The organism is Cupriavidus sp. CuC1 (assembly GCF_044627735.1).
In the GTDB taxonomy this organism is placed as follows: Bacteria; Pseudomonadota; Gammaproteobacteria; order Burkholderiales; family Burkholderiaceae; genus Cupriavidus; species Cupriavidus ulmosensis.
This window is the reverse complement of the sequence record NZ_JBIUHC010000053.1, coordinates 1-56,788: the sequence shown is the minus strand read 5'-3', so window position 1 is coordinate 56,788 and position 56,788 is coordinate 1. Positions and strand designations below refer to the sequence as shown.

Below are 56,788 nucleotides of genomic sequence, written 5' to 3'. Positions count from 1 at the left end.
GACCCGCCTGGCGCTCGCACGCGCGCAGCGCGGCGATCACTCGGGCCCGATGCCATCGCGGCTCGATAGCATCGCGATCAGGAAGTCCCGGAACACACGCACCACCTCCGCATGGGTCCTGCCTTGCAGGGTCTGGACCTCGATACTGCGGTCGCTCATCGCGCGGTCCCGGATGGGGACCGCGCACAAGCCGCGCTCTTCCAGCAGCAGGCGCACCGAGACTTCGCTCGCCAGCGTGACGGCATCGTTCAGCCGCGCGAAGTTCAACAGGGTCTCGACGTAGTTACTGGTGAGTACCGGGTCGACCGTCACGCGCTGCCGGATGCAGGCAATGTCGAACACCTGGCGCACGGTGGTATCCGTGTCCGGCAGGGCCATCGGATAACCCTGCAGCTGGGACAACGTGACCTGCCTGGACTTCGCCAGGGGATGGTCGGCACGCATGATGGCAAGGCCGGGGGCCGGCTGGCGATGCTCCACCTTGACGTCCTTCTGCCCGATACGGCTGTAGTTGAAGACCATGCCGATATCGCATTCGCCCTGGCGCACGCGGCGGGTGACTTCGGCCGGCGCATCCACCGATAGCTGGAAGCGGATGCCGCGATACTTCGCTCGGAACGCCTCGATGACGCTCGGCAGGAACTGGATGGCGAAGCCTTCCGAACTGGCGATGCGGACATGGCCGGAGCCGAGTCCTTGCAACGCCAGCACGTCGGCCACGACCCGCTCTGCCTCGAAGCTGGCTTTGCGGGCATGCGTGGCTAGGAGCTCGCCTGCGGCGCTGAGGACCATCCCCCGCGGTCGCCGCTCGAACAGGACCACCTCCAGGGCCTCCTCCAGGCCGGCAATCTGGCGGCTGACGGCGGATCCGGCGACATTCAGGTGCGACGCCGCCTCGCTGATCGAGCCGCAACGGACCACTTCCAGGAAATAGCGCAGCGCTGTGCTCTGCAAGCGATGGGACTGGGGCACGGCTTCTCCGGCTGGATGGATGGGGTTGCGCAGCTTGCAAGGTTTGCCTAGTTTCTACGGTTTGCAAAAAAGGCAAACCAGGCATCTGAATTCTATGCTTTTCGCAACGTTTGCAAGGCACTAGGATGCAACATCGCCGCCTGGGAAGGCGCCCGCACGAACGATTCGCGCAACGTTGGAAGGAATGCAGAGACATGAGTCGCACACAAGCCGTCGAACTCGCGGCCCGCTACTTTGACGACGGCAGCTTCGAGCGGGTGCTCCGCCAACGCGTGGCGATGCGCACGGAAAGCCAGAATCCCGCCAGTGCCGCCATCCTCACGGCCTACCTGACCGACGAGATCGGGCCGCAGCTCGATACCCTGGGGTTCACCTGGAAGCTTGTCGACAATCCCATCCCCGGCGGCGGGCCATTCATGCTGGCGCAACGGCTGGAACCCGAGGCCGCCTTCACCATGCTGACCTACGGCCACGGCGATGTGGTGCGCGGGCAGGATGCGCAATGGCGGCCCGGCCTTGCCCCCTGGGAGGTGACGCTTGACGGTGACCGCTGGTATGGCCGCGGCACGGCCGACAACAAAGGCCAGCACACCATCAACCTGGCCGCGCTGGCCCAGGTACTGGCGCTGCGCGAGGGCAGGCTCGGCTACAACGTCAAGATGATCCTCGAGATGGGGGAGGAAACCGGCTCGCCTGGCTTGCGGGAAGTGTGCGCAAGGTACGCGGACGAACTGGCGGCGGACGTGTTCATCGCCTCGGACGGGCCGCGCGTGGCCGCCGGGCGGCCGACGATCTTCCTGGGGTCGCGCGGGTTCTGCAACTTCAGGCTTGGCGTCAACCTGCGCGAAGGCGCGCATCACTCCGGCAACTGGGGCGGCCTGCTGAGCAACGCCGGCACGCGGCTTGCGCATGCAATCGCCAGCGTGGTGGATGCCAGGGGCAGGGTGCTGGTGCGCGGGCTGTTGCCCGATGGGCTGCCGGACAACGTTCGCGCGGCACTGCGCACCATCGAGGTTGGCGGTGGCCCGTCCGATCCCGAGATCGATCCCGGCTGGGGCGAGCCAGGCTTGTCGCCCACCGAGCGCGTGTACGGATGGAACACGTTCGAGGTGCTTGCCTTCAAGACCGGGAATCCCGACGCGCCGGTGGGGGCGATTCCCGGCCACGCGTTCGCCCTGTGCCAGATCCGCTTTGTGGTGGGCAGCGACAGCGCCAGCTTCGTGCGCCATCTGCGCGAGCACTTGGACGCGCATAGCTTCCAGGATGTGGAGGTCCAGCCGGACGGCGAACCGATGCAGGCAACCCGCCTGGATCCGGATGATGCCTGGGTGCGGTGGGCCCTGGCGTGCGTCGCGCGCACCACGGGCGAGCCGCCGGCGCTGCTGCCGAACTTTGGCGGATCGCTGCCCAACGATGTGTTTGCGGACGTGCTGGCCTTGCCGACGCTCTGGTTCCCGCATTCGTATCCGGCCTGCAGCCAGCATGCTCCCAACGAGCACCTGCTGGGCAGCGTCGCCAGGCAGGCGCTGCAGGTCATGGCGGGCGTGTTCTGGGACCTCGCCGAAGACGGCGCTGCCATTGCCGGCAGCCGGTCGCGGGGCGCGTGAAGGGACGGCGGCGGCCGGTGCGCGCCTTGCCGCGCCCTTAGCCCGTCAGATCGGAAACTGCGTTGTCGACAGCACCTGCTTGAGCACCATGAACGAGCGGATCTGGCGGACCCCCGGCAGGTAAAGCAGCTGCTCCGCATGGAGGCGATTGAAGCTCTCGCTGTCCTTGGTGCGCAGCATCATGAAGTAGTCGAACTCGCCCGTCACCACATGACACTCCATGCATCCAGACACTTGCTGGGCGGCCTTCTCGAACGCCGAGAAGGATTCCGGCGTGGAGCGGTCCAGCACCACGCCGATCATCACCAGCATGCCCGCGTCCAGCGCGGCCGGGTTCAGCAGCGCCACGATGCCGCGAATCAGGCCGAGTTCCTTGAGCCGCTCCACGCGCCGCAGGCACGCCGGCGGGCTCAGGCTGACCTTGGCTGCCAGCGCCACATTCGAGATCGAAGCATCGCGCTGGAGTGAGCGCAGGATGGCCTTATCGGTGCGATCCAATGCCTCGGAAAGTGGCGCGGGATGCTCTGATTTGGTGCGCAATTTTGTTTCGTCCATGATGTTTTATAAAAAACAAACAGGTAAAAATAAGGCGTTCATATTTTTTATAGTGCATAAATAGATCGATATTTGCAACCACGTTTCGTGCGTTTTTTTCTAGGATTGAGTCCATCGCAGCATCAACGAAAGGTGACTCCACATGCCTGTGTTCTTTGCCAGTCTTGATGCCTGGATTCCCGCCCTCCACCCACGAAACCCACGAAACCCAGGAGTTGCCACCATGAATCTCAAACGCTTTCCCCGCCACCAACTGACGTTCGGCCCCACGCCCATCCAGCCGCTCAAACGCCTGAGCGCGCATCTCGGCGGCAAGGTCGACCTCTATGCCAAGCGCGAAGACTGCAACAGCGGCCTGGCGTTCGGCGGCAACAAGACGCGCAAGCTCGAGTACATCATTCCGGACGCGCTTGCCCAAGGCTGCGACACGCTCGTCTCCATCGGCGGCATCCAGTCGAACCAGACGCGCCAGGTGGCTGCCGTGGCGGCGCATCTCGGCCTGAAGTGCGTGCTGGTGCAGGAAGATTGGGTGAACTATTCAGACGCCGTCTATGACCGCGTTGGCAATATCCAGATGTCGCGCATCATGGGCGCCGACGTGCGCCTGGTCAGCGATGGCTTCGATATCGGGATCCGCAAGAGCTGGGAAGAGGCCATGGAGAGCGTGCGCCAGGCGGGCGGCAAGCCGTACCCGATCCCGGCGGGGTGTTCCGAGCACCCGCTGGGCGGCCTGGGGTTTGTGGGCTTCGCGGAAGAAGTGCGCGCGCAGGAAGCGGAACTCGGCTTCAAGTTCGACTACATCGTGGTCTGCTCGGTGACCGGCAGCACGCAGGCCGGCATGGTGGTCGGCTTCGCCGCCGATGGCCGGGCCAACCGCGTGATCGGCATCGACGCATCGGCCAAGCCGGAGCAGACCCGGGCGCAGATCCTGCGCATTGCGAGGAACACCGCGCACCTGGTGGACCTGGGCCGCGATATCACCGACGACGACGTGGTGCTCGACACGCGCTACGGCGGCCCGGAGTATGGCCTGCCTTCCGAGGAGACCCTCGAGGCCATCCGGATGAGCGCCAAGTTCGAGGGCATGATGACTGACCCCGTCTACGAAGGGAAATCGATGCAGGGCATGATCGACCTGGTCCGCCGTGGCGAATTCCCGGAAGGCTCCAAGGTGCTTTACGCCCACCTCGGCGGCGCTCCGGCGCTGAGCGCCTACAGCTTCCTGTTCAGGAACGGCTGATCCCGCCTGCGCGCCTGCCTGCGCGCACCTGGCTGTCCCTTGGTGCCCGTGGTTGAACGCCGGCATCAAGGGCAGCCTGTTTGACACAGCCCCACTTTGTTCCCCGTCGCTCAATTACTGGAGTCGCGAATGAACGTCGTTCCACGAAGCGTTTCGATGGCGGTGAAGGCGCTGTCGCTGCTGGGCGTAGCCCTATGCGCCGCGCCTGCGCAGGCCCAGGGCTATCCCGCCAGGCCGGTCGTGCTGGTGGTGCCGTTTCCGCCCGGCGGGGCGGTAGACATCATTGGACGCCTGGTCGGCAAGAAGCTGGGCGATCGTCTCGGCCAGCCCGTGGTCATCGAGAACCGCGCGGGTGCCGGTACCATCGTTGGCGCTGGCTACGTGGCAAAGGCCGCGCCCGACGGCTACACGCTGTTCATCAGCTCAGGCTCGACCTTCACGGTCAATCCCGCCATCAATGCGAATCTGCCATACGATCCGGTGAAAAGTTTCGAGCCGATCGGCCTGGTCGCGCGGGTGCCCTTGATCCTGCTGGCCAATCGCGATGTCCCGGTGGACAACCTCAAGCAGATGATGGCGGCGGTGAAGGCCGCGCCGGGGAAATACGCCTACGGCTCCTTCGGCAATGGCACCACCGGTCACTTCGCGGGCGAGATGATCCTGGCCGCCACCGGCATGCAGCTCCAGCACATTCCCTACAAGGGCAGCGCCCCGGCCATTGCTGACCTGATCGGCGGCCAGATTCCCTTCTCGGTCGACACCATTGCGGCGTCCCTCCCGCACATCAAGAGCGGCAGGATCAAGGTGATCGCGGTGGCAGGCGCCAGGCGCGCGACGCTGCTGCCGGAGGTTCCCACCGTCGCGGAATCCGGCTTCCCCGGCTTCGATGCGGATTCATGGGTGGCGATCGCGGCCCCGCGTGGCCTGCCGCCCGACGTCAAGTCACGGCTGGAGAAAGCCCTGGCGCAGGCCATGAAAGACCATGAGATCCAGGAAAAATTGGTGGCCAACGGCCTGGAGCCGTCCTATGCAACGCCGGAACAAGTCGGGACCATGATCGACAAGGACCTGCCGCGCATGCGGGCCATCGCCCAGAAGGCCAACATTCAGGCAAATTGAGCCGGGCGGTTGCCGGCGGGAGCCTATCAAGATGGCATCTCATGACCGATTCGGTTCCACCCTGGCGGTCGATCCGATCGTGCAGACGGATCCGCAGGAGCTTCAGGAGTGGTGCGACGCGCTCGACGGCGTGCTGTCGGCCTGGGGCCCGCAGCACGGCAAGGAGCGCGCATGCGCCATCCTGGATGCGCTGCTGGCGCATGCCAGGCAGCTCCGCTTGCAGTGGCGGCCAGAACAGGTGACGCCGTACCTGAACACCGTGCCGGTGGAAGCGCAACCGGCCTATCCCGGCGACCTGGCGATGGAGCAGCGCCTGTCGGCGATCCTGCGCTGGAACGCCCTCGCCATGGTGGTGCGCGCCAACCAGGCGCATGGCGAACTCGGCGGCCACATCGCGAGCTATGCCTCGGCGGCGGACCTGTTCGAGGTTGGCTACCAGCATTTCTTCCGCGGCCCCGGTGCCGCGCAAGGCGGGGATCTCGTCTTCTTCCAGCCGCATTCGGCGCCCGGCGTCTATGCGCGCGCCTTCCTGGAAGGCCGGCTGGATGAAGCATCGCTGTGCCACTACCGGCAAGAGATCGTTGCCGAAGGCAAGGGGATTCGTGGCTTGAGCTCCTACCCGCATCCATACCTGATGCCGGATTTCTGGCAATTCCCGACCGGGTCGATGGGCATCGGCCCGCTCAACGCCATCTACCAGGCGCGTTTCATGCGCTACCTGGAAAACAGAGGGTTGAAAGCAACCAGCGAGCGCCGCGTCTGGGGCTTCTTCGGCGATGGCGAGATGGACGAGCCGGAGTCGATTGCGGCACTGACGTTAGCCGCCCGGGAGAAACTGGACAACTGCACGTTCGTCATCAACTGCAATCTCCAGCGCCTGGACGGGCCGGTGCGCGGCAACGGGCGCATTGTCGATGAACTCGAGGCCCTGTTCGCGGGGGCGGGATGGCAGGTCGTCAAGTGCCTGTGGGGGTCGGAGTGGGACGCGCTGCTGGCACGCGACCACGATCACGCCATCAGCCGCGCGTTCGCGCAGACCGTGGACGGAGAATTCCAGACGCTCTCGGCCAACGATGGCGCGTTCAATCGCGAGAACTTCTTCAGCAAGACGCCGGCGCTGCGGGCGCTGGTCGAGCATCTGTCCAACGACGAGATCGACCGCCTGCGCCGGGGCGGGCACGACCCGGCGAAGATCCATGCGGCATTTGCCGAAGCCGCCAAGCGCAACGGGCGGCCCTGCGTGGTGCTGGCCAAGACCATGAAGGGCTACGGCATGGGCGCCATCGCGCAAGGCCGGATGACCACGCACCAGCAAAAAAAGCTCGGCCCGGACGACCTGCTCGCGTTCCGGGACCGGTTCCAGTTGCCGCTGTCCGACGAACAGGTGGCGCAGGCCGCGTTCTACCGGCCAGCGCAGGACAGCCCGGAGCTGCGCTACCTGCAGGCCAGGCGTGCCGCCCTCGGTGGCTATCTGCCTGCGCGCCATCCGGGCGCCGAGCCTTTGGCGGTGCCCGGGTTGGACAAGACCGCCGCGTTTGCCGTGCGCGCCGAGGGCAAGGCGATGAGCACCACCATGGCGCTCGTGCGGTACCTGGGCGCCTTGCTCAAGGATCCCGTGCTGGGCCCGCGCATCGTGCCGATCGTCGCCGACGAAGCGCGGACATTCGGCATGGCGAACCTGTTTCGCCAGGTCGGCATCTATGCGCCGTTCGGGCAGCTTTACCAGCCGGAGGATGCGGCTTCGATGCTGTCGTACCGGGAGGTCAAGGATGGGCAGATCCTGGAGGAGGGCATCACGGAGGCCGGCGCGCTGTCCTCGTGGACCGCGGCGGCCACCAGCTATTCCACGCACGGCGTCACGATGCTGCCGTTCTATATCTACTACAGCATGTTCGGCTTCCAGCGTGTGGGCGACCTGATCTGGGCCGCCGCCGACCAGCGCGCACGCGGGTTCCTGATCGGCGCCACCTCGGGACGCACCACGCTGGGCGGAGAGGGCCTGCAGCACCAGGATGGCACGAGCCATCTGGCGGCTTCGACCATTCCCAACTGCCGCGCCTACGATCCGGCCTTCGCCGGGGAACTGGCGGTCATCGTCGACCATGGCATGCGGCGCATGGTCAGCGAACAGGCCGACGAGTTCTACTACGTCACCGTCACCAATGAAGGCGTCGAGAATCCGAGCCTGCCGGCCGAAGCGCACGAAGGCGTGGTGCGGGGCATGTACCTGCTGCGGCGTGGCGGGGCGTTCGACCATCGCGTGCAGTTGTTCGGCAGCGGGGCAATCATGGGCGAAGTCCTGAAGGCAGCGCGCCTGCTCGAGCAGGTGCATGGCATTGCGGCCGATGTCTGGAGCGTGACCAGCTACATCGAGCTGGCGCGCGAAGGGGGGGAGCGCGAACGCTTATGGCGCCATGGCGACATTGCGGCAATCGATAGCTGGTTCGGGCGGCAGCTCGAGGCGGGCAGCGGCCCGATTGTCGCGGCCACCGACTATGTCCGCGCGCTGCCGGAGCTGGTGCGTGCCTTCGTCCCGCCGGGGCGGCGCTATGTGACGCTGGGCACCGATGGCTTCGGGCGAAGCGATTCGCGGGCGGCGCTGCGGCGCTATTTCGAGGTCGATGCCGCAGCCATCGTCCAGGCAAGCCTGGCCGCGATGGCAGAGATCGTAGCGAATGAGATGGCTTGCGAAAGAAAGCACCTGGCTGACGTGATTTCCCTGGCGTCGATATAGCCGGCGACGTCGCCGGATCGAGGCACTGGCCTCGTCAAGCCGCGGTCAGCTGGCGCAGCGCTTCCAGCAGCTTGACCGCGGGGCCGGGCAGGATACCCTGGCGCCGCCGGAAGGCCGTCAGCGTACGCTTGCCGACCCCGCCGGGAATGTCCAGGATATCGATCACCCCGGCCTTGCGCTCGGCCTCGACCATCGGCTCGGCCATCCAGCTCAAAAAGCCGGATTGCGCCACCAGGCTCTTCAGGGCGGTCACCGAGCGCGTCTCCACAACGATGTTCGGCAGCCCCAGCCCCTGCGCCGCAAACACCTGCCGCATGTGCTCGAACGGCCCGGTGCCCCGGGGCGGGATGGCCCATTGCTGGTCCAGCGTATCGGCCAGGGTCAATGCCGGCTTGCGCCGCAGCGGGTGGCCCGGCGCCGCCACCACGTAGCTGCTGTCCTCCCAGCGGCAGTCGGCAATGGCCTCGATCTCGTCCGTATCCGGCGCGCAGATGCTGAGCGCCAGGTCGATCTCATGCCGGACCAGGCTTTCCGCCAGCCGGTCCCACACGCCCTCGGTGATCTCCACGCGCAGGTTTGGCCACGCCTTGGTGACCCGGCCAACCGCCAGCGGCAGCACCAGGCTGGCGATGCTGCCCACCGCCCCCACCTTGATGGTGCCCTTGGCCAGGCCGCGCATGGCATCGATTTCCTCGCGCGCGTGCTCGGCCTCGCGTTGCAGCAGGGTGGCATGGGGGAGCAGGGCGCTGCCCACCGCGGTGAGCAGCATGCCCTTGGCGTGCCGCTCGAACAGCGGCGCGCCAAGCTCGTCCTCCAGCCGCTTGATGGTGCGGCTCAGGGCAGGCTGGGTCACGTGCAGCGCGTCCGCCGCCCGGCCCAGGCTGCCGCTGGCGACGATGGTGGTGAAGGCCTTGAGTTGACGCAGATCGAAAGTCATGCGCAAAAGTAATGCCTTTTGACCAAAAAGGCAATATTCAATCAAGGGTCGGGCTCGCATACTTTGCGCACCAAGCAAGCGCCGGCCTTGGGCCAGGCGTTCAACCGAATTCACCGACGGGAGAGATTTGCATGACCGGTAGCACGACAACCGTGGCGGACGCCGCGCGCAACGCAACCATCACCGTGCGCGACGCCGTGATCGACCTGCTGCGCCAGTTTGGCATCACCTCGGTGTTTGCCAATCCCGGCTCAACCGAGTTGCCGATGTTCCGGGATTTCCCCGCCGACTTCCGCTACGTGCTCGGGCTGCAGGAGGCGGTGGTGGTGGGCATGGCCGACGGTTATGCGCAGGCCAGCCGCAATGCGTCGCTGGTCAACCTGCATTCGGCGGCCGGCGTGGGCAACGCCATGGGCAATATCTTCACCGCGTTCAAGAACCGCACGCCGATGATCATCACGGCGGGCCAGCAGGCGCGCTCGATCCTGCCGTTCGATCCCTTCCTGTCGTCCACGCAGGCGACCGAGCTGGCCAAGCCGTACGTCAAGTGGAGCATCGAGCCCGCGCGCGCCGCGGATGTGCCGCTGGCCATCGCGCGGGCCTATTACGTGGCGATGCAGGAGCCGCGCGGCCCCGTGCTGGTCTCGATCCCGGTGGACGACTGGGACCAGCCAGCCGAACTGGTGGCCGCGCGCGCCGTCAGCACCGAGGTGCGGCCCGATCCGGTGGCGATCGGGCGCATTGGCGCCGCGCTGGATGCCTGCGAGCGGCCGGCCTTCGTCATCGGCGGCGCGGTCGATCGCGCCGGTGCGTGGGACGAGGTGGTGCGCCTGGCCGAGACGCACAATGCGCGCGTCTATGTGGCGCCCATGTCCGGGCGCTGCGGCTTCCCGGAAGACCATCGCCTGTTTGCCGGTTTCCTGCCCGCCATGCGTGAGAAGATCGTCGGCCTGTTGGGCGGGCACGACCTGATCCTGGTGCTGGGCGCGCCGGCCTTTACTTATCATGTGGAAGGCGCCGGCCCCCACGTGCCGGAGGGCGCCACGCTGTATCAGCTGATCGACGATCCCGCCATCGCGGCCTGGACGCCGGTCGGCGCATCGGTGGTGGGCAATATCCGGCTCGGCGTGCTCGACCTGCTGGAGCGGCCCGCGTCAAGGACGCGTGCGCTGCCCGCGCCGCGCCCGCCGCGCCCGCGTGCCGAACCGGCACCGCTGATGTCCACCGCCTACGTGCTCCAGACCCTGGCCGAGGTGCGCGACGCTGCCGACATCGTGGTGGAGGAAGCGCCCAGCGCGCGGCCCGTCATGCAGGGCTACCTGCCCTTCACGCGCAGTGGCACCTTCTACACGATGGACAGTGGCGGCCTGGGCTATGGCATGCCTGCCGCGGTTGGCGTGGCGCTGGCGCGGCCCGGCTCGCGGGTCATCGCGCTGATCGGCGACGGCTCCAGCATGTACTCGATCCAGGCCATCTGGAGCGCGGTCCAGCTCAAGCTGCCGATCACCTTCGTGATCCTCAACAATGCGCGCTACGCCGCGCTACAGGATTTCGCGCCGGAGTTCGGCTTCGCCGCGACCGATCCGGTACAGGGCACGGACCTGCCGGGGATCGATTTCGTGGCGCTGGCCAAAGGGATGGGCTGCGAAGGCGTGCGGGTGCGTGACGCTGCATTGCTGCGCGATGCGCTGGCGGATGGGCTACGCGCGCCGGTACCGTTTTTGGTAGAGGTCGAGGTTGCCTGACTCGCATTAGGTGATGCAAAGCTGAGGCATCGGCCGAGGCCGACAGGATGCGCCAGAACCGCTTGCGATGACGACGGCAGTTACTCCCTCTCCCCTCACGGGGAGAGGGTTGGGGAGAGGGGCGGTTCGGCTAGGAGCCACTTGAAGCCATTGGTTTTTTGCAGCACGAAGGCATAACAAGCGCTCGCCCTCTCCCCCGGCCCCTCTCCCGCAGGCGGGAGAGGGGAGCAAACCGGCGGCATTGGTCGACGCCGACGAGTGCGCCAACGCCGCTTGAAATGACGACGGCTGTTACTCCCTCTCCCCTCACGGGGAGAGGGTTGGGGAGAGGGGCGGTTCGGCTAGGAGCCACTTGAAGCGAAGCCATTGGTTTTTTGCAGCACGACGGCATAACAAACGCCCGCCCTCTCCCCCGGCCCCTCTCCCGCAGGCGGGAGAGGGGAGCAAACCGGCGGCATCGGTCGACGCCGACGAGTAACCCGGCGCGGAGCCAATTAACGTGAAGCAAACACAGGAGACAAGGATGCAGAAGATTTCGTTGCTGATCGACGGCCAACAACGCCAGGCAGGCAATGGCGCCACCTTCGAGCGCCGCAATCCGCTGGACGGCGAGGTAGCCACCGTTGCCCCGGCCGCCACGGTAGCCGATGCGCTGTCGGCGGTGGACGCCGCCGCCGCGGCCTTCGACGCCTGGGCCGCCATCGGCCCGAGCGAGCGCCGCGCGCTGCTGACCAAGGCCGCGCATGCGCTGGAAGCCAGGGCCGAAGCCTTTGCCGCCGCGATGGCCGCCGAGACCGGCGCGTCCGCCATGTGGGCCGGCTTCAACGTGCACCTGGCTGCGGCCGGCTTGCTCGAAGCGGCCTGCCTGACCACGCAGATCCATGGCGAGGTCATTCCGTCGGACGTGCCGGGCAGCCTGGCCATGGGCGTGCGCCAGCCGGCCGGCGTGGTGCTTGGCATGGCACCGTGGAACGCCCCGGTCATCCTGGCCGTGCGCGCCATCGCCTTGCCGCTGGCCTGCGGCAATACCGTGGTGCTCAAGGGCTCGGAAATCTGTCCCGCCACCCACGGCCTGATCATCGAAGCCCTGCAGGAGGCCGGCCTGCCCAAGGGCGTGGTGAACTTCGTCACCAATGCGCCGGCCGATGCGGGCGAACTCGTGCAAGCCATGATCGCCCATCCGGCGGTACGGCGCGTGAACTTCACCGGCTCCACCCGAGTGGGCAAGGTCATCGCTGCCAGCTGTGCCAGACACTTGAAGCCGGTGGTGCTTGAGCTGGGCGGCAAGGCCCCGTTGCTGGTGCTGGACGATGCCGATATCGATGCCGCCGTTGCCGGCGCCGCCTTTGGCGCGTTCGCCAACTCCGGCCAGATCTGCATGTCGACCGAGCGCATCATCGTCGACAACAAGATCGCCGACGCCTTTGTCGCGCAACTGGCCGCCAAGGCCAGCTCGCTACCGCTGGGCGACCCGCGCAAGGGCCCGGTGGTGCTGGGCTCCGTGGTGGACATGAGCACGGTCGAGCGCTGCAACGCGCTGATCGACGACGCCCTGGCCAAAGGCGCGAAGCTGCTGTGCGGCGGCAAGGCGGACAGCACCCTGATGCCGGCCACGCTGCTTGATCACGTCACGCCGCAGATGCGGATCTACGCGGAAGAGTCGTTCGGCCCGGTCAAGCCCATCGTGCGCGTCAGCGGCGAAGCCGAGGCCATCGCCTGCGCCAACGATAACGAGTACGGGCTTTCGTCGGCGGTGTTCAGCCGCGACGTGGCGCGGGCCATGAACGTGGCCAGGCGCATTCAATCCGGCATCTGCCATATCAATGGCCCGACGGTGCACGACGAGGCGCAGATGCCCTTCGGCGGCGTGAAGAGCAGCGGGTTTGGCCACTTTGGCGGGCAGGCCGGCATTGCCGAGTTCACCGACCTGCGCTGGGTCACCGTGCAGACGACGCCGCGCCGCTACCCGTTCTAGGCCGCAGGCGGCCGGGTTGCCGCCACGCCGGAGCACATCCATCCAACCAACGCCGGATCCTGGCGAGGCCTATGATCAAGATCGCAATTCTCGGGGCTGGGGCCATGGGCTCGCTGTTCGGCGGACGTCTTGCCGAAGCGGGCCATGCCGTTACCTTGCTCGATATTAACGACGCGCATCTCGACGCGATCCGCCGCCTTGGCCTGCGCCTGCAGACGGATGAGGCGGACCGGCGGGTCCACGGCATGCGGGCGGTGCGCCCGGAACAGGCGCACGCCATCCCCGATCTGCTTATCGTCTTCACCAAATCCATGCACACGCGCGCCGCGATGGCAGGCGTGCGCCACCTGCTCGGCCCGGGCACGAACGTGCTGACGCTGCAAAATGGCCTGGGTAGCGTCGAGGCGATCGGGGAGTTCGTTCCCGCGCAGCGGCTTCTCATCGGCGTCACCACATGGCCGGCCGACCTGGTTGGTCCCGGGCACGTGCATTCGCACGGCGAGGGCGGGACCCGGATGATGAGCGCCGATGGCGTGGACCGGCCCGCCGTGGCGGGGACGGTAGCGGCGCTGGAGCGCGCGGGGCTGCACTGCACTGCCGACGCGGATGTGTGGGCCGCCATCTGGGAGAAGGTGGCGTTCAACGCCGCGCTGAATCCCCTGTGCGCGGTCACCGGCAGCACCGTGGACCAGTTGGGCAGCATCCCGGATGGCCCGGCGCTCGCCTTCTCCGTGGTGGCCGAGGTGCTGGCCGTGGCCAGGCGTCATGGCGTGGCTGTCGATGCGGACAAGGTCGGCGCCAACGTGTTGCACGCCATCGGCCACCACATCGGCCACAAGCCTTCGATGCTGCAGGACATCCTTGCCGCCCGGCGCACCGAGATCGATGCGATCAACGGCGCCGTGGTGGCCGCGGCGCGGCGCCACGGGGTGCCGGTGCCCTGCACCGAGAGCCTGCTGCAACTCGTCCGGCTGATCGAGGCCCGGGCGGCAAGCGGCGGACAGGGCGCCAGTCCGCTCCGGCAGCACTGAGCCACGGCCCGCCATAGCCTCAATACGCAATACGCAATACGCGATACGCGATACGCAGTACGCAATACAAAAAAGCGCTGGCCCCGGCCAAAGCGCCCATCGACAGGAGACACGCATGCATACCCATCTGTTCCGCGCCATTGCCGCGGGCCGCAATTCAATCCGCCATGGAGCGTCATCATGAGCGCTAACCTGCAACAAGCCGGCGCGTCGGTCGATGTGGGCAGCGTGCTCGACGACGGCCCTTACACGACCATGCAGAAGATCGTCGTGATGCTGGCGGCGCTGTCCATCGTGATGGACGGCTTCGATGGCCAGTTGATCGGCTTCGCGATACCCGTGCTGATCAAGGAATGGGGCATCACCCGCAGCGCCTTCGCACCCGCGGTGGCGGCCGGGTTGGTGGGCATGGGCATCGGCAGCGCGTGCGCGGGCCTGTTAGCGGACCGCTTCGGCCGCAGGTGGGCCGTGATCGGCAGTGTCTTCCTGTTCGGCGCGGCTACCTGCGCCATCGGCTTCGCCCCGGACACGACGACAATCGCCGTGCTGCGCCTGATCGCCGGGCTTGGCATCGGCGGCGCGTTGCCAAGCTCCACCACCATGACGGCCGAGTTCACCCCGGCACGCAGCCGCACGCTGGCGGTGACGGCCACCATCGTCTGCGTGCCGCTTGGCGGCATGCTGGCCGGCCTGTTCGCCAGCGTGGTCCTGCCGGCCTATGGCTGGCGCGGCTTGTTCTTTATCGGCGGCGCCCTGCCGCTGGGCCTGGGCGTGCTGCTGATGCTGGTCCTGCCCGAGTCGCCGCGCTTCCTGGTGCGCCGCCCGAAGCGGTGGGGCGAACTGCGCCGGCTGCTCGGCCGCATGTCCAGGCCGCTGCCGGCGGACGCGGCCTTCACCGACCTGGCCGAGCGCGGGGCGGAGAGCCGCAAGGGCTTCGGCGCGCTGTTCGCGCCCGGGCAGGCGCGCGACACGCTGGCGATCTGGTGCGCATTCTTCATGTGCCTGCTGGCCGTCTACAGCGCCTTCAGCTGGCTGCCGACCATGCTGGCATCGGAGGGACTGAACGTGGCGGTCGCGGGCTCCGGCCTGACCGCCTACAACCTCGGCGGCGTCATCGGCGCGCTGTGCTGCGCGGTTGCCATCGCGCGCTTCGGCTCGCGCTGGCCGCTGGCGATCTGTTGCGCCGGCGGGGCGGCCAGCGCGCTGCTGCTGCAAGGCGTGGATGTCCGCCACAGTACGTGGTTGCTGATCTTTGGCCTGGGCGTGCATGGCATGTTCGTCAATGCGGTCCAGTCGACCATGTACGCGCTGTGTGCCTTCGTGTATCCCACAGCCGTGCGGGCCACCGGCACGGCGTCGGCGCTGGCCTTTGGCCGCCTCGGGGCAATTCTCAGCGCCTTCGCGGGCGCGGCGGTGATCACCGCGGGCGGCGCGTCGTCCTACCTCGGCATGCTAGGCGCGGCGATGGCCGCCGTGCTGGTGGCGCTGCTTGCGGTCAAGGGGCACATCCCGAAGCTGGCGCGTCCGCCGGCCAGGGGTGACGCGGTCCTCGCACGTTCCTGAGGCCCGGTCTCCATGCAACCCTCCCGGCATACGGCATGACAGCGCTCCTCAATCTCGAAGCCTACCGGCGCCTGGCGCAGCGCCGGCTGCCCCGCATCGTTTTCGACTACATAGAAGGCGGCGCGGATGACGAGTCCGGGATCCGGCGTAATCGCGAAGCGCTCGATGCCCTGTTGCTGGACCCGGCGCGCCTGACCGATGTGAGCGCGCGGGACCTGTCGGCCACCCTGGCGGGGGCGCGCAGCGCGGCGCCGCTGGTCGTCGCGCCGATGGGACTGAACGGCGCCTGCCGGCCCGATGGCGACGTGATGCTCGCGCGCGCCGCCGCCCGCGCCGGCATTCCGTTCACGCTGTCCACCGCGTCCAACGTGGCGCTGGCGGAGGTGGCGCGCCGTGCCGGCGGCAGGCTGTGGTTCCAGCTCTATGTGGTGCAGCGCGAGCACGCCCGCGCGCTGGTCAAGGGCGCGCTGTCTGCCGGCTATGAAGCCCTGGTGCTGACCACGGACGTGACCGTGAACGGGCGGCGCGAGCGCGACCTGCGCAACGGCTTTGCGGTGCCGTTGCGCCTGACGCCGCGCATCGTGGCGGATGCGGCGTTGCACCCCGCGTGGACGATCCGGCAATGCCGCCATGGCTTGCCGACGCTGCCTAACGTGGATGGCGGTGTGGATGGCGGTGCCGATGCCGGCGCCCAGGCTGCATTGCTACAGCGCCGCATGGACGCCAGCTTCTGCTGGGACGACCTCGCCGCGTTGCGCGACATGTGGCCGCGCAAGCTGTACGTCAAAGGCATCCTGAATGCCCGCGACGCCGCGCGCTGCGTGGCACTCGGCGCGGACGGCGTCATCGTGTCGAATCATGGCGGCCGGCAACTCGCGGATCTTGCGGCGCCGATCTCCGTATTGCCCGAGGTGGTGGCGGCCGTCGGCGGCGCGCAGACGCTGGTGGACAGCGGCTTTCGCAACGGCCGGGACGTCGTCAAGGCGCTGGCGCTAGGGGCACGGGCCGTCATGCTCGGCAGGCCCTTGCTCTACGGCCTTGCCGCGCGTGGCGAGACCGGCGTGGACGAGGTGCTGGCCATGTTCGTGGCCGACATCGACCGGACCCTGGCGCTGCTTGGTTGCCCGGACGTCGTCTCGCTTGGCCAGGGACGGTACATCCGGAATTCGCTATGATCCGGGATCGGAACCGTCTTTCGCGCGGCCGGCATCCCCAGGTGCGCCGAGGCAGATAGCCGCGCCAGGAGGCCAGGCGGCGCGCGCCTATGCCTATGACCCAGACAAGCAGCAAAACCCCCGTCACGTCAGCCCAACCCGAAGCGCAGGCGGCCGCCCTGGCGCATCGGGCGCAACGGATCGTCACCGATGCCGACGGCTGCCGCATGGTCTGGCGCCGCTTTGGCCAGGGGCAACCCGTGGTCCTGCTGCATGGCGGGCATGGCAGCTGGCTGCACTGGGTGCGCAATATCGAGGCGCTGGCCGCGCACCGCACGGTGTGGGCGCCGGACATGCCGGGGTTTGGCGAGTCGGACGATATTGCCAGCGATCTTGCGGTGATGACCGGCACGCTCGTCAAGAGCATCCGGCAGTTGCCCGGCTGCGCGCAGGCCGTCAGCCTCGTCGGCTTCTCCTTCGGCGGGCTGGTGGCCGCCAACGTGGCGGCGTCGCTCGGCACCGTGCCGCGGCTGGCGCTGATGGGCTCGGGCGGGCACGGCGGCATCCGCCGCCAGCAGCGCGCGCTGGTGGACTGGCGCCAGGCGCAGGACGCCGAGGCCCTGGCGGTGGCGATGCGTTACAACCTGGAGGCGTTCATGATTGCCGACCCGGCCAAGGTCGATGCCATGGCAATGTACGCGCATACCGAGTCATGCCGGCACACGCGCTTTCGCAGCAAGAACATCTCGCGCTCCGGCGACCTGCGCGATGCGCTGGACCGCTTCGGCGGCGAGGTGCTGCTGGCCTGGGGCGAGCACGATGTCACGGCGGATCCTGTCCCGGCCATCGCGGCGATGACCCAGGATCGCCCGCGCCGCGAAGGCCGCGTCATTGCCAACGCGGGCCACTGGGTCCAGTACGAGGCCCACGAGCCAGTCAACGCGCTGCTGGACGGCTGGCTGCCGAAATAGCCGGCGCGGCCACCGCCGAATACGTCTTCTGGTAATGCACCGTGAACGTGCCCAGCGCGGCAAGCGCTGCCTGCGGGTCGTGGCTCGGCTTGACGGCGAAGGCATCAAAGCCGCAACGCGCCATGTAGTGCACCGTGTCGATCATCACGTCGCCCACCGCGCGCAGCTCGCCGCCCCAGCCATATTGCGTGCGCAGCAACTGCGCCAGCGAATAGCCGCGCCCGTCCGTATAGACCGGGAAGTCGATCGCCAGGTGCGCGATACCGGTGGCATCGATGGTGGCCGCGTTCGCTTCGAGCAAGTCTTCAGGGTCCGCATCCGGGCCGAGGTACACGGCCACCGGGTGGCGGCGCAGGCGTAGCGTGTCGCGGGCTGCCCGCCATGTGCCAAGGGTGACCAGCCAGCCGTCTTCGTCTGGCGGCATGGCGTGCGTTGCCGATGCCGATGCCGATGCCGAAACAGGCGCGCTCTCGTCCGGCACGAAGGCGCGCCAGATGTCTGCTTCGAGCTGGCCGTTGCGGATCACATTTTTCAGGGGCTGCGTGGATTTGTGATCAGGCACGGGCTTCCTCCGCTTGCTGCCGCCGCGCGACGATCCTCGGGTCTTGGTAGACCGCCTGCTTGAAGGGCTCCGGGCCAACCCGCTCGACCACGTCGATAAACCGCTCCGCCTCGCTGTCGCGCAGGGACAGGTAGGTATCGATCAGCAGCGCCACCACGTCCGGGACTTCATCGCGCGCGAACGACGGGCCGATGATGCGGCCGATGGCGGCGCCGCCGCCCTTGTGCTGGTCCAGCAGGGCGTGGCCGGCCGCGCCGTTCTGGCGGCCCCCGATGGTCACCTGGTACCACTCCTCGCCGGCCTTGTCCACGCCGAGGATGCCGATATGGCCCACGTGGTGGTGCCCGCAAGAGTTGATGCATCCGGAGATGTTCAGGTCCAGCTCGCCGATCTCGAACAGGTAGTCCAGGTCGTCAAAGCGGCGCTGGATGGCCTCGGCCAGTGGGATCGACACCGCGTTGGCCAGCGAGCAGAAATCCCCGCCCGGGCAGGCAATGATATTGGTGAGCAGGCCGATGTTCGCCGTCGCCAGGTTCAACGCGTCCAACTCCTGCCAGAGCGCGAACAGCGCGCCGCGGCGCACGTCGGCAAGGATCAGGTTCTGCTCGTGCGAGACGCGCAGCTCGCCAAAGCCGTAGCGCTGCGCCAGGTCCGCCACCGCATCCATCTGGTCGGCGGTGATGTCGCCCGGCGGCGTGCCGGTGGCTTTCAGCGAGACGGTCACGGCGGCGTAGCCGGGCACGCGATGCGCATGCACATTGCTGCGCAGCCAGCGGGCAAAGCGTGGGTGCGCGGCCGCCAGGGCAGGGCTGGGCCCGTCCTCGTGCGCCGCGGCGGGGTCATAGGCCGGCGTGGTGAAGCGGCTCGCCACGCCGGCCACGAAGTCCGCGCTGACCGTGTCCGGGCCGCCGCGGATCCGCTGCCATTGCTCGTCCACCTGTTGCGCGAACACGCCCGGCGTCAGGTCCTTGACCAGGATCTTGATGCGCGCCTTGTACTTGTTGTCGCGTCGGCCGTGCAGGTTGTAGACCCGCAGCGTGGCCTGCAGGTAGGTGAGCAGATCCGACCAATGCACGAAGGCATTGATCAGCTTGCCCACCATCGGCGTGCGGCCCATGCCGCCGCCCACCCACACCCGGAAGCCAAGCTCGCCGTCGCGCTCCACGGCCTGCAGGCCGATGTCGTGCACGCCCACCGCCGCGCGGTCCGTGGTGGCGCCGCTCACCGCGATCTTGAACTTGCGCGGCAGGAAGGCAAACTCCGGGTGCAGCATCGACCACTGGCGGATGATCTCGCACCACACCAGCGGGTTCACGATCTCATCCGGCGCCAGCCCGGCGAAATGGTCGGTGGTGGTGTTGCGGATGCAATTGCCGCTGGTCTGGATCGCATGCATCTGCACCGTCGCCAGCTCCGCCAGGATGGCGGGCGCATCTTCCAGGCGCGGCCAGTTGAACTGCATGTTCTGCCGCGTGCTGAAGTGCCCGTAGCCGCGGTCCCAGCGGCGCGCTATCTCGGCCAGCTTGCGCAGTTGCCGCGACACCAGCATGCCGTAGGGGATCGCCACGCGCAGCATGGGCGCATGCCGCTGGATATAGAGGCCGTTCTGCAGCCGCAGCACGCGGAACTCGTCCTCGGTGAGCTGGCCGCTGAGAAACCGTTCGGTCTGGCCGCTGAACTGCGCAACGCGCTGGTCGACCAGTTGCTGGTCGACGGTGTCATACACATACATGGAGCACTTCCAGGTGTGCCGTGCGGGGAAGGGGAGTTCGCCCCGCCGGCGAGGGGCTTGTGGGTAGCCATCAGGCTAGCGTCCCTTGCCCGCGCCGAACAGGAGCAGATGGTGCCTGTTCGGGCCGGAGCAGATGCCATGCCGGGCGTGAGGCCTTACGCTGGGAACCCGCGCGAAATGGAGTGCCGCGACGGCGCTCTTGTTATGCAAAGTTGAATGATATACGATGCGCATATCACATATCATCCTCAGGTTCATCATGAGTCGCATCCTGGTTGACGTCACGGAGGAGCAGCTTCAAGAGCTGACAGCCATCGTCGAGGCAGAAAAGCGCCCTCGGGCGGTAGTCATTCGCGAAGCGATTCAAGCGTATATAGCGCAGCGTAAGCCTGGCCTTGCCTCTGACACCTTCGGGCTCTGGAAGAACCGCAAGGTGGATGGCCTTGCGTACCAGGAAAGGCTGCGGGAGGAGTGGTGAACGCGCTCTTCGACACCAATATCCTGATCGACCACCTGAACGGAATCGAAGAGGCGATGATCGAGATGCGCCGCTACGAGTCAAGGGCGATCAGTGTCATCACCTGGATGGAGGTGCTGGTCGGCGCTACGGCCGATGAGGAACAGACATTGCGCGCGTGGCTCAATTCGTTCCGTGTGATCGCAGTCGATGATGCCGTATCCTCTCGCGCGGTCCAGATTCGAAAAGCAGCACGGATCAAGCAGCCAGACGCGATTATCTGGGCTTGCGCCCAAGCGCACTCGATGTTGCTGGTCACACGCAACACCAAAGACTTTTCAACGAACGAGCCAGGCGTGCGGATACCCTATCAACTCACATAAAAAACGCGAGCGCTCCTTCGCCGCGCCGCGCAAGTCATCGTCTACTCCCCCCATCCAGCCGCTCCACGGCCTGCACGGCTGCCGAGCGGGCGGCCGGCGACAGAGTGAGCATGATGTGGCCGGTACCGGGCACCAGCGTTACCGGGATATCCGGGCGGCCCGCCTCGGCGAACACCTGTGCATACCTGTCGGCGACAAACACTTCGTCGTCCTGCCCGGCCAGTACCGCCGCCGGCTTGTGAATCTCGCGGATATTGCGCTGGTAGTCCTCATAGGGCTGGAAGTTGGTCGCCAGCGCATAGGAATAGGACGGCGTCAGCTCGGCGCGCGGTGCCTCGTTGACGGCAAAGGCCAGTATGGGCAAGTGGTTGAAGGCGGTGATGCCGATCCGGTTCAGCAGCGTGAGCGCGATCACGCGCGGCACGCCGACCGAGACCCAGCCGCCTGCGTCCGGGCGCGCAGTGGGCGCCCGACGGTTCGTATAGGGCGCCATGAACAGGTAGTTGTCGAACAGGGACTGCCGGGCGCCGCCGGCCACGCGCAGCGCAAATCCGCCGCCTGAAGAAAAGCCCACCAGCGTCTTCGGGCCGGCGGGCTGAACGGCGCGCACAAAGTCTTCCAGGTCGTCATCGTGCTGCCCGACATAGGCAATGTCGCCGCGCGGGCCTGAGGCTCCATGGCCGCGCATGTCCAGCGCGTAGGCGGTGAAGCCCGCCTGCGCGAAGCTTTGCGCGAGCGGATGCATGCTTTGGCTGTTGGCCGAGGAGCCATGCACCAGGATCACGCTGCCTCGGCCGGGCAGGCCGCCGGCGGGCGGATAGCGGCGGTAGGTGAGCTGCGTGCCGTCGCGTGCCGCGTAGCGGGCGGGGGCCGCGAGCGCGGAGAAGTCCACGTCCTTGAACGGATCGCTGATGGTCACCATCGGCTTTGGCCGGGTCGGGCCGCCCATGGCCAGCGCGGCGGCAAGGGCCAGGAGCACCACGCAGACGATGGCGGAGACGGCGAGCGTGGCGGATCGAAGTTTCACGGTAGTGGCTTTTTCGCTTTGCACAATGGGTGGGGTCGCAGCGGGGAGCGCGCTTTTCGGAAGCATCGGAAAGTGCGCTAGTCCAGTCCGGAAACTAGCACGATTCCGACCCCGAGTGACGTCCGTTAAGGAATGCGGGAATGCGCGAATTCTTCCGCTGGCGTCAAGAGTGTTTTCCCATTCCGGTATTTCTTTCCTCTCAGTGGAAGGCTAACGTGCGTTGACGCGTCCGCTGCCTGTGGCCCTTTGCTGCCCAGGGCCACAAGCGCCGGACAAGACACACGACAAGCGGGCACCGCCCGATCCTTGCGGAGGAAGACAAAGCCATGCCAACGTCATTCACATACGTGGCGCAGCCCATGCGCGTGCTGTTTGGGGCGGGGACCCTGGGCCAGGTGGGGCAGGAACTGGAGCGGCTCGGGGCCAAGCGGGCGCTGGTGCTGTGCACGCCCAACCAGGCCGAAGACGCAACGCGGCTGTCCGACGCGCTCGGGCCGTTGTCCGCCGGCATTTATCCCGGCGCGGTGATGCACGTGCCGGTGGAGTCCGCCCGCGCTGCGATTGCGCACGCGCAGGAGGTGGGCGCGGACTGCATGATCGCCCTTGGCGGCGGCTCGACCACCGGGCTTGGCAAAGCCATTGCGCTGACCTCGGGCCTGCCGATCCTGGCGATTCCCACTACCTATGCCGGCTCGGAGATGACGCCGATCTACGGCCTCACCGACGCCGGCCTGAAGAAAACCGGCCGCGACCCGCGCGTGCTGCCGCGCACCGTGATCTACGATCCCGCGTTGACTGTGGGCCTGCCGGTGGCCTTGAGCGTGACCAGCGGCCTGAACGCCATCGCCCACGCTGCCGAGGGGCTGTACGCCGAAGATGCCAATCCGGTGACGTCGCTGATGGCGGAGGAGGGCATCCGGGCGCTGGCCAGCGGCATTCCCCGCGTGTTCGCTGCGCCGTCCGACCTGGATGCCCGCGCCGACTGCCTCTACGGCGCATGGCTGTGCGGCTCGGTGCTGGGCAGCGTCGGCATGGCGCTGCATCACAAGCTGTGCCATACGCTTGGCGGCAGCTTCAACCTGCCCCATGCCGAGACGCATACGGTGGTGCTGCCGCATGCCATGGCCTATAACGCCTTGGCCGCGCCGGATGCCATGGCGCGGATCCGCCGGGCCATGGGCAGCGAAGGCGTCTCCGCCGCCGCGGCGCTTTACGACCTGGCCGCCCGCCACGGCGCGGCCACCGCGCTGCGCGACATCGGCATGAAGGCCGAGGACCTGGACCGCGCCGCGGATATCGCCCTGGCCAACCCCTACTGGAATCCGCGCCCGATCGAGCGCGCGCCGATCCGCGAGTTGCTGCAGGCGGCGTTCGAAGGCGTGCGCCCGGACTGAGCCGCCCAGAACCACCCCGAGCCACCCCGAACACACAACATACTGGAGACGAGCAATGCAGATCGGCTTTATCGGAATCGGCAAGATGGGCTTGCCCATGGGACGTCACCTGGCCGCGGCCGGGCATTCGGTGGAAGGCTTCGACTTGTCGCCCGCCGTGCTGGAAGCCGCGCGCCAGGCCGGGCTGAAGACGACCGGATCGCTCGCGCAGGCAACCGCCGGCAAGGACGTTGTGTTCAGCTCGCTGCCGCACGACGCGGCCTTCGAGGCCGTAGGCGCGCAAGTGGCCGAGCTGGCCGCGCCGGGCACGCTGTATATCGACACCAGCACGGTGTCGCCGCAAGCGTCCGCTCGTGTGGCTGCCGCGCTGGCGCAGCGCAACATCCAGTACCTGCGCGTGACGGTATCCGGCAACAACAAGATGGCGGAGGCGGCGCAACTCACCGCACTGGTGTCCGGCCCGGCGGCAGCCTATGCCGTGGCTAAGCCGCTGCTGACCGCGCTTGGCCCGAGCCAGTTCTACCTGGGCGAAGCGGAGGAAGCGCGCCTGATGAAGCTGGTGGTGAACCTGATGATCGGCCTGACCTCCGGCATGCTGGCCGAAGCGCTGGCGCTGGGCGCCAAGGGCGGCCTCAAATGGCAGGACATGTGGTCCGTGATCACCGCCAGCGCGGTGGCCGCGCCCATCGTCAAGGCCAAGTCGGCGCAACTGGTCGAGAACGACTACACGCCCACCTTCACCGTGGACCAGATGCTCAAGGATGTGGGCCTGATCCTGGATGCGGGCGCCGACCTGCGCGTGCCGCTGTCGCTTACGGCGCTGCTTGGGCAGATGCTGCAGGGCGCCGCCGCGCAGGGCATGGCCGGGGACGACTACGCCGCGGTGATCAAGTCCGCGCGGCTCGCCGCCGGGCTGTCTTCGGTCAACGGCTAGCCGGGACGCGTACTGAGCGTACGGGCATCGTCACGATGTCCACTTGCGCTCGTAGTCCATGCGCTCGAAGTGCGCCACCAGGTAGTCGATGAACAGGCGCACCTTGGCGGCCAGGTAGCGCCGGCTCTGGAAGGCGATGTTGATGGTGAGCCGGGGCAGGTCCCAGTCGTCCAGCAACGGGATCAGCCGGCCCGCCACGATGTCGTCGTAGACGATGTACTTGGGCTGCACCAGGATGCCCAGGCCTTCCAGCGCGGCGGCGCGGATCACCTGGCCGTCGTTGGACTCCAGCTTGCTGCGCACGGTTATCGTCTTTTCTTCGCCGTTGCGGGTGAAGGCCAGCTCGTGCGGCCGGTTGGCGTACGAGTAGATCAGCATGTGGTGGCGCAGCAGGTCGTCGACCTCGCGCGGGGTGCCCATGCGGTCCAGGTAGCGCGGCGAGGCGGCCAGGATGCGGCGCGTCTCGGCCAGCCGGCGCACGGTCAGGCCGGAATCCGGCTCGAACTCGCGTGTGCGGATGGCCAGGTCGATGCCGCTGTCCATGATGTCGTAGTAGCGGTTGGCTGCGAGAATATTGACGTCCACCTTGGGGTAGAGGCTAGTGAAATCCGGCAGCAGCGGCGCGAGGTGCTTCATGGAAAACGACAGCGACGCGGTGACCGTCAGCGTGCCGCCGGGCTCCAGCACATTGGCGTTGACCGCGGCTTCTGCCTCCTTCATTTCCGTCAGCACGCCCTTGCAGCGCCGGAAAAACTCATGCCCCACATCGGTCAGGTAAAGACGGCGCGTGTTGCGCTCGATCAGCCGCGCCGATAGCCGCTGCTCCAGCGAGGTGAGGTAGCGGCTTGCCGCCGCGTTGGAAATGTCCAGGCTCTCGGCGGCCTTGCTGATGCTGCCCAGCTCCGCGATCTGGACGAAGAGTTCGAATTCGGTCCAACGGTCCATGCCTTGTCTCCGCGTGTGCTCCTTGGTCCTCCGCGCGAGCCGTTTTGATTTTCTCGCCTGGTGGAAAGAAGATTTCCTTATCCGTCGTTTTTTTCCATTTGCCGGGAGTATAGAGTTTGTTCCAGCGCCTGTCAGGCACAACAGGGCACCCACAAAACCCAGAGCGGCGCGCTGTCCACAGGCAGCGCCGCCAGGCAACGGAGACACACCCATGATCCTGGTACGCGGGGCCACCCTGGTCACCATGGAACCCGCCCTCGGCGAGTTCACCGGCGACTTGTTGATCGATGGCGAACGCATTGCCGCCATCGCGCCGCATATCGACCTGAAGGACGTGGAAGACGCGCACGGCGCCGAACTGATCGACGCCCGCGGCTTCATCGTCGCCCCCGGTTTTGTCAACGCGCATATGCACACGTGGCAGACCGCGCTGCGCGGCGTTGCCTCGGGCTGGACGCTGACCGAGTATTTCCGCCAGATGCACGCCGGGCTGGCCACGCGCTTCACGCCCGACGACATTGGCATTGCCACGCTCGTCGGTGCCTGGAACCAGCTCGACTGCGGCACCACCACGCTGGTGGACTGGTGCCACAACAACCCCACGCCGGCGCACAGCGATGCCGCGCTGGACGCGCTGGAGCAATCCGGCATCCGCGCCGCGTTCCTGCACGGCTCGCCCAAGCCCGATCCCAAGCCCGGCGCGCTGCCGTTCTGGGAAATGCCGCACCCGCGCGGCGAAGTGGAACGCCTGTCCAAACGGCTGCAGGGCTCGTCCTTGCTAAGCCTCGGCCTGGCCATCCTCGGCCCGCATTACTCCACGCTGGACGTGGCGCTGCACGATTTTGCGCTGGCGCGCGAGTTTGGCCTGCTGGCCAGCATGCACCAGGGCGGCGGCAGCGCGCGCACGCCGCACGGTTGGGACCGGCTGGAGCAGGCCGGGCTGCTCGGTCCCCATATCAACATCGTGCACGGCAACAACCTGACGGATGCGCAGCTTGCGCGCTTTGTCGGGCTGGGCATGAGTTTCTCCGTCACGCCCGAGAACGAGCTGACGCAGGGCCATGGTTTCCCGATCACCGGCCGGCTCATGCGCCTGGGCGCCGCGCCGTCGCTCGGCGTGGACCTGGAGTCAGGTTTGTCCGGCGAGATGTTTGTCGCCGCGCGCATGGCGCTGGGCATCCAGCGCGCGCTGGACCATGCCGGCTACCGCCAGCAGCACGGCGAGATCGCCCCCGCGCATGCGGTGAGCTGCCGCGATGCCCTGGACTGGATCACGCTGGCCGGCGCGCGGATGCTCGGCATGCAGGACCGCATCGGTTCGCTGGCCGTGGGCAAGCAGGCCGACCTGGTGATGATCGACTCCCGCAAGCTCAATATGATGCCGCTGCACGACCCGGTGAGCGCCATCGTGATGCAGGCCAGCCTGGCCAATATCGACAGCGTGTTCGTGGCAGGCAAGGCACGCAAGCGCCACGGCCGGCTGCTGGTGGACGGGCTGCCGGGCAAGCTCGAGGCGCTGCGCGAGTCGGGCGAACGGCTGGCGGCAGGGCGGTGAGCGGCAAGTGATGTCCTGGGGGCAAAGCAGGACGGCGGCTCCAGGGACAGCCCGGCCGTTTGCCAATTGTTTGCTCCCCTCTCCCGCTTGCGGGAGAGGGGCGGGGGAGAGGGCGGGCGTATCAACTTGCCGCCAGCGCCGAGAACCCCACCAACAACAAGGAGGAGACCATGCATCGACAACCCGCCGCGCGCGGCATCCGCACCGCCAAGATCTTCAGGCTCGCGTCATGAACGCCATCACCGAAATCACGCCGCTGTTCGAGATGCGCGGCATCTGCAAGGGCTTTCCGGGCGTAAAGGCGCTGGACGATGTGTCGTTCGCCATCTACCCCGGCGAGGTGCATATGCTGCTGGGCGAGAACGGTGCGGGCAAGTCATCGCTGATGAAAGTGCTGTGCGGCGTCTACGTGGCCGATGCCGGCGAGTTCTATCACGATGGCAGCCCGGTGGCGATTACCAGCCCGGCCGACACCATGCGGCTGGGCATCGCGGTGATCTTCCAGGAGTTCTCGCTGGTGCCTTACCTGGACATCGCGCAGAACATCTTCCTGGGCCGCGAGCCGCGCGGGCGTCTTCCCGGCTCCGTCGACGCAGCCAAGATGCACGCCGAAGCGCGCCGCATCCTCGACATCCTGGGCATGGAGGTGAGCACGCGCACGCCGGTGCATGCACTGGGCGTGGCCCAGCAGCAGATGGTGGAGATCGCCAAGGCGCTGTCGCAGAACGCCCGCATCCTGGTGTTGGACGAGCCCACCGCCGCGCTGTCCGATCGCGAGACGGAGAAGCTGTTCGCCGTGATCGCGCGGCTCAAGGCCGATGGCGTCTCGATGATCTATATCTCGCACCGCATGGCGGAGGTCTTTGCGCTGGGCGACCGCATCACCATCCTGCGCGACGGCCGCAAGGTCGGCGCCTGCCTGCCCGGCGACGCAACGCCGGACGAGCTGGTGGCGCGCATGGTCGGGCGCAAGGTCGACATGAGCTACAGCCGCGAGCGCAGCGCGCAACTGGGCGAAGTGGCACTGGAGGTGCGCAACGTCAGCGCGGACAGCGGCATCGCGGACATCAACCTGCAGGTGCGCGCCGGCGAGATCGTGGGCCTGGCCGGGCTGGTGGGGTCGGGCCGCAGCGAAGTGGCGCGCGCCGTGTTTGGCGCGGACCCGATCCAGCAGGGCGAAATCCGTATCTTCGGCAAGCGGCTCACTGGCGGCCCGGACTGCGCCCGTGAGTTGGGCGCAGCGCTGATTCCGGAAAGCCGTAAATCGGAGGGGCTGGCGCTGATCCGCACGGTGCGCGACAACTTGCTGCTGGCCGGCTTGCGGCGCGCCTTTCCCTCGCGCTGGTATCGCGCGGACAAGGCCGAGGCGCTGGCCGAGCGCGAGATCGCGCGGCTGCGCATCGCCACGCCCGACGGCAACCAGCTGGCGCAGTTCCTGTCCGGCGGCAACCAGCAAAAGATCGTGATCGGCAAATGGCTGGTCGCCGAAGCGAAGCTGTTTATCTTCGACGAGCCCACGCGCGGCATCGATGTGGGCGCCAAGGCGGAGATCTTTGCCTTGATCGACAGCCTGGTGAAGCAGGGCGCCGGCGTGCTGCTGATCAGCTCCGAACTGCCGGAAATCATCAATGTCTGCGACCGCACCTATGTCATGCGCGGCGGGCGCATCGCCGGCGAAGTCGTCCACGGCGAAATGACCGAAGAACGCATTCTGCAACTGGGGATGAACGATGCTTGATACCAACGCAGTACCGCGGCCGCTTGGCCTTTCCATCGGCAAGGTGCCGGGGTCGGTCTGGGTGCTGCTGCTGCTTTCGCTGGGCTTCAGCGCGACGGGCTCGGGCTTCCTGAGCGTGGAGAACCTGCTGAACATCGGCACGCAATCCACCATCTTGCTGCTGATCGCCTTGCCGATGACGCTGATCATCATGACCGAAGGGCTGGACCTGTCGATGGGCGCCGTGCTGACCCTGTGCGGCGTGGTGCTGGCCATGGTGATGGTGGCGACCGATTCGCTGCCCCTGGCCTTGGGCGCGGCGCTGCTCACCGGGCTGGCGTTCGGACTGCTCAACGGGGCGCTGGTGTCGTGGCTGGAGATCCCGCCCTTCGTGGCCACGCTCGGCACGCTGGGCGCCGCGCAGGGGCTGGCGCTGGTGGCCACCGATGGCCAGAGCGTGACGGGCATCGGCGACACGATCCCGCTGATCTACGCCGGGCAACTGCTGGGCGTGCCGTTCCCGATCTGGATCGCCGTGGTGTTCTACGGCCTGTTCCACTGGCTGCTTTACCACACCCGTTTTGGCGCTTATGTGTTCGCGCTGGGCGGCAACCGCGAGGCGCTCAAGTTCTCCGGCGTGCGCATCAATGTCTATCTGATCGCCGTCTATGTGCTGGGCGGGCTGATGGCCGGCGTGGCCGCGCTGCTGCTCACCGCGCGCATGAATGCCGGGCACCCCACGGCCGCCATCGGGCTGGAGTTCGACGCCATCGCCGCGGTGGCGGTGGGCGGCACCACCTTCGACCGCGGCAACGGCTGGCTGCCCGGCACGGTGCTGGGCGTGCTGGCGGTGGGCGTGCTGCGCAACGGGCTCAACCTGGTGGGCGTGCAGTCGTCGGTGCAGGTGGCGGCCATCGGGCTGCTGGTGCTGGTGGTGCTGCTGATCGAATCGTTCAAGGGGAAAGCATGAACACGGCGACTCTGTTCCCGCCACTCTCGGCGGATGCCCGCTCGTTTGCCTACCGGCTGTTCGCGCTGGGCCTGCTGTGCCTGCTGCTGGCGGTGGCATCGGACGCGTTCCTGACGCTGGGCAATATCCTCAACGTGCTGCGCCAGGCCAGCTTGCTGTTCCTGCTGGCGTCCGGCGTGACGCTGGTGATCCTGACCGGCGGGCTGGACTTGTCGGTGGGCGCCAACGTGGCGATGTCGGCCTGCGTGGCGGCCACCGTGATGAAAGCCACCGGCTCCACCATGCTCGGCGTGGGCGCGGGGCTGGGCATCGGCGCGCTGATCGGGCTGGCCAACGGCCTGCTGGTGGCGATGCTGCGCATCCCGCCCTTCATTGCGACCTACGGCATGTTGTGGGTGTTGCACGGCGTCACCTACTGGTTCATGGCGGGCGAGACCATCCACGGCTTTCCGGCGGAATTTCGCGCGATCGGCAGCGGCTACCTGTGGGGCGTGCCCATTCCGGTCTACCTGATGCTGGTGTTCCTGGTGACGGGCACCGCCATGTCGCAGAAGACCACCTACGGCCAGGAGATCTACGCCATCGGCGCCAATCCCGTCGCGGCCCGGCTCTCCGGCGTGCCGGTCAAGCGTCGGCTGGTGCTGGTGTACCTGGTGAGCGGCGCCATGGCCGGCATTGCCAGCCTGGTGTTCCTGGCGCGGCTCAACTCGGCCGAGGGCGACATTGGCGAGGCGCTGACGCTGCCTGCCATCGCCGCGGTGCTGATCGGCGGCACCTCGCTGTTCGGCGGGGTGGGCCGGGTATCCGGCACGCTGGTCGGCGCCATCATCCTCACGCTGGTGCTCAACGGCATGAACCTGCTCACCGTCAGCGCCAACTGGCAGCCGCTGGTGACGGGCGTGATCGTGGTGCTGGCGGTATTCCTGGATACGCTGTCGCGTAAGCGGCTGGGTGTGAGGTCTTAGTTCGAGGTCTTGGTTCGAGATCGTTAGTCAATGTCGCAAGCTTTTCATGAAAGACAAAGGAGACAACATGAACGTACGTAACCTGAAGTATCTGGCCGGCGTGCTGGCCCTTGGCATGCTGTCGGCGCAGGCCCACGCGGACGGCGAGCGCATCGCGGTGTTCACCAAGAACCAGACCAACCCGTTCTTCCAGGTGGTGCGCCAGGGCGCGGACGCCGCGGCCAAGAGCATGAACGCGCGCGTCACCCACTACATCCCCACCAAGCCGGACAGCATCCCGGAGCAGATGAGCCAGATCGAGGACGTGATCGTCAAGAAGGCCGACGCCATCGTCTTCGTCCCGGTGGACTACAAGGCGATGGGCCCGGGCGTGAAGAAGATCAACGCGGCGAACATCCCGGTGGTCAACGTGACCGACAAGAGCGACGTGGGCAACTTCGTCTCCTTCGTCGGCGCCAGCGACTATGACCTGGGGCAGAAGACCGCCACGCACCTGTTCAAGGCCATGGGCGGCAAGGGCAACGTGGTGCTGCTGGAGGGCATCAAGGGCTCGCTGACCAATATCGACCGCGTCAGGGGCATGCACGATGCGCTCAAAGCCTTCCCCAACATCAAGCTGGTGGCCTCGCAGCCGGCCAACTACCAGCGCCTGCAAGCCCTGCAGGTCATGGAAAACCTGATGCAGTCATACCCGCAGATCGACGGCATCTTTGCCGCCAACGACGCCATGGCGATCGGCGCCATCGAAGCGCTGCAAGGCGCCAACCGCAAGGCGCTGGTGTCTGGCATCAACGGCACGCAGGAGGCCATCGACGCGATCAAGGCCGGCACCATGCTTGCCACCGGTGACTACAATGGATTTGCCCAGGGTTGCCTGGGCATGACCGCCGCCATCCGCAAGCTGCGTGGCATGCCGGTTACCCAGAGCATCGTGCTGCCGGCCACGGTGGTGGACAAGACCAACTACCAGTCGATCGACATCCCGGTTGCCAAGCGCACCTGCCCGCGCTGGGAAGACGCCACCAAGGCTTGACCGCCACAGGTTCATGCATCCATACGTCGCTAAGTCCATAACGGAACACACATCATGCGCAACCTAGACGAAGAGACCATCACGCAGGCCGTGCTGGCGCGGCATGCCGACATGCCCAACGGACGGCTGAAGGAGATCATGACCAGCCTGGTCCAGCATCTCCACGCTTTTGCCCGCGAGGTGCAGTTGACCGAGGCCGAATGGGCCGAAGGCATCAAGTTCCTGACCGAAGTGGGTCATACCTGCACCGGCAGCCGGCAGGAGTTCATCCTGCTGTCCGACACCCTGGGCCTGTCCACGCTGGTCACCGCGCAGAACCACAAGAAGCCGCGTGGCTGCACCGAGGCCACGGTGTTCGGGCCGTTCTACGTGGATGACGCGCCGGAGTACGAACTGGGCGCCGACGTAGGCAACGGCATGGCCGGCGAGCCGTGCTATGTCAGCGGCAAGGTCAAGAGCGTGACGGGCGAGGCGGTGCCGAACGCGCGGCTGGAAGTCTGGCAGGCGGATGTGGAAGGGTTCTATGATGTGCAGCAGGCGGGGCTCGATGGCCACCAGGGCCGCGGCACGCTGAAAGCCGACGAGAGCGGCGGCTTTCACTTCAAGTCGATCGTCGCCGAGTGCTACCCGATTCCGCACGATGGCCCGGTGGGCCGCATGCTCGATGCCCTGGGCCGCCATCCGTGGCGTCCCGCGCACCTGCACTTCATGATCTCCGCACCGGGGTTTGAGACGCTCGTCACCCATGTGTTCCGCGAAGGCGGCGAATACCTGGATTCCGACGCGGTCTTCGGCGTGCGCAGTTCCCTGATCGCTGACTGGGTGCGGCACGAAGCCGGCACCGCCCCCGACGGCACGCCGAGCGCCATGCCGTTCTACACGCTGGATTTCGATTTCATTCTCAACCCGGCACCGCAAACGCCGGCGCCGTCCCGGAGGTAAGCCCCATGCTGTTCGTATTTCATCTGCTCGACAAGCCCGGCACCAGCGAACTGCGCACCCGCGTGCGCCCGGAGCACAAGGCCTATCTCGGCGCCAAGGCCGATAGCATCGCCTTTGCCGGCCCGCTGCTGGGCGAGGACGGCACCACCATGGTCGGCAGCCTGCTGGTGATCGATTTCCCGTCTCACGAGGCGGCCAAGGACTGGCTGGCAGGCGAGCCTTTCACGCGGGCCGGCGTCTACGAGCATTCGACGGTGCATGCCTTTAGCAACCTGTGGCAGCAGAAGGCCGGCTTCCCGCCCGCTTGACAACAGGCAAGATCACGACGATCAGCAAAGATCAGGAGGGAGAAAACGTGTCCATCGTCAAACACATCGTGATGTGGAACCTGCGCGGAGAAACCGAAGTCGACAAGCAAGACGCCGTGGCCCGGCTCAAGCTTGCGTTCGAAGGGCTTCGTGGCCGGATCCCCGGAATGCGCCACCTGGAAGTCGGCGTGGACTCGAGCAAGGTCAACTACGCCTGCGACGTGGTCCTGTACTCCGAATTCGAATCGCAAAAGGCGCTGGAGGGCTATGCCAGCCACCCGGAGCACCTGCGGGTGAAGGAGGAACTTGGTGACTTGCGCATTGCACGGCACCAGGTGGACTACGAGCCGTCCGCGTGAGGACGTGACGGTCGTGAAGAGGGAACCGGTGGCGGTCGGAAGCTTCGCGCCGCCGTCCCTTGGTTCGCCGGCGGAAACACGCACCACGAGCCGTCGCCGTGGCGGAAGAAGAACAGCATGTCGGCCGCACGTTGCACGCAGACATAAGGCACCCGGCCGGTACGCATCCTGCCGAAGCGCGCGACGCGCACGGGGCGGCCTTCGACAGGGCCAATCCACTTGGCTACGATCGTATGCAGGTTGTTGGTATCTGATTGCATGTTCTGCTCTCCGCTTTCCGCTTTGGGATGAAACCCTTGATTCCATCGTAGGAGGGAACGGGTCGCGGCGAAGTCGGATGGGCGGCAAACGCGTATCGGCGGAAGCGGAATCCGGCGTCGGCAATTGGCTTACAAAGAGGGGGAGGTTGGGGGAGCGGGAGGGGGAGGGGATGTTGGGGAGGTGGGCAATGGCCCGCGCGACCCGGCCTCGCAAGGAAGCCGGGTTCACCTTAATGCACTTCAAGGCATTTCAGTCCCGATCCCGGCCACCGCCCCGGGACATCAGCAGGCCCAGGATAATGCCTGCGCCAACCGCCATGCCCATGGACCGCAGCGGCTGCTCCTTGACATAAGCCGCGGTGTCCTCCGCGCGCTGCGTGATTTGCTGGCGCACGTTGTCCGAGATGCCCTTGGCCGCCTCCTTGGTCGTGGCCATCCTGTTCAGGAAGTCCTGTTTGGCCTCTTCCATCGCGGCGGCCGACATAGAGGGCAGGCGGCTGATCAGGTCGTCGAGTTCCCGCTTGAGCCCGGAGGCTTCCTCCCGCGCGACAGCGCCGACCTGGCGGCCGGCGGATTTGGTGGCATCCAGCACGTTCGAGGTTGCCGTGCCAACCTTGCCCGCGATACGCGAGGCTTCGTCCTGCGCGGACGATTGTCCATTGCCAAAGGTTTCCATCTGGGTACTCCTGAAATGTGGTGGGGGGCAGGGTCTAGGCGCAGTTTTCGTGCCATGCGGCAATGCGCGCTCGTTGCGGTAACTGCGCGGGTTGGCACGGGTCGGGACGAAAAGAAAGTTACCGGTCCTTGTAATTCTTCCCATGACGCGAAAGCCCGGGCTGCGCTGCCACCTGTGCCACCGCCTTGGCATGTTCGTTGCGCGCTCTCCGGCACGACCCTTTTTCAGGAGACGAACATGGGACAACTCAATCCCGGCATGCCTGCCGGCACCAGGGGCGCGGCCATTGTCGGCAGCGGCGTGGGCGATGGCCCGGGCCCGGAAGTGATGGCGGCATCGACGCTGGATGGCGATAAGGTGTATTCCTCGGACGGCGAACACGTGGGCAAGATCTCGGAGATCATGCTCGACGTGCGCGGCGGGCGCATTGCCTATGCGGTGCTGACCAGCGGTGGCTTCCTCGGGATGGGCGACACCCTCCACGCCATTCCCTGGAGCGCGCTCACCCTGGATACCGACGAAAAGTGCTTCCGCATCGGCGTGACCGCGCAACGCATCAAGGACGCCCCTGGTTTCGACAAGGACAGCTGGCCGGCCATGGCGGATCCCCAATGGGGCACAACGCTGCATGAGTACTATGGCCGGAACCCTTACTGGATCGTGGACGCCGGGCCGCTATAGGTCCGCTATAGGTCCGCTGTGAGGCCGCCTCCAGCTGTTCTGTGGCTGGGGCGGCCGGTCGGGCAGGCTGTCCACCGGACGGGGCAGCCTTGACGCGCCCCCGCAAGCAGGGTCTTGCACGCTGATGCGGGGGCGGCGTCTTTCCGAGTATTCCGCGCACTGCTGTGTTTCCCTCCCCGTTTTTCCTCGAGTCGCCGGCATGCGATCCCGCTGCGCGGGCAGCCTTGCCGCGTCCGTGCGAGAATCTCCCTCGGCCTGCTGTTCGACAGGCATGGGATGAACGCCGGATGCCCGGACGTTCAACACGATAAATTCGCGCGCGAAGGCGGCTCCCCCGGACCCGGTTATCGCGACGCCAAATGGGGACAGGACCTTCCTATGGGCATCACAGAACTTCTGGCGCAGCCGATTGGCAACCTTGCGGACTGCGTTCGCCTGCACGCCGCCGAGCGGCCCGGGCATGTCGCGGTCGTCGACAGCGGCGGCTCGCTCACCTACGCCGAATTCGACGCGCTGGTCGACCGCGTCGCCACCGCCCTGCAACGCGACGGCTTGCAGCCCGGCGCCTCGCTCGCCATCTGCGCGGCAGCGTCCATCGAATACGCCGCGATCCTGATCGGCGGCCTGCGCGCCGGCGTTGCCCTGGTGCCGCTCGCGCCGTCCTCCACGCCGGCAAGCCTGGCGGGCATGGTCGCAGACTCCGACGCCCGGCTGCTCTTTGTCGATGCGGACGTCCTGCGTGAGATCGCGCCGGTGAAGGACAACATCCATGCCCGGCTTATCGGGCTGGCCGACGCGCCCGCCGGCCTGTCCTTCGAAGCCTGGCTGGGCCCGCAGGGCAGCCGCCCGCAAGCGCATCCGATTGCGCCGCAACAGGTGTTCAACATCATCTACTCCTCGGGCACGACCGGCACGCCCAAGGGCATCGTGCACGCCCACGCCCTGCGCTGGAACCAGATCCGCCGCGTCCAGGAATCCGGCGGCTACGGCCCCGACGCCGTCACGCTGATCTCCACGCCGCTGTACTCCAACACCACGCTCGTCAGCTTCATCCCCACGCTGGCGCTCGGCGGCACCGCCGTGCTGATGCCCAAGTTCGACGCGCAGCGCTACCTGCAACTGGCCGCGCAGCATCGCGTCACGCACAGCATGCTGGTGCCGGTGCAATACCAGCGCCTGATGGCGCGCGCGGACTTCGATGAATACGACCTGTCGTCATACCGGATGAAGTTCTCCACCAGCGCGCCGCTGTCCGCTGCGCTGAAGGCCGAGATCCTCAAGCGCTGGCCCGGCGGCCTGGTCGAGTACTACGGCATGACCGAAGGCGGCGGCAGCTGCGTGCTGGCCGCGCACGAGTTCCCCACCAAGCTCCATACCGTGGGCAAGCCCATGGAAGGGCACGACATCCGCCTGATCGACGACAACGGCTGCGAAGTGCCCGTGGGCGGGATCGGCGAAGTCGTCGGCCATTCCAACGCCATCATGGCCGGCTACCACAAGCAACCGGAGAAGACCGCCGCGGCCGAATGGCGCGACGCCACCGGCAAGCTCTTCATCCGCACCGGCGACGTTGGCCGCTTCGACGAAGACGGCTTCCTCACGCTGATGGACCGCAAGAAGGACATGATCATCAGCGGCGGCTTCAACATCTATCCCAGCGATCTCGAAGGCATCCTGCAGCAGCATCCCGACGTGCTCGATTGCGCGGTGGTTGGCGTGCCTTCGCAGCGATGGGGTGAAACGCCGGTGGCGTTCGTGGTTCGGCGCGAAGGTGCGACCGTGTCCGGTGAGGCGTTGATGGCGTGGACCAATGAGCAGGTTGGCAAGACGCAGCGGCTTGCGGTGCTGGAACTGGTGGAGGTGCTGCCGCGCAGCGCGATCGGGAAGGTGCTCAAGCGGGAACTGCGGGACGGGTTCAGGCCTGGGCGGCCGCTGGATTGAGGTACTCCTCCCCGCCCGCAAAGCGGGCGAGGGGAGGACGCAGGAGCCTATGCCCCGGAGCCGGCCCGCGCCGCTCCGGCGGCCAGCCCCTGTATCTGCGCCGCCCCCTTTGGCGAGATCATGCCAATGAAATCCTGCATATAGCCGCGTACATACTGGTCATCCCGCAAGCTGATGGCCGCCATGGAGGCTGGGAAGATCCCCTTGGTATCGATCACCGCCAGATCGATGTCCCGCGCCGGCTCTACCGCCATCTGCTGCACAACGGCTACCCCCAGCCCCGCCGCCACATAGGCCTTGATCACATTGGCATCGGTTGCCCGCACCACTACCCGCGGCGACAGGCCCTTGCGCTGGAACTCCCGCATCACCACCCACCCGGAATTGAAATGCTCGTCATAGGTCACGAGCGGATACTGCGCGATATCCTCGATCGTGACCTTGTTCAGCTTTAGCAGGGGATGCCGCTTGGGCACGATCAGGCAGCGCGGGATGGGGTAGGCCTCGAGCGTGATGATGCCCTCCGGCGTCCTCTGCGGCAGCGTCGACACGCCGAGTTCCACCGCCCCTTCGGCCACCCACTGCACGATTTCGGCGGGCGTGCCTTGCAACAGCTCCAGGTTGACCGCCGGATGGGCGGCGCTGAAGCGCCGGATCACATCGAGCAGGGCGTAGCGGGCGTGAATATGCGTGGTGCCCACGCGCAGGGTGCCGCTGCTCGTGGCGAGGTTGGCTTGCGCCAGGTTGGTCAGCGCGCGCGTGTCGTTCAGCACGCGGCGGGACAGTGCCGCTGCTTCTTGTCCCGCATCCGTGAGCGCTACCAGCCGGTTGCCGCGGCGCACGAACAGCTCCACGCCAATCTCATTTTCCAGCGACCGGATCAGTTTGCTGACGGCGGGCTGGGTCGTGTGCAACGCATCCGCGGCGCGGGACACGCTGAGGTTGCTGGCGATCACGGCCTGGATGCAGCGAAGTTGCTGGAGGGTCATATCATGCCATTTTGGCAATGATTGTCTACGAACATGTCATTTTACAGAAAGATGTGGGAGGCAGAGAATCGCTACATCTTCTTCCAGCGTAAAAGGCCTCGGCAATGACATCCAGCGTGTTCGACCAGTCCCTGCAGCAGCATATGTGGACCACGGATGAGATGCGCGCCGTGTTCTCTGAGGAGAACCGGGTGCAGAAGTGGTTCGATTTCGAGGCGGCGCTGGCCCTCGAGCAGGCGGCGCTGGGCATCATTCCCTCGGCCGCGGCCAGCGAGATTTCCGCGCGGGCCAACGTTGCCGATATCGATATGGCGGCGCTCGCTCACGAAACGCGCCGCGTGAAGCACCCGCTGGTGCCCGCGGTGCGGGCGCTGCAGCGTCAGTGCGCCGGCGAGTTGGGAGAGTTCGTGCATTTCGGGCCGACATCGCAGGACGTGTACGACACCGGCATGATGCTGCAGGTGCGCGAGGCGCACCACATCCTGATGCGCGACCTGACCGGGGTCTCGCGCGAGCTGTATCGCCTGGCGGATGCGCACAAGCACACGCCGATGGCCGGGCGGACCCATTCGGTGCAAGCGCTGCCGATCACCTTTGGCCATAAGTGCGCGGTCTGGCTGTCGGAGCTTGGCCGCCACCACGAGCGGATGCTGGCGCTGGAGGATCGCACCTTCGTTGGCCAGATGGTGGGCGCGGTGGGCACCAAGGCCTCGTTCGGCCCACAGGCCATGGCGCTGGAGGCGCGGCTGATGGCGCGGCTCGGCCTGAACGTGGCCGATATCAGTTGGCAGCCTGCGCGCGACCGCCTTGGCGAGTATGTGAGCGTGCTCGGCCTGATCGGCGCCACGCTGGGCAAGATCGCCAACGCGATCATGAACCTCGAGGCCGACGAAGTGGGCGAGCTGGCGGAGCCGTTCGTTGAGGGCAAGGTGGGGTCGTCCACCATGCCGCACAAGCGCAACCCCGCCGTGGTGGAGACCGTGGTGACCCTCAGCCGCGCCATCCGCTACAGCGTGGCGATGATGCACGACGCGCAGATGGCGGAACACGAGCGCGACGTGGCGGCGGTGCGCATGGAGTGGAAGGCGGTGCCGGAGGCTTGCATGATGGCGGCGGCGATGCTGCAGATGATGCATTACGCGTTGTCCGGCCTGACGGTCAACGCCGAGCGCATGCGCGCCAACCTGGATCTGCTTGGGGGCTTCCTGATGTCGGAGCGCGTGATGTTCGCGCTCTCCGAGAGCGTCGGCAAGCAGACCGCGCATGAACGGGTCTACGCCGCTGCCATGCAGGGCATAGAGGGCGGCCTCACCTTCGAAGAGGCGCTGCAGCGCGATGCCACCATCTGCGAAGCGCTCGACCCCGCCACGCTCAAGCAGCTGCTCGATCCCGCCACCTACGTCGGCCTGGCGCCCGAGATTGTCGACAGCCTGCTCGGCAAGATTCGCGCAAGCGGCTGGCTGGACTGAATGGCCGCAGGCACATACCTAAAACAAAAGGAGACACCGTCATGAACCGAAGTGCCCAGCAGCTTGGCCGGGTTGTCGCCACCGCATGGCTTTGCGCATCCGCCGCCGTGGCCACCGCCGCGCCCGCCGACACCTATCCAAACCGCCCCGTGCGCGTGGTCGTGCCTTATCCGGTTGGGGGCGGCGGCGATACGGTTGCGCGTCCGCTCACCTTGTACCTCTCGGAGCGGATGGGCCAGCGCATCATCGTGGACAACCATGGCGGGGCCAACGGCAACATCGGCATGGATATGGTCGCCAAGGCACCCAACGATGGCTACACGCTGGCGCTGGCGCTGACCTCGCAACTGGCGGTGAACCCGAGCCTGTACCGCAACCTTCCCTACGATCCGATCAAGGATTTCGAGCCGGTGTCGCTGGTGGCCTCGGCACCTTACTTCCTGGTGGTGCATCCGTCCGTGCCCGCGAAAAGCCTCGCCGAGTTCATCAAGCTGGTCAAGGCGAACCCCGGCAAGTACACCTATGGATCGTCCGGCAATGGCAGCGGCCCGCACTTGTCGATGGAACTGCTGAAATCGATGGCGGGGCTCGACCTTGTCCACGTGCCCTTCAAGGGCACCGGCCCGGCCATGCCCGCGCTGCTTGCCGGCCAGGTGAACGTGATGTTTGCCAGCTACGGCGTAGCGTCCCAGCAGATCAAGGCGGGCAAGCTGCGCGTGCTGGCCGTGTCCACGGCGCAGCGGGCGGTCTCGATGCCTGAAGTGCCCACCATCGCCGAAGCCGGCGTGCCGGGTTACGAGTCGAACGTCTGGTATGCGCTGTTGGCGCCCCGTGGCACGCCGGGCCCCATCGTCATGCGGCTGAGCAACGAGATCGCCGGCCTGATCAAGGACTCGGAGCTGCGCCGCCGCTTCCTGGTCGACGGCATCGTGCCGGTGGGCTCCACGCCGCAGGCGCTAGGCGCCTACATCACGTCCGAGAGCACGAAGTGGGCGGCCATCGTCAAGCGCTCAGGCGCCACTATCGACTAGCCGTGGGCTTGGTCAGCCGCCAGCGCATCGCACAACGCCGCACAACGCCGCACAACACCGCACCACACAGCAAACAGGAACACCGCAACCATGAAGATCGAACGCGTCGAGGCAATCGCCGTCAGCATCCCGCTCAACAAAGTGTTCACCGGCAGCTCCTACCGGGTCACCAGCCGCGCGACGGTAATCACGCGCATCCATACCAGCTCAGGGCTGGTCAGCGAGGTGTACAACGGCGACCCCCGCGAACACGGCCCGGAGATCGCCCGCATGATCGAGCAGGACATGGCGCCGCTGCTGGTCGGTGAATCCATCTACGCTTGCGAACGCATCTGGGAAAAGCTGTTCCGGCTGACCATCGCGGCGCCCGACCGGCCACTGGTGATGAACGCGATCGCGTGCGTGGATACGGCTGTGTGGGACCTGGCGGGCAAGTCGCTCGGCATCAACGTGTGCCGGCTGCTTGGCGGCTACCGCCAGGAGATCCCGATCATTGCCATCGCTGGCTACTACCTGCCTGGCAAGACACCGTCCGACCTGGCCGCCGAAATGGCATGGCTGAAGTCGGTGGGCATGGCGGGTTGCAAGGTCAAGGTGGGCGGCGTATCGCCCGAGGAAGACGCCGAGCGCGTAAAGCATGCGCGGCAGGGCGGCGGCGACGATTTCCTGATCGCGGTGGATGCCAACCGCGGCTGGAACATCCAGGATGCTACCCGCTTCGCCCAGTTGGTCGAGCCGTACAACATCGCGTGGTTCGAGGAGCCCTGCCACTGGCATGACGATGCGCGCGGCATGGCGGCCGTGCGGCGCGCCACATCGATTCCCATCAACGCGGGCCAGAGCGAAGTCAGCGCCGCGGGCGTGCGCCGCCTGCTGGACGCCGAAGCCGTGGACATCATCAACTTCGACGCCTCGGAGGGCGGCGGCCTCACCGAGTGGCGCCGCGCCGCGGCAGCCTGCGCGCTGGCGGGCGTGCGCATGGCCCACCACGAGGAGCCGCAGATCGCTTCGCACATGCTCGGCGCGATGCCGCACGGGATCTGTGTGGAGTGCTTCCCGGACCCGGACCGCGACCCGATCTTCCCAGGCATGTGGGTGAATCCGCCCGCCATCAAGGACGGCATCATGGCGATTCCGCAAGGGCCGGGATTCGATATCCAGCTCGACTGGGAGATGGTGAAACGGTATCGGGTGAACTAGGGCGGGGCTATCCGCCGCGCGCGGCTCTCGCTTGCCCATTTTCTGGTTTGGCCTGGGGCCACAACGGCGAACTGGCCGAAAAATCCGCCTCCTCCATCGTGACCGCCTTCAGCGACCGGACCACGGCACGCGTATCCGCAGTGCGCCACTGGAAATAGTAAGACAGGTTGTGCGGCGCTGGCGTGCTCGTCAACTCCGCCAGCTTGCCCGCGCGCACAAACGGCTCCACATAGGACTGCGGGAAAAGGCTGATCCCCACGCCTGCCATCACCATCGCAATCAGGGCAGAGAGGCTGTTGCAGACCAGCGCCCTGGGGATCTCCAGCTTCTGCTGCGCCGCCCATTTCTCGATGGCCAGCGTGAGGCCCGCTTCCGCGCTGAGCATGATCACCGGATGCTCGGTGAAGTGCCGGGGCGTGAGGACGGTGCCGGAAGCCAGCCGCTGCGGCGCCGCCATCCACTTGTACGCCAGCTCGCCGACTTTCTCCTGCGACAGGTTGGGCGAGGCGCAGGGGCCGGGAATGATCGCGAAATCCAGCTCGCCGCGTTCCAGCTTGCGCTCCAGGTTGAGCGTCAGGTCTACCTGCGGCTCCAGCACCAGGTTCGGATGGAGCTCGCGCACCCGCGCGACCAGGCTCGGAAACCAGGTGGACGCTACCAGCTCGCTGATGCCGAAGCGGCAGCTCCCGCGCAGCGCGCTAGCCATGCCCAGGTCCGAGCGGATGCGGCTTTCGATGTCGAGGATCTGGGCGGCGTGTTCAAGCAGGCGCTCGCCCGCGTCGGTGATCACCGAGCGTTGCCCGGTTCGGTCGAACAAGGCCTTTCCCAGGTCGTCTTCCAGCTCGGCGATGCGCTTTGACAGCGACGACTGCGTGACATGCAGCCGCGCGGCGGCGACGGAGAAACTGCCGAGTTTTGCGGCCCAATAGAACGCTTCCAGCTGTTTCAGTGTCATGGCGATGCCTTTGCCTGGCGATGCGTTTGATGGCCCGCCAGCGCGCGGACATTCCAAAATCTCACTGGGGGCCGTGAGGATTTGTCGCTTTCTTCTCGCGCGGGACGTACGTATCGTCTGGCCATTGTCAATATTGGCTTGGAGAGGGAGAGATCATGCGGCAGGGCCTGAAAGCATTCAAGGTGCACCACACCATCAATACGCTTGGCGCGTTGCTTCTGTTCGCAACCGGCATGGCGGCGACCCCGGCCAGGGCTGAGTGGCCCAACGATCATCCCATCCAGGCCTATGTCGGGTTTGCCGCCGGCGGCGGCACCGATACCATGGCGCGCACCATGGCGCCGTTCATCCAGCGCTACCTTGGCGCAAACGCGAGCCTGGTGGTGCAGAACAAGCCCGGCGCCGCCAGCGAGATCTCCAACCTCAGCCTGATGCGCTCGGTGCCGGACGGCTACACCGTTGGCGTGGTCAACCTGCCGGCCATGGCGTTCTCGCCGCTGTACAGGAAGACCAGCTTCGATCCGGCCGCGCTGCAGCTCGTCGCCCGGGTTCTTAGCGATCCGACCATCCTGGTGACGCGCAAGGACAGCCCGTACAACAACCTGAAGGACGTGGTGGCGGCGTTGAAGAAGAAGCCTGCTTCGCTGTCTTTCGGTCACAACGGGGTCGGGACGAACGGGCACCTGGCGCTCTTGCAATTGCAGAACGTGGCGGGCGTGAAGGTCAACGACATCCCCTATAACGGGACGGCGCAATCCAAGACGGCTTTGTTTGGCGGGCATATCGATTTTGCGGCGGTCACCACGGGCGAGCTGCAGGATGCGAGCAAGGAGGCCGTGCCGCTGAAGATTATCGCGCAGATGGGGGAGAAGCGGGCCGCCTCGCTGCCCGATGTGCCGACGGCCCGGGAGCAAGGCTTTGACGACGTCATGCCGGCCGAGCGGGGGATTGCGGTGCCCGCGGGCGTGCCACCAGCCATCGTGGAGAAGCTGCGCGCGGCCGTCAGGGCCACGCTGAAGGATCCCGAGTACCTGAAGAAGGCCGGCAACGATGCGCCGGTGCTGGCCTATCTGCCCGGCGACGACTGGGCCCGGGAAATCGCCGCGCGCAAGCCCATGATGCGCAAGCTGGCCGACAGCATGCCCAAGGAGTGACAGCCCCATGACTTCCCATCCATCCTCGCGATCCTAAGTCCATGCAACGCATTACCCCGGTTCAAAAGACCGCATCCCTGCGCACGCTGCTGCAACGGGAAGCGTTCGTGGTGGCGCCCGCCGTGCACGATATCTTCAGCCTGCGGCTGGTGGAGCAGGCGGGCTACCAAAGTGCCTGCATCAGCGGCGCCATGCTGTCGTACAGCCTGCTGGGCGTCCCGGACATCGGCCTGCTCACGCTGACGGAATGTGTGGAGCACTGCCGGCGGCTGACCCGTGCCGCATCCATTCCCATCACCGCCGATGCGGACGCGGGCTATGGCAACCCGCGCGGCGTCCACTATGCCGTGGAGTTGTTCGAGGAGGCCGGTGCGGCCGGCGTGAACATCGAGGACCAGGTGGTGCCAAGGCGCTGGGGCTCGGCAGCACCCAAGGAAGTGGTGCCGCTCGGCGAGATGCTCGCCAAGATCGATGCCGCGCAGCGCGCCCGGCGCGACAGCAACTTCATGATCATTGCCCGCACGGACGCGTTTGCCTGTGAAAGCACCGAGCAGGTCATCCTCCGGGCCAGGGCGTACCAGGCGGCGGGCGCTGACATGCTGCTGCCCATTGCGCCCCGCACCGAGGGCGATATCGCCCGGCTGGTGCGCGCGCTGGATATCCCGGTGACGCTGAGCGCCGGGACCGGGCTGGCACCAAGCCCGTCCGCCGCGAATGTGTCGCTGGAGCGGCTGCGCGCGCTGGGCGTGCGCAGGGTTAGCCTGACTACGTTGCTGCCGGGTGCGGCGGTAGCCGGGATGCGGCGGGGCCTGGACGCCATGCGGCTGGCGGGTGGCGCCAGCGATGACGGGATGGCGGCAGCGGGCGAGGGCAGCCTTGGGGCGCTGTTCGATGCGGCCGAGCAGATCGCCTTCGAGGATGCGCTGCTGCATTAGCGCCCTCTTGTCCTGAGACGCCGCGAAGGCCGGAGCTTCCCCCGGGCGGGCGCGCCCGCGATCGCAGCAACAGCTCCAGATGCCCCCTGGCCTCTGAGATGACCTCATTTGTGAGGGGTTGGCCCTCCCGCGTCAGTAGGGGGTTGCCCCATACCCGGCTTCACGACTCGGCTACACAATCCAAGTATCTCGTCAACAGACTGTGTCGGCGCTAGTTATCGACAGACTGGATGATTATGCAGTCGCTAACCTGGTGCCGGCAGCGCCTGTTGACGCAGCGCTTCCCTCTTATATGGGGGGCGCGCTGCTCCCGCCCCGGCCAGCAAATCGTCGCAAGCCGCGATGCGGCGGGCCAATAGCGCTGACGGTTGAAGAATAAGAAGGAGGCTTCCATGAACGCCCGCGGGACATGGACCCTTGCGTGCCAGCGCCGGCGTCCGTCAGATTCGTCAACTTACCGGCTTCTCTGCGTCTTCCTGACTTCCTCAACACTAAGTACGGCGGCGCTTGCTCAACATCCTGCCTACGTGTCTGATCCATCCCTGCTGGGGTGCTGGCGTTCCGAAAAGGGCATCGCCTATTTTTCCGATGGAACAAGCAGGGAAGGAAAGGGAAAGTGTGCGACTGAAATTAGTGAAGATCGAATAGTGTTGGAGTGCGTTGGCCGTCCAGACCGAATCGTCTATTCATACTATATCCCCTCCCCAGGCGTCTACATAGCCGAGGTTATTGAACACAAGGCCTTTCCGGAACTTGTAGGACGGAAGCGCCGTGCAGAGTATCAAATAGACGGGAATACGTTGACGATCACGACCTATCCCATGACGGATATCGCGGGTCCCCACACAATTAAATTGAAGTCATCGGCGTCCAAGGTTCCAGGTGCGAAGGTGTGTGAACCGAACTAAGGGTGCATACACTCTGGCAATTCTTCTCGTTTTGGCGAATCAATATGAAGAAGGCGCTGCCATGATCGACGCTGTGGCATCCGATTCCCGCGCGGCATTGACCGTTTTTACCTCCGCGCCATAGCGCTGTGCCTGCGGGCTGCGCACTGGGGCTAACGATTTCATGCGAGACGGCGTTGGCGTTGAACCATTCTTTTACGTCTGCCTATTGAGGACCGAGCTTGAGATTTTGTGCAATACGTGTGAACTTCGCGTGCTCGGACTTCAGGAAGGCTTGAGCCTGGGCCACCGTCATGGGTTCCAATGTCCGTTGAAGGTTGGTTTCAACGCGAAGGCGGTTCTCGGGACTGACGAGCCACGCATTCATGGCTTCGTTCAGGCGCGTCACCAAGGGGGCGGGGGTGTCGGGTGGGGCTAGCACTGCAGCCCATTGACTGTGCTCGAAATCAGAAAGGTGTTTGCTCTCCGCAAGTGCGGGCACGTCGGGCAAGGACGGATTGCGCCGTTTGCTGGCCACGCCGATGGGTTTGAATCGCCCCGTCTTGATCATTCCCAATGTAGGGCCGCCCATGGGAATGAAGGTCAGGTCGATTTGCGCGCCAGCGATGTCATTCGTCACCGGCGCCGCGCCTTTATAGGGAACCTCCAGGAGTTGAATGCCTGTTCTGGCTTGAAAGTCCGCACCGACCAGGTGGGGCGCCGAGCCGGGCCCCCAATGCGCAATCGAGAGCTTGCGATTGGCCGGGTTCTTCGTATAGGCAATGACTTCGTCGACGTTTTTGAACGACAGGGCGGGGCTCGAGACAAGGATGAAGTCAGACATGCCCGTCAAGCCAAGAAGCTTGAAGCTGTCGGGTCGATACTTGGCGGACGCGACGCTAAGCGGCGCCACAAGGAAGTCAATGCCTGTGGTGCCCAACAGCGTATAGCCGTCGCTCGGACTCCGGAGCACGTTCATCGCGCATATGGATCCGCTTGCCCCTGGCAAGTTATCCGCAAGGACGTTCTGCCCGAGATTCTTCTGCAAGACCACCGCCGCAGCGCGAATCGAGGCGTCCGCGGGCCCCCCAGCCGGAAATGCGACCTTGATGACGATTGGCTTGCTGGGATAACGGGTTTCTGCCAGGAGAAGGGATGGGTACCACAGGGCCGGCACAGATCCAAATGCGGCTCGCAGCAGGCGTCGGCGCGTCCATTGAATGGCCATAGTCTTGTCTCCTCATAGTCGGTATGCGACTATGTTAGCAGCGTTAACTTTGGGGTGCCAAGGACTAATTTTTGAACGCGTGTTACCGATCGTTCTGGTTCAGATGGCTTCGGCGGCGCTACGCCGCAATGTGTTTGCGCGAAGCGGGTAGCTGTTCGATGATCCGTTGGAGATGCTCCGGCCCGCTCATCACGGCGCTGAGGAACAGGGTGATTGAGAACTCAATCATCTGCTCCACTTGGACCGGCAGATCTGATCTCGGTACGCGGTCCGACAGGATTAGTGTGGCGAGCCCATGTTCCGTGCTCCAGGCTGCATGGGTGACAAGCGTGAGAGATCGTTTCGGCCAGCCATTGTCGATCGCGACTCTCTCGACAGATGACGCGAACAGGCTGAAGGACTTCATGTTTTGTTCGGTCAGCTCCGGATATGAATCGCGCGCAACCAGGCGTGGCCCGATCATCAAGTCGAACAGTCCCTTGTGGCGTTTGGCGAATTCCACGTAGGTTCGCATCATCCGGTATGCCGTGGACATTGGCGTGTCATCTGACGCCAGGATCTCCATGCGCAAGGCGGCCAACTCGCGAAATCCGTCCGCGGCAATGGCGGCCAGCAGTCCTTCCTTGCCTGCAAAGTGTCGGGAGGGGGCGGCCTCGGAGACGCCCACAGCACGCGCCAGGTATCGGAGGCTCAATTCCCGCGCACCGATTTCCTCGAGCGCGCGACGTCCCTCGGCAATCAGTGCATTGCGCAGGTTGCCATGGTGGTAAGGCGCGGCGGCGGGGGCAGGCGATTTGGCAGTCACGATGTCGACAGGGTCTGGTCAGTCGGAAGGGCAGATTATAGGCGTGGCCTGCGCGCAATAACGTAGAGGATTCCGGCGCGGCCGGCTGTGCGCTCGAGACGGCGCAGAAAGTAAAGCGGTAGGGTACTCACTCGCTACATCCGTCAATCGACCCGGGAATACCCTGATAGCGGCTCATGTTAACACTGTTAATATGAGTTGCACGTGGCGACGATCTGCGTTTGCGACGTCTTCATCGAACTGATCTCGTGAGCAACATGCCGGCACAATCCGGCCTTCCATTCAGGACAAAAAATGAGCACTGTCGTGTTTGAAAAGGATGGCGCAGTTGGCGTCGTCACAATGGCGAAGCCGCCCCACAACCTGATCGAAGACACCTTCCTGAAGGCTCTTCTGAGTGCTTACACCAATGCGGTGGAAGAAGGCTGTCGGTCCATCCTGCTGCGCAGCGGGATGCGCCACTTTTGCGCCGGCGCGGACGTAGCCGGCTTTGCCGGGGGAGGGCGGCGACGCGACCAGGCCGGATTCGATGCCTTGCTCGACGCACTCGAGAACGTGCCTATTCCCACCGTCGCAGCGGTGCACGGGGGGGCACTCGGCGGCGGTGTCGAACTCGCGCTGACCTGCGACATGATCGTGGCCGCGGACACGGCATTCTTCGGCATGGCCGAGGCATCCCTTGGCCTGCTGCCGCTGCTCGGGGGTGTCCAGCGTGTTGTCCAGCGCGTCGGTCCCGCGCGTGCCAAGGAGATGGCCATGTTCGGCCGGCGGCACGACCCCGCAGTGCTTGAGCGCTGGGGTGTCATCAACCTTGTGACGGCCGAAGCCGACCTGCCTGCGGTATCGATGTCATGGGCGCGCCAGTTGGCGGCCGGTCCGACCGTGGCACTCAAGGGCATCAAGCAGCTGGCCAACTACTCGGCGCGCAGCGGTATCGCCGGGGCCGATGCCCATCAGACGGAGATCAGCAACATGATGTGGGCAAGCGCCGACCAGAAGCGCGGTCTTCAGGCTTTTGCGAAATCCGGTCCCGGCTCGGCCGTCTTCGAGGGGAACTGATCATGGGCGCTCCACTGGATGGACTGAAGGTTATTGACTTCACACGGGTTCTTGCTGGCCCGCTTTGCACCAAGACGTTGCGCGACCTGGGCGCCGAAGTGATCAAGATTGAGCCGCCCGGCGGCGATACCGGCCGTGGTGGCGTGCCGCACATCGGCACGATGTCCGTGTACTACGCGCAGCAGAATGCGGGTAAGCGCAATCTGAGTCTCGACCTGAACTGGCCAGAGGCTCGCGAGATCGTGACCGATCTGTGCCGCGAAGCCGATATCATTGTCGAGAACTTCCGACCCGGAACGCTCACGCGCTTTGGCCTCGGATATGAGCAGGTGCGAGAGTTCAATCCGACCGTCGTTTACGTTTCGATGAGCGGGTATGGGCAAACTGGTCCATGGAAGAATCGCCCCGCCTTTGCGCCGACAGTGCAGGCCGAGACCGGCCTGACGGACATTCTGCGCGAGCACTATGGATTTGAAGCCGACGCATTGCGCAACGATGCGTGCAGCCACGCCGACGTTTATACGGGGCTGCACGGTGCGATCGCTGTCCTGGCGGCATTGCAGCATCGAAATCGGACTGGCGAAGGGCAGCATGTCGACGTGTCGATGGCGGCCACCATGCTCGCCGTCAATGAGCGCGCCGGTGCACAGCTCTCGGGGGTCGACACCAACGGCGAGCCCCCCGCGCTAAGTGCACCGGAGTCCCACATCTTCCCGCTTCCCGGCGGGCGTCAGGTGACGATCGCGGCAAGCCCGATCTACTCACCCATGTTCCTTCGCTATTGCTCGATGATGCGCCGGACCGACCTGCTGCTGGATCCGCGTTTTGCCAGCGCGCCGCTACGCAGGCAGAACCTGGAGGCGCTGCTTGCAGAGGTCAGGGCGTGGATCCTCACGTTCAACGACCTCGACGAACTGCAGGCACAGGTCAGCGAGCAAGGACTTGCCATTGGCGTTGTGCGCTCCACGAGCGAACTTGCGGAGTCGGAGTGGGCGCAGCACTGGGGCGCAATCGTGGAGGTTGACGACCGCACCGGAGGGACGATGCGGATGCCCGGCCCGCCGTGGCGCTTCAGCACGGCAACGCTGCCGGCTCCGGGCATTCCGGCATTCCAGGGCGAGCACAACATTGAGCTGCTGAGCGAGCGCAACATGGAGCCGGCGAAGATCCAGTCGCTGCGGGAGCGCCGGATCCTGCTGAGCCGGAAGAGCCTGCGCGGGGACTTTGATGAAGCTTGATCATACGCACGACCCTGCCGCGCGAAGCTGGCTGGAATCGGCGAACCAGGACGGCACGCCGTTCCCGCTGCAGAACCTGCCGTTTGCCGTCTTTCGCCGGCTGGGCACCGGCGAGGCATTCCGGGGCGGCGTCGCGCTCGGTGACCAGGTGATCGACCTCGCCGCGCTGGTGCAAGGCGGGGCCCTGTCCGGCCTCGCCGAACAGGCTGCCCGCGCGTGCATGCAATCCACGCTCAATGACTTCTTCGCCATGGGGCCAGGTGCGTGGCGTGCGTTGCGTCATGCACTTTTTGAGTGCTTTGACGCGCGCGTGAAGGTCGGAATCGACTTGCTCAGGCGGTCGCTGGTGCCGCAGGCAGAGGTCGAATATGGCTTGCCCGCGCAGATCGGCGACTACACGGATTTCTACACATCCATTGATCACGCGCGCAACATCGTCAAGTTGTTGCGGCCGGACGGCATCCTGTCGCCAAACTTCCAATGGATGCCGGTAGCCTATCACGGTCGCGTGTCGAGCATTGGCACATCGGGACAGACGGTTCGAAGGCCGTTCGGCCAACGCGTGGTGGTAGGTGAAGGCCCCGTGCTGGGACCCAGCGCCCGACTCGACTATGAACTGGAACTGGGCATCTTCATCGGGGTGGGCAACGAGCAGGGCAAGCGCATTCCCGTCGACAAGGCCGATGAGCACGTGTTTGGGCTATGCCTGCTCAACGATTGGTCGGCGCGCGACATTCAGTCCTGGGAATCGGCCCCGTTAGGGCCATTTCTCGCCAAGAACTTCGCCACGACGCTTTCCCCGTGGATTGTCACGATGGATGCGCTCGCACCGTTTCGCGTTGCGTGGGAGAGGCCATCCGGCGACCCGTCGCCGCTCCCGTACCTGACTTCATCGGACACGCTGGAAAGCGGTGCGATCGATATTCAGCTCGGGGTTGCGCTGGAAACGAAGAGCCATCGCCTCAGCGATGTTCCTCCCACGCCCGTTTCACGAACAAGCTTTCGTCACCAGTATTGGACCGTCGCCCAGATGGTTGCCCATCACACCGTAGGGGGGTGCAACTTGAGAAGCGGTGACCTGCTGGGCAGTGGAACCATTTCGGGTCCGTCGCCCGCAGAGGCAGGCGCGCTCATCGAACTGACCAAAGCGGGGCGTGCGCCCATCCAGTTACGCACCGGAGAGACCCGGTCTTTTCTCGAAGATGGCGATGTCGTGGTGATGACGGGTTGGTGCGAGCGGCCGGGATACGCGCGGATCGGCTTCGGTGAGAACCGCGGTGAGGTCCTTCCGGCCAAGTGGGAGTGAGCGCGCCAGCACGCGCGCCGCCGATCGGAGCCATAGATATCAATTGAGGCGGCACCCAGCCTGGGACGCCTCACAAGGAGACATTGTCATGAACTCGTCGTTCGAAGCGGATGCGCCAGTGGCCGGAATCGACGCTGATTCCGCATTGCGCAACGCGTATAGGTCGTCCGAATGGCGTATCTTGCCGATCCTGTTCGCTCTATGGATGTTGGCGTGGGTGGACCGGGCGAACGTAGCATTCGCGAAGTTGCAGATGCTGCCGGACCTGGGCTTCAGCGAGACCGTCTATGGATTTGGTGCGGGGTTGTTCTTCCTCGGTTATGTGGTAATGGGCGTGCCGAGTTCGATGATCCAGAGTCGCGTCGGCGCTCGGGCAACGATCTCGGCGATTGCTCTCGGTTGGGGAGTAACCAGTGTCGCCATGATGTTTGTCAAATCCACCTCCATGTTCTACGCACTACGGTTCTTGCTTGGCGCTTTCGAGGCGGGTTTTTATCCGGGTGTCATTCTTTACCTGAACCAGTGGTTCCCCACGCAGCGACGCACGCGGAACTTCAGCATCTTTCATTCTGCGGCGATCTGCTCGACGGTTGCCGTCGGGCTGACCGGCGGCTTTGTGCTTGACCACATGACCGGACTTTGGGGCCTTGCCGGGTGGCGATGGATGTTCCTTGTGCAGGCTGTTCCGACGATACTGCTTTCCGGCGTGGTGTTCGCCATCCTTCCCGATGGCCCGGATGCCGCACGTTGGCTATCAGTAGAGCAGAGGCGCCTTATCCGGATGGACCTGGAGCGCGACCGTAAGCGGTTTATCTCTCCGGCTACGAGATCGACCTCATTGCTGAGCAATCCGGTCACCTGGGTACTCGCGGCAACCTATTTCGGGATCTTGACGTCCAATGCTGCACTGAGCTTCTTTACACCGACAATCCTGAGCGAGGCCGGCTTCGGTGGGTACGGTGCGATCGGCAACGTGATCGCTGCGATTTGCGTACTCGGCGCCGTCGGCAACATAGCATTCTCGTCTTTCGTTAGCCGATATCAGGACATCCGTCTGGCTTGCGTGATTGCGTCGGCCGTCAGCGTCTCCAGCATCGTGGTGCTGGCGCTCGTCTGGCACGACAGCCGTGTCGCGACGTTCACCACGCTGGTTCTCGCCTTGGCGGGCACAGGTGCCGGAATCTCTCTGTTCTGGCAGATCCCGGTGCGCTTCATGGACAGCAAGGCCGCGACACTGGGCGTGCCGCTCATCAGTTCGATTGCCAATGTCGCAGGGTTTCTGACGCCGTGGCTGATCGGCTACGTGCGCGATATCTCCGGCACCTATGCCAGTGGTTTCTTCTCCGCTGCGGGTGTCCAGGCGTTGGCAGCGGCCATCCTCCTGGTTGGCGTACCACTCCTGGTTCGCAGGCAGCAATCGGCCGTGCCCATGTCAGAGTCGGAGCCCGCGTGAGCGCCAGCAGACGCGAGTGGCTTGGCGAGTGGTTCGCACAGTGAATTTCAATCAACAGGAATAGCTTCAAATGGGTGCACTCAAACACATCCGCGTGCTGGATCTCACGCGTGTTCTTGCCGGGCCTTGGTGTGCCCAGACGCTCGCCGACTTTGGGGCCGATGTCATCAAGATTGAGCGCCCGAACGTTGGGGACGACACGCGCCACTGGGGGCCGCCGTACCTCAAGACACCGGACGGGGAAGAGACACGCGAGGCCGCCTACTACCTTGCTGCCAACCGGAACAAGCGATCGGTGACGGTCGACATTGCCACACCGGAGGGGCAAGCGATCGTGCGCCAACTCGCGGCCCGGAGCGATGTCATTCTGGAGAACTACAAGGTCGGCCAGTTGGAGAAGTATGGGCTCGACTACGCGTCGCTGAAGTCAATCAAGCCAGACCTCATCTATTGCTCCATCACCGGTTTCGGGCAGACCGGGCCATATGCCTCGCGAGCCGGCTACGATTTCATCGTTCAGGGTTTGGGCGGCTTCATGAGCGTCACGGGTGAACACGATGGCCGCCCGGGCGGGGGACCCCAGAAGGCGGGAGTTGCGATTGCAGATCTGATGACGGGCATGTACGCGACTGCTGCAGTGCTCGCGGCGTTGGCACACCGTGATCGTACGGGGGAGGGACAGTACATCGACCTGGCGCTGCTGGATGTGCAGGTGGCGATGCTGGCCAATGTGAGTGCGAGCTTCCTGACGAGCGGCACTGCGCCGAAGCGTTGGGGCAATGCGCACGCGACGATCGTCCCCTACCAGGCGTTCGAGGCGAGCGATGGCTGGATCATTGTTGCTGTTGGAAACGACGGCCAGTTTAGGAAGTTTGTTCTGGCCGGCGGCAGGGGCGAGCTGGCGGATGACGTACGTTTCTCGACCAACCCGGCGCGCGTGCTCAACCGGGACACGCTTGTGCCGCTCCTGGCAGAAATGGTTCGCACGCGCGGCAAGCATCAGTGGATTGCGCTGCTGGAAGAAGAGGGCGTGCCATGTGGTCCCATCAATGATCTGGCGGAAGTGTTCGAGAACGAGCAGGTGAGGGCGCGAGGCCTGAAGGTGGAGACCGGGCATCCGCTCGGCGGTACCGTTCACCTGGTGCGGAACCCGGTCAGAATGAGCGTTACACCGCCTGAGACGGTTTTGCATCCGCCGATGCTTGGCGAGCATACGGAAAGCGTTCTGAAGACTGTGCTTGGCTACGACGATCACGTCATTGAGCGTTTGCGCGGGCAATCCGTAGTTTGATGAAGTGTGCCAGTGCCCGAACGTATCCGCAAGCGCGCTGACGATGCGCCGGGCGGCTGAGTGAACCAGGAATTTTCATGTGGCACAGAGCGCTCGTCGCTGCGTGCGCCTGGCAGACAAACCTATGACCTTTATCGAACCATCCCGAGACATCGACTTCCCGCTCGAAGGCGTGCGCGTGCTCGATCTCTCGCGCGTGTTCGCCGGTCCGCTGTGCGGCCAGGTGCTTGCTGACTTTGGTGCCGAGGTGGTCAAGGTCGAACACCCGGGGCGCGGCGACGACACGCGCGACTGGGGCATGCGCATCGGCAAGACCGAGACGACCTACTACAACAGCATGAACCGCAACAAGCGGTCCATCACGGTGGACCTGCAAAGCCCGGAAGGCGTACAGATCATCCATGACTTGCTGCCGCAATTCGATGTGGTGATCCACAACTTCAAGACTGGCGGCGCCGAAAAGCTGGGTCTGGGCTACGAGCGGCTCAAGGCCTTCAGGCCCGACCTCATCTACTGCGCAGTGGCCGGCTATGACAGCAGCGGCCCCGAGGCCACGCGCCCCGGCTACGACCTGGTTATCCAGGGCGAAGCGGGGCTGATGGCCCTGAACGGCGAGGCCGGGCAGCCGCCGCTCAAGTTCGGCGTGGCCGTGGTCGACATGATGACCGGCATGTACGCGGCGCAAGCCGTGCTGGCCGCGCTGTTTCGCCGCGAACGCACAGGCCGCGGCAGGCTCATCGAGATGGCGCTTTACGACTGCGGCATCATGGTCACCGGCTACTACGGATTGGATGCGATGCTTCTCGGGCATGATCCCGCGCGCTATGGCAACGCCCATCCCTCCATCGTTCCCTATGGCATGTTCGAGGCCGCCGACGGTCCCCTAATCATCGCCGTGGGCAATAACGCCCAGTTCGACAAGTTCTGCCGCCAAGTCATCCAGCGCCCCGATATCGTCGAGGACCCCCGCTTTGCGACCGGTGTGGAGCGTACCAGGAACCGGCTTACGTTGACGCCACTGCTTACGGGGCTGATTCGCAGCTTTGCGCGCGACCTGCTGCTCCAGCGCATGACGGCCTGCGGCATTCCGTGTGGCAAGGTGGCCGGCCTGCACGAGGCGCTGACCAGTGAGCGCACGCGCCTGGGCGGCCTGCTGCGCGACATGCCGCACCCGGTGTCGAACAGTACGCCGGTGTTCGCGCCGCCTTACCGCCTTGACGGCCAGCGTCTGCCTATCCGTAACGCGCCGCCCACGTTGGGAGAGGGTACGCGCGACGTGCTGCGCCGGCTGCTTTCGATGAGCGACGAACGGCTGCAGGAGCTGTGCGCCAAGGGCGTGCTCACGCTGCCGGAAGCGCCGCCCCAGGGCTGAATCCGCTTGAATTCGGTCAAGCAGGCCCACGAGCGCAAGCCGGAGGGCGATCCGGGACGATAGTGGCAAGGCCATTGTCAAAGCGGACCGTCAGATGAGACATGGGCATCCTTTGTCGTGGATGTGGAAGCGAGTGTCCCGTTCCGTTGTTAGCGGATCTATATTTTTGTAGGATGTTGGTATCGACGAACGGGAGATGCCAACATGCCAATGGGACGACCGAAGCTGGATCTGGTGTTGAGCGAAGACGAGCGGTCTCAACTTGCGTCGATGGCGCGTTTGCGGAGTATCCCGGCGTCGCTGGTTGCGCGGGCACGCATCGTTTTGGGAACGGGACACTGTCTAGCCGCGCTGACGCGGGGGTGTCTTTTTAGGGCGGGGTTTTGATGCTTCTAGCTGCTGTCGCGGCTGTACGATGTTGACACCGTACAGCCGCGCCAGCAGCTAGAAGCGCTAAAACACCGCCCACTCACGCTATTCTGCATCAGCAGCTAGAAGCATGAAAACCCCGCCCAGCAAGCGCCAAAACCCGCGTCAGCGGGCCACAAGCAATACACATCGCACACTTCTTCTTCGCCTCAAGTCAAGAATCAGTGGGCTTAGCGGCGTGTGCCGATACGAGGCACTCCTGGAAAAGCAGTGCGGCGCGGGATGGCTGTGGCGAAAGGCGTAGCACACTCGAGTATCTGCACGCATAGCGAAATCTCTTCGGTGCAACTGGCTGCATTGCGCCACTGGCTACGAACTCGCCCGCGTAGTGGTCCGGCAGGAAGCCCAGAAAACGACCCGACAAGACCAGGAGTGCGATAGCTTCTTGATCGAAGGCCGTTGCCTTTCGCGATAGCCCAGCTCTGTGACTGATCTCCATATTGGGAGACACGAAGCCCAGTGCAGCAAACGCATAGGACTGCAGCTTCCGCCAGGTTAGCCCGCCGTGATCCGCGCCATGGAGTGGGTGATTCGCACCGCAGTACAGAAGCATCGTCTCACCAAACAGTTCTACGTAGCTCAGGGCCTTGGAACTACGGTAGCTCGGGACGATGCCAACTTGAAAGGTCCCGTCGAGTATTCCTCGCTCGATGGGATTGGTCGAGGCAACATGAATGCTAAGGGTCACGTCCGGTGCAAGCTCCGAAAAACGGTAAGCGCGAAATTGACCCCACCTAGTATTTGCGGCTGAGAGTGGGCAGGCTTGCGTCCGCAACCACTATTTGCGGACGCAATCATGATGGAATCCGAGTTTGACGTTCCGCCGCTGAGGGTGATCCGTATTCGCTCCAACGGAAAGCGGGACTTTGACCGAAGGGACAAGCGCCAATTGGTCGAGGCGTGTCTGGCCTGGGGTATCGGTAGCCGGGATGGCTCTCAAGGTCGGTATCAATACGAACCAGTTGCGCAAGTGGATTCGGCTGCACCAGGTGGCAAATGAAGCCGCCGCGGTTACGGGGTCTACGCTGCCGGCGTTCGTGCCGGTCGTTGAGGTGAGCGACGGGATGCGCGTCACGGAATCGCCGGCGGTGCACGGATGTCTGCCGCCCCAGGCGCCTGCTCGCACGCGACCATCGCAGCGCCCGTCTCTGGCACCAGCGTTACTGAGGGCGCGGCTACCCAACGGCGTGACGGTCGAACTTGAATGCGGCGGGCAGGACGTTGCGCTGGTGAAGGCGATGATCGAAGCGTTGGGAGCGCGTGATGTTCCGATTTGGCTCCGACGTGCGGGTCTACCTTCACCGCAATGCCGTGGATTTCCGTCTCGGGATCAACGGGTTGGTTGCGCTGGTCGAGCAGTCGATGCAGCTTGATCCCTTTGCCCGCGCCGTCTACGCCTTCCATAACCGTCGGCGCAACCGCGTCAAGCTGTTGCTGTGGGACCGCAATGGGTTCTGGTTGCTTCTCAACTATCTCGTTTCATACTACATCTCCTTCTGTTGAAGTGGAGGATTTTGATTCCGTTGTAACGGGCACCGCCGCG

Annotated in this window: 49 protein-coding genes and 1 pseudogene; 36 read left to right on the top strand and 14 right to left on the bottom strand. The window is 65.5% G+C overall.

Annotated features, from left to right (window positions below; all coding sequences use genetic code 11):
* Positions 1-36: 36 nt before the first annotated feature.
* Complete coding sequence (locus tag ACGLHR_RS22600; protein WP_400096452.1) at positions 37-972, bottom strand: LysR family transcriptional regulator; 936 nt, start codon at positions 970-972, stop codon at positions 37-39.
* A gap of 194 nt (positions 973-1,166) precedes the next feature.
* Between ACGLHR_RS22600 and ACGLHR_RS22595 the strand changes: the two genes are divergently transcribed.
* Positions 1,167-2,579, top strand: a complete 1,413-nt coding sequence (locus ACGLHR_RS22595; RefSeq protein ID WP_400096451.1) for a M20 family metallopeptidase — start codon at positions 1,167-1,169, stop codon at positions 2,577-2,579.
* A 45-nt stretch (positions 2,580-2,624) separates the two neighbouring features.
* On the opposite strand, the gene ACGLHR_RS22590 is transcribed toward ACGLHR_RS22595, so the two are convergent.
* Positions 2,625-3,134, bottom strand: coding sequence for an Lrp/AsnC family transcriptional regulator (locus ACGLHR_RS22590; RefSeq protein ID WP_400096450.1), 510 nt, complete (start codon positions 3,132-3,134; stop codon positions 2,625-2,627).
* Positions 3,135-3,357: 223 nt separating this feature from the next.
* Here ACGLHR_RS22590 and ACGLHR_RS22585 point away from each other — a divergent pair, with 223 nt between their 5' ends.
* From ACGLHR_RS22585 to mdeB, 3 genes are all read left to right on the top strand, one after another.
* The gene (locus ACGLHR_RS22585) at positions 3,358-4,374 is read left to right on the top strand and encodes a 1-aminocyclopropane-1-carboxylate deaminase (protein ID WP_400096449.1); all 1,017 of its coding nucleotides are present in this window, start codon (positions 3,358-3,360) and stop codon (positions 4,372-4,374) included.
* 156 nt (positions 4,375-4,530) lie between these two features.
* Positions 4,531-5,493: a Bug family tripartite tricarboxylate transporter substrate binding protein gene (locus ACGLHR_RS22580; RefSeq protein ID WP_400096456.1), complete on the top strand. Its 963-nt coding sequence runs from the start codon at positions 4,531-4,533 to the stop codon at positions 5,491-5,493.
* A gap of 31 nt (positions 5,494-5,524) precedes the next feature.
* Positions 5,525-8,227, top strand: coding sequence for an alpha-ketoglutarate dehydrogenase (gene mdeB / locus ACGLHR_RS22575; RefSeq protein WP_400096448.1), 2,703 nt, complete (start codon positions 5,525-5,527; stop codon positions 8,225-8,227).
* 34 nt (positions 8,228-8,261) lie between these two features.
* Here mdeB and ACGLHR_RS22570 read toward each other — a convergent pair whose 3' ends face one another.
* The gene (locus ACGLHR_RS22570; RefSeq protein ID WP_400096447.1) at positions 8,262-9,164 is read right to left on the bottom strand and encodes a LysR family transcriptional regulator; all 903 of its coding nucleotides are present in this window, start codon (positions 9,162-9,164) and stop codon (positions 8,262-8,264) included.
* Positions 9,165-9,295: 131 nt separating this feature from the next.
* On the opposite strand from ACGLHR_RS22570, the gene mdlC reads away from it, so the two are divergent.
* From mdlC to ACGLHR_RS22540, 6 genes are all read left to right on the top strand, one after another.
* Positions 9,296-10,909 (top strand): benzoylformate decarboxylase, encoded by a 1,614-nt coding sequence (gene mdlC / locus ACGLHR_RS22565; protein WP_400096446.1) that lies wholly within the window; start codon positions 9,296-9,298, stop codon positions 10,907-10,909.
* 523 nt (positions 10,910-11,432) lie between these two features.
* A complete protein-coding gene (locus tag ACGLHR_RS22560) occupies positions 11,433-12,884 on the top strand; it encodes an aldehyde dehydrogenase (protein WP_400096445.1) in 1,452 nt (483 codons plus the stop codon).
* Between the two features lie 74 nt (positions 12,885-12,958).
* Entirely contained in the window at positions 12,959-13,915 is a 957-nt protein-coding gene (locus ACGLHR_RS22555) for a ketopantoate reductase family protein (protein WP_400096455.1), read from the top strand.
* 180 nt (positions 13,916-14,095) lie between these two features.
* Positions 14,096-15,478 (top strand): MFS transporter, encoded by a 1,383-nt coding sequence (locus tag ACGLHR_RS22550; RefSeq protein ID WP_400096444.1) that lies wholly within the window; start codon positions 14,096-14,098, stop codon positions 15,476-15,478.
* Between the two features lie 35 nt (positions 15,479-15,513).
* Entirely contained in the window at positions 15,514-16,653 is a 1,140-nt protein-coding gene (locus ACGLHR_RS22545; protein WP_400096443.1) for an alpha-hydroxy-acid oxidizing protein, read from the top strand.
* Between the two features lie 95 nt (positions 16,654-16,748).
* Complete coding sequence (locus ACGLHR_RS22540; RefSeq protein WP_400096442.1) at positions 16,749-17,603, top strand: alpha/beta fold hydrolase; 855 nt, start codon at positions 16,749-16,751, stop codon at positions 17,601-17,603.
* On the opposite strand, the gene ACGLHR_RS22535 is transcribed toward ACGLHR_RS22540, so the two are convergent.
* The gene (locus tag ACGLHR_RS22535) at positions 17,569-18,165 is read right to left on the bottom strand and encodes a DUF934 domain-containing protein (RefSeq protein WP_400096441.1); all 597 of its coding nucleotides are present in this window, start codon (positions 18,163-18,165) and stop codon (positions 17,569-17,571) included. The genes ACGLHR_RS22540 and ACGLHR_RS22535 overlap by 35 nt on opposite strands.
* Positions 18,158-19,897 carry a nitrite/sulfite reductase gene (locus ACGLHR_RS22530; protein WP_400096440.1) on the bottom strand — a complete coding sequence of 580 codons (1,740 nt, stop codon included), beginning with the start codon at positions 19,895-19,897 and terminating at the stop codon, positions 18,158-18,160. Before ACGLHR_RS22530 ends, ACGLHR_RS22535 begins: the two co-directional genes overlap by 8 nt.
* Positions 19,898-20,156: 259 nt before the next feature.
* Between ACGLHR_RS22530 and ACGLHR_RS22525 the strand changes: the two genes are divergently transcribed.
* A complete protein-coding gene (locus tag ACGLHR_RS22525) occupies positions 20,157-20,375 on the top strand; it encodes a ribbon-helix-helix protein, CopG family (protein ID WP_400096439.1) in 219 nt (72 codons plus the stop codon).
* A complete protein-coding gene (locus ACGLHR_RS22520; protein ID WP_400096438.1) occupies positions 20,369-20,737 on the top strand; it encodes a type II toxin-antitoxin system VapC family toxin in 369 nt (122 codons plus the stop codon). The genes ACGLHR_RS22525 and ACGLHR_RS22520 overlap by 7 nt, the downstream gene beginning before the upstream one ends.
* Positions 20,738-20,771: 34 nt before the next feature.
* On the opposite strand, the gene ACGLHR_RS22515 is transcribed toward ACGLHR_RS22520, so the two are convergent.
* Positions 20,772-21,764 carry an alpha/beta hydrolase gene (locus ACGLHR_RS22515; protein ID WP_400096437.1) on the bottom strand — a complete coding sequence of 331 codons (993 nt, stop codon included), beginning with the start codon at positions 21,762-21,764 and terminating at the stop codon, positions 20,772-20,774.
* Between the two features lie 326 nt (positions 21,765-22,090).
* On the opposite strand from ACGLHR_RS22515, the gene ACGLHR_RS22510 reads away from it, so the two are divergent.
* Both ACGLHR_RS22510 and ACGLHR_RS22505 read left to right on the top strand, forming a co-directional pair.
* Positions 22,091-23,158, top strand: a complete 1,068-nt coding sequence (locus tag ACGLHR_RS22510; protein ID WP_400096436.1) for a maleylacetate reductase — start codon at positions 22,091-22,093, stop codon at positions 23,156-23,158.
* A 55-nt stretch (positions 23,159-23,213) separates the two neighbouring features.
* Positions 23,214-24,092 carry an NAD(P)-dependent oxidoreductase gene (locus tag ACGLHR_RS22505; RefSeq protein ID WP_400096435.1) on the top strand — a complete coding sequence of 293 codons (879 nt, stop codon included), beginning with the start codon at positions 23,214-23,216 and terminating at the stop codon, positions 24,090-24,092.
* Positions 24,093-24,122: 30 nt separating this feature from the next.
* Here the strand turns inward: ACGLHR_RS22505 and ACGLHR_RS22500 are convergent, their stop codons facing one another.
* Positions 24,123-25,037 (bottom strand): LysR family transcriptional regulator, encoded by a 915-nt coding sequence (locus ACGLHR_RS22500; protein ID WP_318235256.1) that lies wholly within the window; start codon positions 25,035-25,037, stop codon positions 24,123-24,125.
* 211 nt (positions 25,038-25,248) lie between these two features.
* On the opposite strand from ACGLHR_RS22500, the gene ACGLHR_RS22495 reads away from it, so the two are divergent.
* The 8 genes from ACGLHR_RS22495 (at position 25,249) to ACGLHR_RS22460 (ending at position 32,886) form a co-directional block, all read left to right on the top strand.
* Complete coding sequence (locus ACGLHR_RS22495) at positions 25,249-26,592, top strand: amidohydrolase family protein (protein ID WP_400096434.1); 1,344 nt, start codon at positions 25,249-25,251, stop codon at positions 26,590-26,592.
* Positions 26,593-26,821: 229 nt separating this feature from the next.
* A complete protein-coding gene (locus ACGLHR_RS22490) occupies positions 26,822-28,330 on the top strand; it encodes a sugar ABC transporter ATP-binding protein (RefSeq protein WP_400096433.1) in 1,509 nt (502 codons plus the stop codon).
* Positions 28,323-29,279, top strand: coding sequence for an ABC transporter permease (locus tag ACGLHR_RS22485; protein WP_400096432.1), 957 nt, complete (start codon positions 28,323-28,325; stop codon positions 29,277-29,279). Before ACGLHR_RS22490 ends, ACGLHR_RS22485 begins: the two co-directional genes overlap by 8 nt.
* Positions 29,276-30,244 carry an ABC transporter permease gene (locus tag ACGLHR_RS22480; protein ID WP_400096431.1) on the top strand — a complete coding sequence of 323 codons (969 nt, stop codon included), beginning with the start codon at positions 29,276-29,278 and terminating at the stop codon, positions 30,242-30,244. The genes ACGLHR_RS22485 and ACGLHR_RS22480 overlap by 4 nt, the downstream gene beginning before the upstream one ends.
* Positions 30,245-30,311: 67 nt before the next feature.
* Positions 30,312-31,277 carry a sugar ABC transporter substrate-binding protein gene (locus ACGLHR_RS22475; protein WP_400096430.1) on the top strand — a complete coding sequence of 322 codons (966 nt, stop codon included), beginning with the start codon at positions 30,312-30,314 and terminating at the stop codon, positions 31,275-31,277.
* 54 nt (positions 31,278-31,331) lie between these two features.
* Positions 31,332-32,219, top strand: a complete 888-nt coding sequence (locus tag ACGLHR_RS22470) for an intradiol ring-cleavage dioxygenase (RefSeq protein ID WP_400096429.1) — start codon at positions 31,332-31,334, stop codon at positions 32,217-32,219.
* A 5-nt stretch (positions 32,220-32,224) separates the two neighbouring features.
* Positions 32,225-32,527, top strand: a complete 303-nt coding sequence (locus ACGLHR_RS22465; protein WP_400096428.1) for a YciI family protein — start codon at positions 32,225-32,227, stop codon at positions 32,525-32,527.
* A 47-nt stretch (positions 32,528-32,574) separates the two neighbouring features.
* The gene (locus ACGLHR_RS22460) at positions 32,575-32,886 is read left to right on the top strand and encodes a Dabb family protein (protein ID WP_318235248.1); all 312 of its coding nucleotides are present in this window, start codon (positions 32,575-32,577) and stop codon (positions 32,884-32,886) included.
* Here the strand turns inward: ACGLHR_RS22460 and ACGLHR_RS22455 are convergent.
* Positions 32,868-33,146 (bottom strand): hypothetical protein, encoded by a 279-nt coding sequence (locus ACGLHR_RS22455; RefSeq protein ID WP_400096427.1) that lies wholly within the window; start codon positions 33,144-33,146, stop codon positions 32,868-32,870. The genes ACGLHR_RS22460 and ACGLHR_RS22455 overlap by 19 nt on opposite strands.
* Before the next feature lie 250 nt (positions 33,147-33,396).
* Positions 33,397-33,822, bottom strand: a complete 426-nt coding sequence (locus ACGLHR_RS22450; protein WP_400096426.1) for a YqjD family protein — start codon at positions 33,820-33,822, stop codon at positions 33,397-33,399.
* Positions 33,823-34,059: 237 nt separating this feature from the next.
* On the opposite strand from ACGLHR_RS22450, the gene ACGLHR_RS22445 reads away from it, so the two are divergent.
* The gene (locus ACGLHR_RS22445) at positions 34,060-34,503 is read left to right on the top strand and encodes a PRC-barrel domain-containing protein (protein ID WP_400096425.1); all 444 of its coding nucleotides are present in this window, start codon (positions 34,060-34,062) and stop codon (positions 34,501-34,503) included.
* Between the two features lie 378 nt (positions 34,504-34,881).
* Entirely contained in the window at positions 34,882-36,444 is a 1,563-nt protein-coding gene (locus tag ACGLHR_RS22440) for a class I adenylate-forming enzyme family protein (protein WP_400096424.1), read from the top strand.
* Between the two features lie 47 nt (positions 36,445-36,491).
* Here ACGLHR_RS22440 and ACGLHR_RS22435 read toward each other — a convergent pair whose 3' ends face one another.
* On the bottom strand, positions 36,492-37,433 hold the full coding sequence (locus ACGLHR_RS22435; protein ID WP_400096423.1) for a LysR substrate-binding domain-containing protein: 942 nt from the start codon (positions 37,431-37,433) through the stop codon (positions 36,492-36,494).
* A gap of 104 nt (positions 37,434-37,537) precedes the next feature.
* Between ACGLHR_RS22435 and purB the strand changes: the two genes are divergently transcribed.
* The 3 genes from purB (at position 37,538) to ACGLHR_RS22420 (ending at position 41,133) form a co-directional block, all read left to right on the top strand.
* On the top strand, positions 37,538-38,902 hold the full coding sequence (gene purB / locus ACGLHR_RS22430; protein WP_400096422.1) for an adenylosuccinate lyase: 1,365 nt from the start codon (positions 37,538-37,540) through the stop codon (positions 38,900-38,902).
* Positions 38,903-38,943: 41 nt separating this feature from the next.
* Positions 38,944-39,933 (top strand): tripartite tricarboxylate transporter substrate binding protein, encoded by a 990-nt coding sequence (locus ACGLHR_RS22425; protein ID WP_400096421.1) that lies wholly within the window; start codon positions 38,944-38,946, stop codon positions 39,931-39,933.
* Between the two features lie 90 nt (positions 39,934-40,023).
* On the top strand, positions 40,024-41,133 hold the full coding sequence (locus ACGLHR_RS22420) for a mandelate racemase/muconate lactonizing enzyme family protein (protein ID WP_400096420.1): 1,110 nt from the start codon (positions 40,024-40,026) through the stop codon (positions 41,131-41,133).
* Positions 41,134-41,140: 7 nt separating this feature from the next.
* On the opposite strand, the gene ACGLHR_RS22415 is transcribed toward ACGLHR_RS22420, so the two are convergent.
* On the bottom strand, positions 41,141-42,088 hold the full coding sequence (locus tag ACGLHR_RS22415; RefSeq protein WP_400096419.1) for a LysR family transcriptional regulator: 948 nt from the start codon (positions 42,086-42,088) through the stop codon (positions 41,141-41,143).
* A gap of 155 nt (positions 42,089-42,243) precedes the next feature.
* On the opposite strand from ACGLHR_RS22415, the gene ACGLHR_RS22410 reads away from it, so the two are divergent.
* Both ACGLHR_RS22410 and ACGLHR_RS22405 read left to right on the top strand, forming a co-directional pair.
* Positions 42,244-43,242, top strand: coding sequence for a tripartite tricarboxylate transporter substrate binding protein (locus ACGLHR_RS22410; protein WP_400096418.1), 999 nt, complete (start codon positions 42,244-42,246; stop codon positions 43,240-43,242).
* Between the two features lie 41 nt (positions 43,243-43,283).
* A complete protein-coding gene (locus tag ACGLHR_RS22405) occupies positions 43,284-44,177 on the top strand; it encodes an oxaloacetate decarboxylase (RefSeq protein WP_400096417.1) in 894 nt (297 codons plus the stop codon).
* 1,113 nt (positions 44,178-45,290) lie between these two features.
* On the opposite strand, the gene ACGLHR_RS22400 is transcribed toward ACGLHR_RS22405, so the two are convergent.
* A complete protein-coding gene (locus ACGLHR_RS22400; protein WP_400096416.1) occupies positions 45,291-46,292 on the bottom strand; it encodes a tripartite tricarboxylate transporter substrate binding protein in 1,002 nt (333 codons plus the stop codon).
* Between the two features lie 118 nt (positions 46,293-46,410).
* Complete coding sequence (locus ACGLHR_RS22395; protein WP_400096415.1) at positions 46,411-47,097, bottom strand: TetR/AcrR family transcriptional regulator; 687 nt, start codon at positions 47,095-47,097, stop codon at positions 46,411-46,413.
* 294 nt (positions 47,098-47,391) lie between these two features.
* On the opposite strand from ACGLHR_RS22395, the gene ACGLHR_RS22390 reads away from it, so the two are divergent.
* The 6 genes from ACGLHR_RS22390 to ACGLHR_RS22365 all read left to right on the top strand — a co-directional run bounded on the left by ACGLHR_RS22390 (position 47,392) and on the right by ACGLHR_RS22365 (position 54,816).
* Positions 47,392-48,156 carry an enoyl-CoA hydratase/isomerase family protein gene (locus tag ACGLHR_RS22390; protein ID WP_400096414.1) on the top strand — a complete coding sequence of 255 codons (765 nt, stop codon included), beginning with the start codon at positions 47,392-47,394 and terminating at the stop codon, positions 48,154-48,156.
* A gap of 2 nt (positions 48,157-48,158) precedes the next feature.
* Entirely contained in the window at positions 48,159-49,394 is a 1,236-nt protein-coding gene (locus tag ACGLHR_RS22385) for a CoA transferase (RefSeq protein WP_318233150.1), read from the top strand.
* Positions 49,384-50,700, top strand: coding sequence for a fumarylacetoacetase (gene fahA, locus ACGLHR_RS22380; protein ID WP_400096413.1), 1,317 nt, complete (start codon positions 49,384-49,386; stop codon positions 50,698-50,700). The genes ACGLHR_RS22385 and fahA overlap by 11 nt, the downstream gene beginning before the upstream one ends.
* An 88-nt stretch (positions 50,701-50,788) precedes the next feature.
* Positions 50,789-52,153 carry an MFS transporter gene (locus ACGLHR_RS22375; protein WP_400096412.1) on the top strand — a complete coding sequence of 455 codons (1,365 nt, stop codon included), beginning with the start codon at positions 50,789-50,791 and terminating at the stop codon, positions 52,151-52,153.
* Between the two features lie 70 nt (positions 52,154-52,223).
* Positions 52,224-53,444: a CaiB/BaiF CoA transferase family protein gene (locus ACGLHR_RS22370; protein ID WP_400096411.1), complete on the top strand. Its 1,221-nt coding sequence runs from the start codon at positions 52,224-52,226 to the stop codon at positions 53,442-53,444.
* Positions 53,445-53,568: 124 nt separating this feature from the next.
* Positions 53,569-54,816, top strand: coding sequence for a CaiB/BaiF CoA transferase family protein (locus ACGLHR_RS22365; RefSeq protein WP_400096410.1), 1,248 nt, complete (start codon positions 53,569-53,571; stop codon positions 54,814-54,816).
* Between the two features lie 583 nt (positions 54,817-55,399).
* Here ACGLHR_RS22365 and ACGLHR_RS22360 read toward each other — a convergent pair.
* Positions 55,400-55,957: pseudogene (locus ACGLHR_RS22360) on the bottom strand (substrate-binding domain-containing protein); the annotation flags it as partial.
* 551 nt (positions 55,958-56,508) lie between these two features.
* Here ACGLHR_RS22360 and tnpB point away from each other — a divergent pair.
* Complete coding sequence (gene tnpB, locus ACGLHR_RS22355) at positions 56,509-56,748, top strand: IS66 family insertion sequence element accessory protein TnpB (RefSeq protein ID WP_400096409.1); 240 nt, start codon at positions 56,509-56,511, stop codon at positions 56,746-56,748.
* The last annotated feature ends 40 nt before the right edge of the window (positions 56,749-56,788 follow it).

Coding starts and splice junctions, on each gene's coding strand:
- ACGLHR_RS22465 (WP_400096428.1), top strand. CDS start 32,225: ATGCTGTTCGTATTTCATCTGCTCGACAAGCCCGGCACCAGCGAACTG.
- ACGLHR_RS22510 (WP_400096436.1), top strand. CDS start 22,091: ATGCCAACGTCATTCACATACGTGGCGCAGCCCATGCGCGTGCTGTTT.
- purB (WP_400096422.1), top strand. CDS start 37,538: ATGACATCCAGCGTGTTCGACCAGTCCCTGCAGCAGCATATGTGGACC.
- tnpB (WP_400096409.1), top strand. CDS start 56,509: ATGTTCCGATTTGGCTCCGACGTGCGGGTCTACCTTCACCGCAATGCC.
- ACGLHR_RS22425 (WP_400096421.1), top strand. CDS start 38,944: ATGAACCGAAGTGCCCAGCAGCTTGGCCGGGTTGTCGCCACCGCATGG.
- ACGLHR_RS22400 (WP_400096416.1), bottom strand. CDS start 46,292: ATGGCCATTCAATGGACGCGCCGACGCCTGCTGCGAGCCGCATTTGGA.
- ACGLHR_RS22420 (WP_400096420.1), top strand. CDS start 40,024: ATGAAGATCGAACGCGTCGAGGCAATCGCCGTCAGCATCCCGCTCAAC.
- ACGLHR_RS22530 (WP_400096440.1), bottom strand. CDS start 19,897: ATGTATGTGTATGACACCGTCGACCAGCAACTGGTCGACCAGCGCGTT.
- ACGLHR_RS22560 (WP_400096445.1), top strand. CDS start 11,433: ATGCAGAAGATTTCGTTGCTGATCGACGGCCAACAACGCCAGGCAGGC.
- ACGLHR_RS22410 (WP_400096418.1), top strand. CDS start 42,244: ATGCGGCAGGGCCTGAAAGCATTCAAGGTGCACCACACCATCAATACG.
- ACGLHR_RS22550 (WP_400096444.1), top strand. CDS start 14,096: ATGAGCGCTAACCTGCAACAAGCCGGCGCGTCGGTCGATGTGGGCAGC.
- ACGLHR_RS22375 (WP_400096412.1), top strand. CDS start 50,789: ATGAACTCGTCGTTCGAAGCGGATGCGCCAGTGGCCGGAATCGACGCT.
- ACGLHR_RS22365 (WP_400096410.1), top strand. CDS start 53,569: ATGACCTTTATCGAACCATCCCGAGACATCGACTTCCCGCTCGAAGGC.
- ACGLHR_RS22415 (WP_400096419.1), bottom strand. CDS start 42,088: ATGACACTGAAACAGCTGGAAGCGTTCTATTGGGCCGCAAAACTCGGC.
- ACGLHR_RS22450 (WP_400096426.1), bottom strand. CDS start 33,822: ATGGAAACCTTTGGCAATGGACAATCGTCCGCGCAGGACGAAGCCTCG.
- ACGLHR_RS22595 (WP_400096451.1), top strand. CDS start 1,167: ATGAGTCGCACACAAGCCGTCGAACTCGCGGCCCGCTACTTTGACGAC.
- fahA (WP_400096413.1), top strand. CDS start 49,384: ATGAAGCTTGATCATACGCACGACCCTGCCGCGCGAAGCTGGCTGGAA.
- ACGLHR_RS22455 (WP_400096427.1), bottom strand. CDS start 33,146: ATGCAATCAGATACCAACAACCTGCATACGATCGTAGCCAAGTGGATT.
- ACGLHR_RS22500 (WP_318235256.1), bottom strand. CDS start 25,037: ATGGACCGTTGGACCGAATTCGAACTCTTCGTCCAGATCGCGGAGCTG.
- ACGLHR_RS22545 (WP_400096443.1), top strand. CDS start 15,514: ATGACAGCGCTCCTCAATCTCGAAGCCTACCGGCGCCTGGCGCAGCGC.
- ACGLHR_RS22385 (WP_318233150.1), top strand. CDS start 48,159: ATGGGCGCTCCACTGGATGGACTGAAGGTTATTGACTTCACACGGGTT.
- ACGLHR_RS22505 (WP_400096435.1), top strand. CDS start 23,214: ATGCAGATCGGCTTTATCGGAATCGGCAAGATGGGCTTGCCCATGGGA.
- ACGLHR_RS22435 (WP_400096423.1), bottom strand. CDS start 37,433: ATGACCCTCCAGCAACTTCGCTGCATCCAGGCCGTGATCGCCAGCAAC.
- ACGLHR_RS22495 (WP_400096434.1), top strand. CDS start 25,249: ATGATCCTGGTACGCGGGGCCACCCTGGTCACCATGGAACCCGCCCTC.
- ACGLHR_RS22525 (WP_400096439.1), top strand. CDS start 20,157: ATGAGTCGCATCCTGGTTGACGTCACGGAGGAGCAGCTTCAAGAGCTG.
- ACGLHR_RS22475 (WP_400096430.1), top strand. CDS start 30,312: ATGAACGTACGTAACCTGAAGTATCTGGCCGGCGTGCTGGCCCTTGGC.
- ACGLHR_RS22440 (WP_400096424.1), top strand. CDS start 34,882: ATGGGCATCACAGAACTTCTGGCGCAGCCGATTGGCAACCTTGCGGAC.
- ACGLHR_RS22445 (WP_400096425.1), top strand. CDS start 34,060: ATGGGACAACTCAATCCCGGCATGCCTGCCGGCACCAGGGGCGCGGCC.
- ACGLHR_RS22370 (WP_400096411.1), top strand. CDS start 52,224: ATGGGTGCACTCAAACACATCCGCGTGCTGGATCTCACGCGTGTTCTT.
- ACGLHR_RS22570 (WP_400096447.1), bottom strand. CDS start 9,164: ATGACTTTCGATCTGCGTCAACTCAAGGCCTTCACCACCATCGTCGCC.
- ACGLHR_RS22585 (WP_400096449.1), top strand. CDS start 3,358: ATGAATCTCAAACGCTTTCCCCGCCACCAACTGACGTTCGGCCCCACG.
- ACGLHR_RS22470 (WP_400096429.1), top strand. CDS start 31,332: ATGCGCAACCTAGACGAAGAGACCATCACGCAGGCCGTGCTGGCGCGG.
- ACGLHR_RS22590 (WP_400096450.1), bottom strand. CDS start 3,134: ATGGACGAAACAAAATTGCGCACCAAATCAGAGCATCCCGCGCCACTT.
- ACGLHR_RS22540 (WP_400096442.1), top strand. CDS start 16,749: ATGACCCAGACAAGCAGCAAAACCCCCGTCACGTCAGCCCAACCCGAA.
- ACGLHR_RS22490 (WP_400096433.1), top strand. CDS start 26,822: ATGAACGCCATCACCGAAATCACGCCGCTGTTCGAGATGCGCGGCATC.
- mdeB (WP_400096448.1), top strand. CDS start 5,525: ATGGCATCTCATGACCGATTCGGTTCCACCCTGGCGGTCGATCCGATC.
- ACGLHR_RS22405 (WP_400096417.1), top strand. CDS start 43,284: ATGCAACGCATTACCCCGGTTCAAAAGACCGCATCCCTGCGCACGCTG.
- mdlC (WP_400096446.1), top strand. CDS start 9,296: ATGACCGGTAGCACGACAACCGTGGCGGACGCCGCGCGCAACGCAACC.
- ACGLHR_RS22485 (WP_400096432.1), top strand. CDS start 28,323: ATGCTTGATACCAACGCAGTACCGCGGCCGCTTGGCCTTTCCATCGGC.
- ACGLHR_RS22480 (WP_400096431.1), top strand. CDS start 29,276: ATGAACACGGCGACTCTGTTCCCGCCACTCTCGGCGGATGCCCGCTCG.
- ACGLHR_RS22390 (WP_400096414.1), top strand. CDS start 47,392: ATGAGCACTGTCGTGTTTGAAAAGGATGGCGCAGTTGGCGTCGTCACA.
- ACGLHR_RS22580 (WP_400096456.1), top strand. CDS start 4,531: ATGGCGGTGAAGGCGCTGTCGCTGCTGGGCGTAGCCCTATGCGCCGCG.